This window comes from Granulicoccus phenolivorans DSM 17626 = NBRC 107789 = JCM 15570 (genome assembly GCF_000423085.1).
Taxonomy (GTDB): Bacteria; Actinomycetota; Actinomycetes; order Propionibacteriales; family Propionibacteriaceae; genus Granulicoccus; species Granulicoccus phenolivorans.
The window spans coordinates 1-55,949 of record NZ_KE383974.1; the positions used below are offsets into that span (position 1 = coordinate 1).

54 protein-coding genes (1 of these 54 running past the window's edge) are annotated in these 55,949 nt (G+C 68.7%); 25 read left to right on the forward strand and 29 right to left on the reverse strand.

Annotation, left to right across the window (positions count from 1 at the left end; translation table 11 throughout):
• Nucleotides 1–613 precede the first annotated feature (613 nt).
• The 3 genes from rpoB (at nt 614) to G531_RS0117275 (ending at nt 9,474) form a co-directional block, all read left to right on the forward strand.
• Nucleotides 614–4,126 (forward strand): DNA-directed RNA polymerase subunit beta, encoded by a 3,513-nt coding sequence (rpoB, locus tag G531_RS0117265; protein ID WP_035759635.1) that lies wholly within the window; start codon nt 614–616, stop codon nt 4,124–4,126.
• A 106-nt stretch (nt 4,127–4,232) separates the two neighbouring features.
• Entirely contained in the window at nt 4,233–8,153 is a 3,921-nt protein-coding gene (gene rpoC, locus G531_RS0117270) for a DNA-directed RNA polymerase subunit beta' (RefSeq protein WP_026928167.1), read from the forward strand.
• 172 nt (nt 8,154–8,325) lie between these two features.
• Nucleotides 8,326–9,474, forward strand: a complete 1,149-nt coding sequence (locus G531_RS0117275; protein WP_026928168.1) for an acyl-CoA dehydrogenase family protein — start codon at nt 8,326–8,328, stop codon at nt 9,472–9,474.
• A gap of 219 nt (nt 9,475–9,693) precedes the next feature.
• Here the strand turns inward: G531_RS0117275 and G531_RS0117280 are convergent, their stop codons facing one another.
• From G531_RS0117280 to G531_RS0117290, 3 genes are all read right to left on the reverse strand, one after another.
• Entirely contained in the window at nt 9,694–10,167 is a 474-nt protein-coding gene (locus G531_RS0117280) for a tRNA (cytidine(34)-2'-O)-methyltransferase (protein ID WP_035759636.1), read from the reverse strand.
• 13 nt (nt 10,168–10,180) lie between these two features.
• Nucleotides 10,181–11,020 (reverse strand): pseudouridine synthase, encoded by an 840-nt coding sequence (locus G531_RS0117285; RefSeq protein WP_373277320.1) that lies wholly within the window; start codon nt 11,018–11,020, stop codon nt 10,181–10,183.
• A 121-nt stretch (nt 11,021–11,141) separates the two neighbouring features.
• The gene (locus G531_RS0117290) at nt 11,142–11,696 is read right to left on the reverse strand and encodes a dihydrofolate reductase family protein (protein ID WP_026928171.1); all 555 of its coding nucleotides are present in this window, start codon (nt 11,694–11,696) and stop codon (nt 11,142–11,144) included.
• 84 nt (nt 11,697–11,780) lie between these two features.
• Between G531_RS0117290 and G531_RS0117295 the strand changes: the two genes are divergently transcribed.
• Nucleotides 11,781–12,434: an HAD family hydrolase gene (locus tag G531_RS0117295; protein WP_026928172.1), complete on the forward strand. Its 654-nt coding sequence runs from the start codon at nt 11,781–11,783 to the stop codon at nt 12,432–12,434.
• Between the two features lie 426 nt (nt 12,435–12,860).
• Here the strand turns inward: G531_RS0117295 and G531_RS0117305 are convergent, their stop codons facing one another.
• Genes G531_RS0117305 through G531_RS0117315 form a run of 3 tightly spaced genes read right to left on the reverse strand, consistent with a single transcriptional unit; the run spans nt 12,861 to nt 16,138 of the window.
• Complete coding sequence (locus G531_RS0117305; RefSeq protein ID WP_026928173.1) at nt 12,861–14,048, reverse strand: thiolase family protein; 1,188 nt, start codon at nt 14,046–14,048, stop codon at nt 12,861–12,863.
• A gap of 24 nt (nt 14,049–14,072) precedes the next feature.
• Nucleotides 14,073–15,233 (reverse strand): acyl-CoA dehydrogenase family protein, encoded by a 1,161-nt coding sequence (locus G531_RS0117310; protein ID WP_026928174.1) that lies wholly within the window; start codon nt 15,231–15,233, stop codon nt 14,073–14,075.
• Nucleotides 15,233–16,138, reverse strand: a complete 906-nt coding sequence (locus G531_RS0117315) for a 3-hydroxyacyl-CoA dehydrogenase family protein (RefSeq protein ID WP_026928175.1) — start codon at nt 16,136–16,138, stop codon at nt 15,233–15,235. The genes G531_RS0117310 and G531_RS0117315 overlap by 1 nt, the downstream gene beginning before the upstream one ends.
• Nucleotides 16,139–16,307: 169 nt before the next feature.
• Here G531_RS0117315 and G531_RS0117320 point away from each other — a divergent pair, with 169 nt between their 5' ends.
• Nucleotides 16,308–17,108, forward strand: a complete 801-nt coding sequence (locus G531_RS0117320) for an enoyl-CoA hydratase/isomerase family protein (protein WP_026928176.1) — start codon at nt 16,308–16,310, stop codon at nt 17,106–17,108.
• A gap of 8 nt (nt 17,109–17,116) precedes the next feature.
• Nucleotides 17,117–17,422 (forward strand): CoA-transferase, encoded by a 306-nt coding sequence (locus tag G531_RS25425; protein WP_081684238.1) that lies wholly within the window; start codon nt 17,117–17,119, stop codon nt 17,420–17,422.
• Here the strand turns inward: G531_RS25425 and G531_RS23700 are convergent.
• The gene (locus G531_RS23700) at nt 17,349–17,864 is read right to left on the reverse strand and encodes a MarR family winged helix-turn-helix transcriptional regulator (RefSeq protein ID WP_051215665.1); all 516 of its coding nucleotides are present in this window, start codon (nt 17,862–17,864) and stop codon (nt 17,349–17,351) included. The genes G531_RS25425 and G531_RS23700 overlap by 74 nt on opposite strands.
• A 24-nt stretch (nt 17,865–17,888) precedes the next feature.
• Complete coding sequence (locus G531_RS0117330; RefSeq protein WP_245630551.1) at nt 17,889–18,467, reverse strand: AAA family ATPase; 579 nt, start codon at nt 18,465–18,467, stop codon at nt 17,889–17,891.
• Between the two features lie 114 nt (nt 18,468–18,581).
• Between G531_RS0117330 and rpiB the strand changes: the two genes are divergently transcribed.
• Nucleotides 18,582–19,031 (forward strand): ribose 5-phosphate isomerase B, encoded by a 450-nt coding sequence (rpiB, locus tag G531_RS0117335; protein WP_026928178.1) that lies wholly within the window; start codon nt 18,582–18,584, stop codon nt 19,029–19,031.
• A 45-nt stretch (nt 19,032–19,076) separates the two neighbouring features.
• Here the strand turns inward: rpiB and G531_RS0117340 are convergent, their stop codons facing one another.
• On the reverse strand, nt 19,077–19,940 hold the full coding sequence (locus G531_RS0117340; RefSeq protein ID WP_026928179.1) for an alpha/beta fold hydrolase: 864 nt from the start codon (nt 19,938–19,940) through the stop codon (nt 19,077–19,079).
• Nucleotides 19,941–20,025: 85 nt separating this feature from the next.
• On the opposite strand from G531_RS0117340, the gene G531_RS0117345 reads away from it, so the two are divergent.
• Nucleotides 20,026–20,538 (forward strand): CGNR zinc finger domain-containing protein, encoded by a 513-nt coding sequence (locus G531_RS0117345; RefSeq protein WP_026928180.1) that lies wholly within the window; start codon nt 20,026–20,028, stop codon nt 20,536–20,538.
• Between the two features lie 24 nt (nt 20,539–20,562).
• Here the strand turns inward: G531_RS0117345 and G531_RS24910 are convergent, their stop codons facing one another.
• Complete coding sequence (locus G531_RS24910) at nt 20,563–21,402, reverse strand: CAP domain-containing protein (RefSeq protein WP_051215666.1); 840 nt, start codon at nt 21,400–21,402, stop codon at nt 20,563–20,565.
• A gap of 159 nt (nt 21,403–21,561) precedes the next feature.
• Between G531_RS24910 and G531_RS0117355 the strand changes: the two genes are divergently transcribed.
• The 5 genes from G531_RS0117355 (at nt 21,562) to tuf (ending at nt 28,461) form a co-directional block, all read left to right on the forward strand.
• Complete coding sequence (locus G531_RS0117355) at nt 21,562–22,755, forward strand: MFS transporter (protein ID WP_162143193.1); 1,194 nt, start codon at nt 21,562–21,564, stop codon at nt 22,753–22,755.
• A gap of 1,196 nt (nt 22,756–23,951) precedes the next feature.
• Nucleotides 23,952–24,323, forward strand: a complete 372-nt coding sequence (gene rpsL / locus G531_RS0117360) for a 30S ribosomal protein S12 (protein ID WP_026928182.1) — start codon at nt 23,952–23,954, stop codon at nt 24,321–24,323.
• Entirely contained in the window at nt 24,323–24,793 is a 471-nt protein-coding gene (rpsG, locus tag G531_RS0117365; RefSeq protein WP_026928183.1) for a 30S ribosomal protein S7, read from the forward strand. Before rpsL ends, rpsG begins: the two co-directional genes overlap by 1 nt.
• 226 nt (nt 24,794–25,019) lie before the next feature.
• Complete coding sequence (gene fusA, locus G531_RS0117375; RefSeq protein WP_051215699.1) at nt 25,020–27,065, forward strand: elongation factor G; 2,046 nt, start codon at nt 25,020–25,022, stop codon at nt 27,063–27,065.
• Between the two features lie 205 nt (nt 27,066–27,270).
• A complete protein-coding gene (tuf, locus tag G531_RS0117380) occupies nt 27,271–28,461 on the forward strand; it encodes an elongation factor Tu (protein WP_026928185.1) in 1,191 nt (396 codons plus the stop codon).
• Nucleotides 28,462–28,563: 102 nt separating this feature from the next.
• Here the strand turns inward: tuf and G531_RS0117385 are convergent, their stop codons facing one another.
• The 10 genes from G531_RS0117385 to G531_RS0117430 form a co-directional block, all read right to left on the reverse strand.
• Complete coding sequence (locus G531_RS0117385; protein WP_026928186.1) at nt 28,564–29,286, reverse strand: VOC family protein; 723 nt, start codon at nt 29,284–29,286, stop codon at nt 28,564–28,566.
• A 33-nt stretch (nt 29,287–29,319) separates the two neighbouring features.
• Nucleotides 29,320–30,255: a hypothetical protein gene (locus tag G531_RS0117390; protein WP_026928187.1), complete on the reverse strand. Its 936-nt coding sequence runs from the start codon at nt 30,253–30,255 to the stop codon at nt 29,320–29,322.
• Between the two features lie 118 nt (nt 30,256–30,373).
• Complete coding sequence (locus G531_RS0117395) at nt 30,374–31,426, reverse strand: NADH:ubiquinone reductase (Na(+)-transporting) subunit F (RefSeq protein WP_026928188.1); 1,053 nt, start codon at nt 31,424–31,426, stop codon at nt 30,374–30,376.
• Entirely contained in the window at nt 31,423–31,788 is a 366-nt protein-coding gene (locus G531_RS0117400) for a phenol hydroxylase subunit P4 (protein WP_026928189.1), read from the reverse strand. Before G531_RS0117400 ends, G531_RS0117395 begins: the two co-directional genes overlap by 4 nt.
• Complete coding sequence (locus tag G531_RS0117405; protein ID WP_026928190.1) at nt 31,785–33,335, reverse strand: YHS domain-containing protein; 1,551 nt, start codon at nt 33,333–33,335, stop codon at nt 31,785–31,787. The genes G531_RS0117400 and G531_RS0117405 overlap by 4 nt, the downstream gene beginning before the upstream one ends.
• A 7-nt stretch (nt 33,336–33,342) precedes the next feature.
• Nucleotides 33,343–33,612 (reverse strand): MmoB/DmpM family protein, encoded by a 270-nt coding sequence (locus G531_RS0117410; RefSeq protein ID WP_026928191.1) that lies wholly within the window; start codon nt 33,610–33,612, stop codon nt 33,343–33,345.
• 2 nt (nt 33,613–33,614) lie between these two features.
• Complete coding sequence (locus tag G531_RS0117415; RefSeq protein WP_026928192.1) at nt 33,615–34,616, reverse strand: aromatic/alkene monooxygenase hydroxylase subunit beta; 1,002 nt, start codon at nt 34,614–34,616, stop codon at nt 33,615–33,617.
• Nucleotides 34,617–34,619: 3 nt separating this feature from the next.
• Nucleotides 34,620–34,922 carry a phenol hydroxylase subunit gene (locus G531_RS0117420; RefSeq protein ID WP_026928193.1) on the reverse strand — a complete coding sequence of 101 codons (303 nt, stop codon included), beginning with the start codon at nt 34,920–34,922 and terminating at the stop codon, nt 34,620–34,622.
• 247 nt (nt 34,923–35,169) lie between these two features.
• Nucleotides 35,170–35,439 (reverse strand): MmoB/DmpM family protein, encoded by a 270-nt coding sequence (locus tag G531_RS0117425; protein ID WP_026928194.1) that lies wholly within the window; start codon nt 35,437–35,439, stop codon nt 35,170–35,172.
• An 895-nt stretch (nt 35,440–36,334) separates the two neighbouring features.
• Complete coding sequence (locus tag G531_RS0117430) at nt 36,335–37,318, reverse strand: LLM class oxidoreductase (RefSeq protein ID WP_026928195.1); 984 nt, start codon at nt 37,316–37,318, stop codon at nt 36,335–36,337.
• A gap of 223 nt (nt 37,319–37,541) precedes the next feature.
• Here G531_RS0117430 and G531_RS0117435 point away from each other — a divergent pair, with 223 nt between their 5' ends.
• The 3 genes from G531_RS0117435 to G531_RS0117445 are packed head-to-tail and all read left to right on the forward strand — an operon-like array spanning nt 37,542 to nt 40,044.
• Nucleotides 37,542–38,456, forward strand: coding sequence for a catechol 2,3-dioxygenase (locus tag G531_RS0117435; RefSeq protein WP_026928196.1), 915 nt, complete (start codon nt 37,542–37,544; stop codon nt 38,454–38,456).
• An 18-nt stretch (nt 38,457–38,474) separates the two neighbouring features.
• Complete coding sequence (locus tag G531_RS0117440) at nt 38,475–39,266, forward strand: 2-keto-4-pentenoate hydratase (RefSeq protein ID WP_026928197.1); 792 nt, start codon at nt 38,475–38,477, stop codon at nt 39,264–39,266.
• Complete coding sequence (locus tag G531_RS0117445; protein ID WP_026928198.1) at nt 39,259–40,044, forward strand: 2-keto-4-pentenoate hydratase; 786 nt, start codon at nt 39,259–39,261, stop codon at nt 40,042–40,044. The genes G531_RS0117440 and G531_RS0117445 overlap by 8 nt, the downstream gene beginning before the upstream one ends.
• 84 nt (nt 40,045–40,128) lie before the next feature.
• Here G531_RS0117445 and G531_RS0117450 read toward each other — a convergent pair whose 3' ends face one another.
• Nucleotides 40,129–40,932 (reverse strand): IclR family transcriptional regulator, encoded by an 804-nt coding sequence (locus G531_RS0117450; protein ID WP_026928199.1) that lies wholly within the window; start codon nt 40,930–40,932, stop codon nt 40,129–40,131.
• Nucleotides 40,933–41,157: 225 nt separating this feature from the next.
• Here G531_RS0117450 and G531_RS23710 point away from each other — a divergent pair, with 225 nt between their 5' ends.
• The 7 genes from G531_RS23710 (at nt 41,158) to G531_RS0117480 (ending at nt 46,878) form a co-directional block, all read left to right on the forward strand.
• A complete protein-coding gene (locus G531_RS23710; protein ID WP_051215668.1) occupies nt 41,158–42,072 on the forward strand; it encodes an acetaldehyde dehydrogenase (acetylating) in 915 nt (304 codons plus the stop codon).
• Nucleotides 42,069–43,133, forward strand: a complete 1,065-nt coding sequence (gene dmpG, locus G531_RS0117460) for a 4-hydroxy-2-oxovalerate aldolase (protein WP_026928200.1) — start codon at nt 42,069–42,071, stop codon at nt 43,131–43,133. Before G531_RS23710 ends, dmpG begins: the two co-directional genes overlap by 4 nt.
• On the forward strand, nt 43,130–44,605 hold the full coding sequence (locus G531_RS0117465) for an aldehyde dehydrogenase (protein WP_026928201.1): 1,476 nt from the start codon (nt 43,130–43,132) through the stop codon (nt 44,603–44,605). The genes dmpG and G531_RS0117465 overlap by 4 nt, the downstream gene beginning before the upstream one ends.
• A 16-nt stretch (nt 44,606–44,621) precedes the next feature.
• Nucleotides 44,622–45,389 (forward strand): SDR family oxidoreductase, encoded by a 768-nt coding sequence (locus G531_RS0117470; RefSeq protein ID WP_026928202.1) that lies wholly within the window; start codon nt 44,622–44,624, stop codon nt 45,387–45,389.
• A gap of 147 nt (nt 45,390–45,536) precedes the next feature.
• Nucleotides 45,537–45,836, forward strand: coding sequence for a tautomerase family protein (locus G531_RS23715; RefSeq protein ID WP_051215669.1), 300 nt, complete (start codon nt 45,537–45,539; stop codon nt 45,834–45,836).
• A 94-nt stretch (nt 45,837–45,930) separates the two neighbouring features.
• Nucleotides 45,931–46,119 (forward strand): response regulator transcription factor, encoded by a 189-nt coding sequence (locus G531_RS26830; protein WP_145978798.1) that lies wholly within the window; start codon nt 45,931–45,933, stop codon nt 46,117–46,119.
• A gap of 48 nt (nt 46,120–46,167) precedes the next feature.
• Nucleotides 46,168–46,878 (forward strand): maleylpyruvate isomerase family mycothiol-dependent enzyme, encoded by a 711-nt coding sequence (locus G531_RS0117480; protein ID WP_026928203.1) that lies wholly within the window; start codon nt 46,168–46,170, stop codon nt 46,876–46,878.
• A gap of 674 nt (nt 46,879–47,552) precedes the next feature.
• On the opposite strand, the gene G531_RS0117485 is transcribed toward G531_RS0117480, so the two are convergent.
• Nucleotides 47,553–48,401 (reverse strand): TIGR03560 family F420-dependent LLM class oxidoreductase, encoded by an 849-nt coding sequence (locus tag G531_RS0117485; RefSeq protein ID WP_026928204.1) that lies wholly within the window; start codon nt 48,399–48,401, stop codon nt 47,553–47,555.
• Between the two features lie 41 nt (nt 48,402–48,442).
• On the reverse strand, nt 48,443–49,276 hold the full coding sequence (gene ppk2 / locus G531_RS0117490) for a polyphosphate kinase 2 (RefSeq protein WP_026928205.1): 834 nt from the start codon (nt 49,274–49,276) through the stop codon (nt 48,443–48,445).
• 99 nt (nt 49,277–49,375) lie between these two features.
• On the opposite strand from ppk2, the gene G531_RS0117495 reads away from it, so the two are divergent.
• Nucleotides 49,376–50,431 carry an LLM class flavin-dependent oxidoreductase gene (locus G531_RS0117495; RefSeq protein WP_026928206.1) on the forward strand — a complete coding sequence of 352 codons (1,056 nt, stop codon included), beginning with the start codon at nt 49,376–49,378 and terminating at the stop codon, nt 50,429–50,431.
• A gap of 121 nt (nt 50,432–50,552) precedes the next feature.
• Here the strand turns inward: G531_RS0117495 and G531_RS0117500 are convergent, their stop codons facing one another.
• The 6 genes from G531_RS0117500 to treY form a co-directional block, all read right to left on the reverse strand.
• Nucleotides 50,553–51,044, reverse strand: coding sequence for a WXG100-like domain-containing protein (locus tag G531_RS0117500; protein ID WP_026928207.1), 492 nt, complete (start codon nt 51,042–51,044; stop codon nt 50,553–50,555).
• A complete protein-coding gene (locus tag G531_RS0117505) occupies nt 51,044–51,367 on the reverse strand; it encodes a hypothetical protein (RefSeq protein WP_026928208.1) in 324 nt (107 codons plus the stop codon). The genes G531_RS0117500 and G531_RS0117505 overlap by 1 nt, the downstream gene beginning before the upstream one ends.
• Nucleotides 51,345–51,764 carry a YbaB/EbfC family nucleoid-associated protein gene (locus tag G531_RS23725; protein ID WP_035759639.1) on the reverse strand — a complete coding sequence of 140 codons (420 nt, stop codon included), beginning with the start codon at nt 51,762–51,764 and terminating at the stop codon, nt 51,345–51,347. Before G531_RS23725 ends, G531_RS0117505 begins: the two co-directional genes overlap by 23 nt.
• Nucleotides 51,764–52,225 carry an SMI1/KNR4 family protein gene (locus tag G531_RS0117515; protein WP_026928209.1) on the reverse strand — a complete coding sequence of 154 codons (462 nt, stop codon included), beginning with the start codon at nt 52,223–52,225 and terminating at the stop codon, nt 51,764–51,766. Before G531_RS0117515 ends, G531_RS23725 begins: the two co-directional genes overlap by 1 nt.
• 24 nt (nt 52,226–52,249) lie before the next feature.
• Nucleotides 52,250–52,819, reverse strand: a complete 570-nt coding sequence (locus tag G531_RS23730; RefSeq protein ID WP_051215670.1) for an HNH endonuclease — start codon at nt 52,817–52,819, stop codon at nt 52,250–52,252.
• Nucleotides 52,820–52,906: 87 nt separating this feature from the next.
• Nucleotides 52,907–55,231: a malto-oligosyltrehalose synthase gene (treY, locus tag G531_RS0117525; protein ID WP_245630552.1), complete on the reverse strand. Its 2,325-nt coding sequence runs from the start codon at nt 55,229–55,231 to the stop codon at nt 52,907–52,909.
• A 56-nt stretch (nt 55,232–55,287) separates the two neighbouring features.
• Here treY and G531_RS23735 point away from each other — a divergent pair, with 56 nt between their 5' ends.
• On the forward strand, nt 55,288–55,949 hold the 5' portion of the coding sequence (locus G531_RS23735) for an enoyl-CoA hydratase-related protein (protein WP_051215671.1). Its footprint extends 265 nt past the window's final position; 662 of the gene's 927 nt are visible here — the first part of the coding sequence; it begins with the start codon at nt 55,288–55,290; the stop codon falls past the right edge of the window.

Below are 55,949 nucleotides of genomic sequence, written 5' to 3' on the forward strand. Positions count from 1 at the left end.
TGCAGGACCCGCGAGCCCTATGGGAGCCTGCGTACGCCTCCGGGCCCCCGCGCAGTGGCGGTGGCCCCCGCGCGACGGGCGGGCTGGGCGCCGGTCGCGGGCCGAGCTGGCGTCCCCGCTGGGTCGGTTCGCGGGCCGAGTTTCGGTACCGCGGGCCGGGTTCGGGTTCGCTGCCCCTGCAGGACCCGCGCACTCCATCGAGCCCCGCGTACGCCTCCAGGGACCCGCGTACACCACCAAGGACCCGCGCAGCGCCCATAACCTCCGCGCCCCGGACCCGCCGAGCCCGACGAGCCCGGGAGACCCGGCGGAGTCCCGAGTCCGGAGAAGGAATCGCCCGCGCGATACTTGCTCCGGACCGGTGGCTCGGTATGCTGCTCACTGCAGCCACGGCCCGGTTCGGGGCGACGCTGGGCGGCCAGTCAGGGCACTGGCGGGTGGGGTTTGACTGTGGTACTTTTTCGTGCCCGAAAGAACTTGGCAACGGCGCCATGTTGATGTATTGTCATAGCTTGCCCCGCGTAGTTTTGCGACCCATGTTGTGAGTTCTCACCAAACTCTTGACAAGGGTCGTTCAGCATGCACTGAACGCCTTCTCGGAAGGACCAAGCTGTTGGCCGCCCCGCGCACTGCCTCGAACACGAACGTCGTCTCCTCGACCGGTCGTATCTCATTCGCCAAGATCGCCGAACCCATGGAGGTGCCGGACCTGCTCGATCTGCAGGTCGATTCCTTCGATTGGTTGATCGGCAACCAGGTCTGGCGGGATCGCGTCGAGGAGGCCCTCGATCAGGGGCGCACCGACGTGAACACCAAGTCCGGCCTGGAGGAGATCTTCGAGGAGATCTCCCCGATCGAGGATTTCTCCCAGACGATGTCGCTGTCGTTCCGCGACCATCGGTTCGAGGCCCCCAAGTTCTCCGAGGATGAGTGCAAGGATCGCGACGTCACCTACGCCGCGCCGCTGTTCGTCACCGCCGAGTTCATGAACAATGACACCGGCGAGATCAAGTCCCAGACGGTCTTCATGGGCGACTTCCCGCTGATGACCGCCAAGGGCACCTTCATCATCAACGGCACCGAGCGCGTCGTGGTCTCCCAGCTGGTCCGCTCCCCTGGCGTCTACTTCGAGCAGACCCCGGACAAGACCTCCGACAAGGACATCTTCACCTGCAAGATCATCCCCTCCCGCGGTGCGTGGCTGGAGTTCGAGGTCGACAAGCGGGACCTGGTCGGCGTCCGGCTGGACCGCAAGCGCAAGCAGAACGTCACCGTGCTGCTGAAGGCCTTGGGCTGGACCGAGGAGAAGATCCTCGAGGAGTTCGGCGAGTACGAGTCGATGCGTACGACGCTGGAGAAGGACTCCACCACCGGGCAGGACGACGCGCTGCTGGACATCTACCGCAAGCTGCGTCCGGGTGAACCGCCGACTCGCGAGGCCGCGCAGGCGCTGCTGGAGAACTACTACTTCAACGGCAAGCGCTACGACCTGGCCAAGGTCGGTCGCTACAAGATCAACAAGAAGCTGGGACTGGACGAGGCTTTCGACCAGCAGGTGCTGACCGTCGACGACATCGTCGCCGCGATCCGCTACGTGGTCGCGCTGCACGAGGGCCAGACCCACCTGCCGCGCAACGGGGCCAAGCTCGACCCGAACGCCGCGCCCGAGGTCAACGAGGTGCTGGTCGAGGTCGACGACATCGACCACTTCGGCAACCGTCGCCTGCGTACGGTCGGTGAGCTGATCCAGAACCAGCTGCGCACCGGCCTGGGCCGGATGGAGCGCGTGGTCCGCGACCGGATGACCACGCAGGACATCGAGGCGATCACCCCGCAGACCCTGATCAACATCCGCCCGGTGGTCGCGGCGCTGAAGGAGTTCTTCGGTACCTCCCAGCTGTCGCAGTTCATGGACCAGAACAATCCGCTGGCCGGGTTGACCCACAAGCGGCGCCTGTCCGCGCTGGGCCCCGGCGGTCTGTCCCGGGACCGGGCCGGCATGGAGGTCCGCGACGTGCACCCCTCGCACTACGGCCGGATGTGTCCGATCGAGACTCCCGAAGGTCCGAACATCGGCCTGATCGGGTCGCTGGCGTCCTTCGCCCGGGTGAACGCGTTCGGGTTCATCGAGACCCCGTACCGCAAGGTCGTCGACGGCCGGGTCACCGATCAGATCGACTACCTGACCGCCGACGAGGAGGACCGCTACGTGATGGCGCAGGCGAACGCCGCGCTGAACGAGGACGGCTCCTTCGCCGAGGACCGCGTGCTGGTCCGCAAGCGGCAGGGTGATGTGGACACCATCCCCGCGGAGAACGTGCAGTACATGGACGTCTCCCCGCGCCAGATGGTGTCGGTCGCCACCGCGCTGATCCCGTTCCTGGAGCACGACGACGCCTCCCGCGCGCTGATGGGCTCGAACATGCAGCGTCAGGCCGTGCCGCTGCTGCGTTCGGAGGGCCCCTTCGTCGGCACCGGCATGGAGTACCGCGCCGCCGTCGACGGTGGCGAGGTCACCGTGGCCGCCAAGGCGGGCGTGGTCAGCTCGGTCACCGCCGACCTGATCGATGTCACCTGCGACGACGGCACCTACCAGACCTACCGGCTGCAGAAGTTCCGTCGCTCGAACGCCGGCACCTGCATCAACCAGCGTCCGCTGGTCGCCGCCGGTGACCGGGTCGAGGTCGGCTCCCCGCTGGCCGACGGTCCGGCGACCGATCGCGCCGAGATGGCCCTGGGCCGCAACCTGCTGGTCGCGTTCATGCCGTGGGAGGGACACAACTACGAGGACGCGATCATCCTGTCCCAGCGCCTGGTGCAGGACGACGTGCTCACCTCGATCCACATCGAGGAGCACGAGGTCGATGCCCGCGACACCAAGCTCGGTGCCGAGGAGATCACCCGGGACATCCCGAACGTGGCCGAGGAGATGCTGGCCAACCTCGACGAGCGCGGCATCATCCGGATCGGTGCCGAGGTCGGCACCGGCGACATCCTGGTCGGCAAGGTCACCCCGAAGGGCGAGACCGAGCTGACTCCCGAGGAGCGCCTGCTGCGCGCCATCTTCGGGGAGAAGGCCCGCGAGGTCCGCGACACCTCGATGAAGGTGCCGCACGGGGAGTCCGGCACCGTCATCGGCGTCCGGGTGTTCGACCGCGAGGAGGGCGACGAGCTCGCTCCCGGCGTGAACCAGCTGGTCCGGGTGTACGTGGCCCAGAAGCGCAAGATCTCCGACGGCGACAAGCTCGCCGGCCGCCACGGCAACAAGGGTGTGATCTCCAAGATCCTGCCCGAGGAGGACATGCCGTTCCTGGAGGACGGGACCCCGGTCGACATCATCCTCAACCCGCTGGGTGTGCCCTCGCGGATGAACGTCGGTCAGGTGCTGGAACTGCACCTGGGCTGGATCGCCAAGAACGGCTGGGACGTCACCCAGGTCGACGAACCGTGGGCCGAGCGGCTGCGCGATGTCGGCCTCGGGATGATCGGCGGCGACAACCGTCTGGCCACCCCGGTGTTCGACGGTGCCACCGCCGATGAGATCGACGGTCTGCTCGAGCACGGCAACCTGACCCCCGACGGGCTCAAGCTCGTCGACGGCAACGGCAAGGCGCGGCTGTTCAACGGCCGCACCGGTGAGCCCTACCCGAAGCCGGTCGGGGTCGGCTACATGTACATGCTGAAGCTGCACCACCTGGTCGACGACAAGATCCACGCCCGCTCCACCGGCCCGTACTCGATGATCACCCAGCAGCCGCTGGGCGGCAAGGCCCAGTTCGGCGGCCAGCGCTTCGGTGAGATGGAGGTGTGGGCCCTGGAGGCGTACGGCGCGGCCTGGGCGCTCCAGGAGCTGCTGACCATCAAGTCCGATGACGTGCAGGGCCGGGTGAAGGTGTACGAGGCCATCGTCAAGGGCGAGAACATCCCCGAGCCGGGGATCCCCGAGTCGTTCAAGGTGCTGATCAAGGAAATGAAGTCCTTGTGCCTGAACGTCGAGGTGCTCTCGGCCGACGGGACGATCGTCGAGCTGCGTGATTCGGAGGACGATCTGCGTACCAGTGAAGAGTTCGGTATCGATCTGTCGCGGCGCCCCGGTGAGGGGTTCGCGGGAGTCGAAGAAGTCTGAGTCGCCCGGCGGCGGCCCGGCCGGCCCCCGGCCACCGGGATCCGCCGCCGCACTCAGTCACCACCCACACCCATCGGCGTCATCGCCTGAAGGAAAGAGATAACTAGTGCTCGACGTGAACTTCTTCGACGAACTGCGCATCGGCCTGGCAACCGCGGATCAGATCCGCGAGTGGTCGCATGGCGAGGTCAAGAAGCCCGAGACGATCAACTACCGAACCCTGAAGCCCGAGCGCGACGGCCTGTTCTGCGAGAAGATTTTCGGCCCCACCCGGGACTGGGAGTGCTACTGCGGCAAGTACAAGCGAGTCCGCTTCAAGGGCATCATCTGTGAGCGCTGTGGCGTGGAGGTGACCCGCTCGGGCGTACGCCGTGAGCGGATGGGCCACATCGAGCTCGCCGCTCCGGTGACCCACATCTGGTACTTCAAGGGTGTCCCGTCGCGGCTGGGCTACCTGCTCGACATCGCGCCGAAGGACCTGGAGAAGGTCATCTACTTCGCGGCGTACATGATCACCCGGGTCGACGAGGAGGCCCGCCACCGCGACCTGTCCTCGCTGGAGTCGAAGGTGGAGACCGAGCGCAAGCAGCTCGAGCAGCGCCGCGACTCCGACATCGAGGCGCGCCACAAGAAGCTCGAGGAGGATCTGGCGACCCTCGAGGCCGAGGGTGCCGAAGGTGCGGCCAAGAAGAAGGTCCGCGACCTCGGCGAGAAGGAGATGAAGCAGCTGCGCGACCGCGCGACCCGGGAACTGGATCGCCTGGACAACGTGTGGTCCCGCTTCAAGTCGCTCAAGGTCCAGGACCTCGAGGGCGATGAGATCCTCTACCGCGAGATGAAGCAGCGCTTCGGCAAGTACTTCGCCGGCTCGATGGGCGCCGCGGCGATCCAGCAGCGGCTGAAGGACTTCGACCTGAAGGCGGAGTCGGAGAACCTGCGCCAGACCATCCAGAACGGCAAGGGCCAGCGCAAGACCCGCGCGCTCAAGCGGCTCAAGGTCGTCTCGGCGTTCCTGAGCACCCAGAACTCCCCGGAGGGCATGGTCCTGGACTGCGTCCCGGTCATCCCGCCGGACCTGCGCCCGATGGTGCAGCTGGACGGTGGCCGCTTCGCGACCTCCGACCTGAACGACCTGTACCGGCGCGTGATCAACCGGAACAACCGGCTCAAGCGACTGCTGGACCTCGGCGCGCCCGAGATCATCGTGAACAACGAGAAGCGGATGCTGCAGGAGGCGGTCGACTCGCTGTTCGACAACGGCCGCCGCGGGCGTCCGGTCACCGGACCGGGCAACCGGCCGCTGAAGTCGATCTCCGACATGCTCAAGGGCAAGCAGGGCCGGTTCCGGCAGAACCTGCTCGGCAAGCGCGTGGACTACTCGGGCCGTTCGGTGATCGTGGTCGGCCCGCAGCTGAAGCTGCACCAGTGCGGTCTGCCGAAGGCGATGGCGCTGGAGCTGTTCAAGCCCTTCGTGATGAAGCGCCTGGACGACCTGAACCACGCCCAGAACATCAAGTCCGCCAAGCGGATGGTCGAGCGTCAGCGCCCGGTGGTGTGGGACGTCCTCGAAGAGGTCATCTCCGAGCACCCGGTGCTACTGAACCGTGCGCCCACGCTGCACCGCCTCGGCATCCAGGCCTTCGAGCCGCAGCTGATCGAGGGCAAGGCGATCCAGTTGCACCCGTTGGTCTGCGCGGCGTTCAACGCCGACTTCGACGGTGACCAGATGGCGGTTCACCTGCCGCTGAGCGCCGAGGCCCAGGCCGAGGCCCGGATCCTGATGCTGTCGACCAACAACATCCTCAAGCCCGCCGACGGCCGCCCGGTCGCGGTGCCCTCGCACGAGATGATCATCGGCTACTACTTCCTCACCATGGCCCTGGACGGGCTGCCCGGTGAGGGACGGGCCTTCTCCTCGCTGGCCGAGGCCCTGATGGCCTTCGACCGCGGCGAGCTGGGCATCGGCGCGAAGATCAAGATGCGGTTCCACGGGATCGTCCCGCCGGCCGGCACGGAGGATCAGGTCCGCGCCGACGGCTCGATCATCCTGGAGACCACCCTGGGGCGGGCGATCTTCAACGAGATCCTGCCCGAGGACTTCCCGTTCGTGAACACCCTGGTCGGCAAGAAGCAGATCGGTACGCTGGTCAACGAACTGGCCGAGCGCTACCAGAAGGCCGAGGTCGCCGAGACCCTGGACGAGCTGAAGAACCTCGGTTTCCGCTGGGGCACCCGCTCCGGGGTCACCGTGTCGATCTCCGATGTGATGACGCCGCCGAACAAGCCCGAACTGCTCGAGGTCTACGACGCCCGCGCGACCAAGATCGACAAGCAGTACGAGCGTGGCTTCATCACCGAGGACGAGCGACGCCAGGAGCTCATCGAGATCTGGACCGAGGCCACTGCGAAGCTGACCCGGGCGATGGAGGACAACTTCACCGAGACCAACCCGATCTACATGATGGTGCACTCCGGGGCGCGTGGAAACATGACGCAGATGCGTCAGATCGCGGCCATGCGAGGCCTGGTGGCCAACCCGAAGGGCGAGATCATCCCGCGTCCGATCAAGTCCAACTTCCGTGAGGGCCTGACGGTGCTGGAGTACTTCATCTCCACCCACGGTGGTCGAAAGGGCCAGGCCGACACCGCGCTGCGGACCGCCGACTCGGGCTACCTGACCCGTCGTCTGGTGGACGTGTCGCAGGACGTGATCATCCGCGAGGAGGACTGCGGCACCGAGCGTGGCCTGAACAAGACCATCGCGACCTGGACCAAGACGGTCACCGGCCCCGACGGGCGGCCGCAGATCGTCCCGGCCCAGCCGCTGGAGGAGGGCGCCACCGTCGAGATCTCCCAGGACAACGAGACCGCGGTGTACGCCCGGACGCTGGCCGTCGACGTGCTCGACGCCAACGGTGAGGTCATCATCCCGGCCGGGGTCGACCTGGGCGATGTGAACATCGACCAGCTGATCGCCTCAGGCGTGACCAAGGTCAAGGTCCGCTCCGTGCTCACCTGTGAGGCGGTCACCGGAACCTGCGCGATGTGCTACGGCCGTTCGCTGGCCTCCGGCAAGCTCGTCGATGTCGGCGAGGCGGTCGGTATTGTCGCCGCGCAGTCGATCGGTGAGCCCGGTACCCAGCTGACGATGCGTACCTTCCACACCGGTGGTGTGGCCGGGGACGACATCACCTCCGGTCTGCCCCGTGTGGTCGAGCTCTTCGAGGCGCGTACGCCCAAGGGCAAGGCGCCGATCGCGGAGCTGTCGGGTCGGATCCGGATCGATGAGGGGGAGCTGAGCCGCAAGGTCTACCTGATCCCCGACGACGGTTCGGACGAGATCGAGGTCCCGGTGGGCCGTCGGTCCCGGCTCGAGGTCGAGGACGGCGACCACGTCAACGTGGGCGCCCAGCTGACCGGTGGTACGCCGGATCCGCAGGACGTGCTGCGCATTCTGGGTGTCCGCAAGGTGCAGGAGCACCTGGTGGAGGAAGTCCAGAAGGTGTACCGCACGCAGGGCGCGGCGATCCACGAGAAGCACATCGAGATCATCATCCGGCAGATGCTGCGCCGGATCACCGTGATCGAGTCCGGCGACACCACGATGCTGCCGGGTGACTGGGCGGATCGCTCCATCTACGAGTCGGAGAACCGACGCGTGGTGGCCGAGGGCGGGCAGCCGGCCTCGGGTCGTCCGGTGCTGATGGGCATCACCAAGGCGTCGCTGGCGACCGAGTCGTGGCTGTCGGCGGCCTCCTTCCAGGAGACCACCAAGGTGCTCACCGATGCCGCGATCAACGGCAAGTCCGACTCCCTGGTCGGGCTGAAGGAGAACGTGATCCTGGGCAAGCTGATCCCGGCCGGTACCGGTCTGGAGCGCTACCGCAACATTCGGGTCGAGCCGACCGCGGATGCCAAGGCGGCGGCGTACTCGATGTCCTACGACCCGGCCTACTACGAGTTCGGGCAGGGCTCGGGCCAGGCGGTTCCGCTGGACGATTACGACCTGGGGCAGGACTACCGCTGAGCGGTTCGATCCACCCAGACGCCCGAGGGGCGGTCCGTTGCGTACGGGCCGCCCCTCGGGCGTTTCCGGGGGCGACCCGGTCCGTGGGCGCGGCGGGAAAGCCTCCCACCAGCCCCTTGTTACCAACGAGTAGATCTGTCACGATGGGGGCAGTCAACGTCGGGAGGTCGCAATGCCGCGCCACATTTATGAGCAGGACCACGAGGACTTCCGCGCCTCGGTCAAGGAGTTCGTCGATCGGGTGCTGCTGCCGCGCAGCGAGGAGATGCGGGCCAATCACGAGATTCCGCGCGAGGTCTGGCGGGAGGCCGGGAAGCAGGGCCTGCTCGGCCTGTGCATCCCGGAGGAGTACGGCGGCGCCGGCATCAATGATTACCGCTTCAACGCGGTGCTGACCGAAGAGGTCGCCCGGGCAGCCGCGGGGATCAACTCCTCCTTCGGCATCGACGCCGACATCTGCCCGCCCTACCTCGTGGCGATGGGCACCGAGGAGCAGAAGCAGCGCTGGCTGCCGGGGATCGCCTCGGGCGAGGCGATCATCGGCATCGGAATGACCGAGCCGTCCGGCGGCTCGGACCTGGCCGCGCTGAAGACCACCGCGGTCCGCGACGGCGACGGCTGGGTGATCAACGGGTCCAAGACCTTCATCACCAACGGCTTCGACTCCGACCTGGTGATCGTGGCCGCGCGTACCGATCCGGAGGCCAAGCCGGCCCGGGGGATCAGCCTGTTCGTCCTCGAGGCGGGGATGCCGGGCTTCACCAAGGGGGCGAAGCTGGACAAGGTCGGCCAGGACGAGTCCGGCACCTGCGAGCTGTTCTTCAGCGACGTCCGGGTGGGCCCGGAGCACCTGCTCGGACCGCTCAACGGCGGCTTCATCGCGATGATGAAGCACCTGGCCCAGGAGCGGATCGGCTGCGCGGTCGCCAACATCCACAACGCCGGCTGGATCCTGCAGGAGACCATCGAGTACAGCAAGGAGCGCAAGGCCTTCGGTCAGGCGATCGGCTCGATGCAGCACAACAAGTTCAAGATCGCCGAACTGCAGACCAAGTTCGACGTCACCCAGGCCTACATCGACGAGTGCGTCCTCGCCCATTCGCAGGGGAAGCTGTCCGCGACCGATGCGGCCAAGGCGAAGTGGTGGAGCTCCGACATCCAGGGCCAGATCCTCGACGACTGCGTCCAGTTGCACGGTGGCTACGGCTACATGAACGAGTACGCCGTGGCGCGGGCCTGGCGGGACGCTCGGGTGACGCGGATCTGGGCCGGCTCCAACGAGATCATGAAGGAACTGATCGGGCGCGAACTGGGGCTCTGACCGCGAACCCGACGCTGCGCAATCTCGATGGCGCGCTCTTCGGAGCGGGTCATCGTTGTGTCTACAGCCGGTTCGGGTCAGGGGCTGAGGTGGGCCGATTCTGCCGCCAGATGCTCCGAGGAGGCCGTTTCTGGCCTGCCGGGCGTGACTGGCGGCAGGATCGGCCCACCGCTGGCTCCAGCCCGAAGCGTGGGAGCGGTCTGCGTTCCGGTCGCGGTGCTACTGGGCCCCGGGGAAGCCGAACTGGCGCCATGCCTCGTAGACCGCGATCCCGGTCGCGGTGGCCAGGTTCAACGAGCGGTTCCCCGGCAGCATCGGGATCCGCACCTGCTCGGTGATGATCGGGTCGGCGAGCACCTCGGCGGCCAGTCCGGTGGGTTCGGGGCCGAACAGCAGCACGTCGCTGGGGGCGTACGCCACGTCGGTGTGGCGCACGGAGGCGTGGGCGGTGAAGGCGTACACCCGCTTCGGGCGCAGGGCGGCGTACGCGGCGGCCAGATCCTCGTGCACGTGCAGCGTGGCGAGGTCGTGGTAGTCCAGCCCGGCCCGGCGCAGCTTCGCGTCCTCCAGGCTGAAGCCCAGTGGCCCGGCCAGGTGCAGCTCGGCCCCGGTGATCGCCGACAGCCGGATCGTGGAGCCGGTGTTGCTCGGGATGCGGGGCTCATGGAACAGGATGCGGATCGGGCACGACATGCCGGTCAGCCTTTCACTGCCGGCCGGCGGCCGCGGGCCAGTCCAGCGCGCGTTCGCTGGCGAAACGACGCAGTTGCCCGTCCACCGGGTCGTGGAAAGTCAGCGTGTCGGCCAGCAGTTGCAGCGGCTCGGAGAAGTCGTCGATCGAGACGTCGCGGACCACCGGGTAGAGCGGGTCGCCGAGAATCGGGATTCCCAGCTCGTGCAGATGGATCCGCAGCTGGTGCGTCTTGCCGGTGTGCGGGGTGAGCCGATAGCACCCGGTACCGTCGCGGACCTCGACGAGTTCGATCGTGGTCCGGGCGTTCGGGGGCAGGCCGGGGACGGACTCGGCCTGCAGACTGCCGCGTCGCTTGACCAGGTGATTGCGCACCTCCCGGGGAAACTCGAGGTCCGGGCGCACCGGCGCGAGGGCCCGATAGGTCTTGCGGACCAGGCGGTGCTCGAACAACTGCTGGTAGGGCGCCCGCCAGCGCTGCTGGGTCGTCAGCATCAGCACCCCGCTGGTCAGCCGGTCCAGCCGGTGCGCGGGGGCCAGTTCGGGCAGGTCGAGGGCATCCCGCAGCCGGACCACGACCGATTGCAGCACGTGGCGACCGCGCGGGATCGTGGACAGGAACGGGGGCTTGTCGACCACCACGATCCGCTCGTCGCGGTAGAGCACCGCCACCTCGAAGGGCACCACCGGTTCGGCGCGCAGGTCCCGGTGGAACCAGACGAAGGTGTGCGGGGTGTAGGGGTCGGCGTGGTGCAGTGGGGAGCCGTCGGCGTACACGAAGGCCCGGCGGGCGAGCATGTCCTCGATCACCGCCGGTCCGGCCGGGGCGAGTTTGTGCCGCAGCCACGCCCCCATGCTCGGCCACGGGTGCGGATCGGCCGGGTCGCGGTCCGGCGTACGCACCCAGGCGGCAGCCAACCCGTGGCGGCGGGGGAGCGGGGAACGCGGCGGCATGGGGTGAGGCTAGCGAATCCGCTCACCGGGGGCGGTAGCGCAGAGCCGTCGCCCCGGAGGCGAACTCGGTGCGATCGAGGAGCTCGAGCTCGATCCGGTCCCGCAGGCCGGCGAGCAGGGTCGGCCCGTGCCCGGCCAGGACCGGTTGCACCACGAACACGTACTCATCGATCAGGCCCAGGTCGGCCAGCGCCGCGGGCAGCGCCACCCCGCCGACCCACAGTCCGGCCCCGGGCTGGTCCTTGAGCTGCCGCACTGCCGGGCCCAGCTCGCCGGACAGCAGTTCGGCGTTCCAGTCGACGCTGTCCAGGGTGGTCGAGGCGACGTATTTGGGCGCCCGGTCGATCGCCTCGGCGAAGGGAACCTGCCAGGCCGCCATCCAGTCGGGCCAGCCGGTGGCCGGCCGGCGCCAGGCCGACTCCATCATCTGGTAGGTCACCCGGCCGAACAGCAGGGCGTCGGCCCGGGCCAGCTCCGCGGTCCAAAAGCGCATCGACTCCGCATCCGGCGGGAGCCCCGCCTCGTGATGGCAGCAGCCGTCGAGGGTGACGTTGATCGAGTAGCGCAGTGGTCGCATCGGCGTACCTACCTTGATTCGCAGCCGGTTCCGATCAGCCTACGCGCGGTCCGCCGGCGCGGCGCGGCGTGGTGGAATGGGACGGTGGACGCACTCATCTTCGACCTCGACGGCACGCTGACCGACACCGAATCGATCTGGGACGAGGTACGCCGGGGCCTGGCGGCCGACGAGGGCCGGCCGTGGCCTGGGGAGGCGACCACGGCGATGATGGGTATGTCCACCCCCGAGTGGTCCGGCTATCTGGTGGACACCGTGGGCCTGTCGGGGACCCCTGAGCAGGTCGCCGCGCGCACGATCGCGGCGATGGCCGCGCGCTATCGGACCCATCTGCCCACCCTGCCCGGCGCGGTGTCGGCGGTGCGCCGGATGGCGGAGTTGCTGCCGCTGGGGTTGGTGTCCTCCTCTCCGCGGGTCCTGATCACCACGGCCCTGGCGACCTTGGGGATCACCGACCTGTTCGCGGTCACGGTGTCCACCGAGGAAGTGGCGGCCGGCAAGCCCGCTCCGGACGGGTACGCCCGGGCCTGCGAGCTGCAGGGCTGGGCGCCCGGGCGGACCGCGGCGGTGGAGGACTCGAGCAATGGCCTGATCTCGGCGGCCGACGCCGGGCTGCAGGTGATCGCGGTGCCGATGGCGTTCCACCCGCCGGCGCCGGAGGCCCTGGCCCGGGCGAAGGTGGTCCTGGGCTCGCTGGAGGAGCTCACCGAGGATGTGCTGCGCAGTCTGGAGGACTGACCGGGAGTCCGGGCCGGGCTCGGGGCTGGGCCAGCGGGCCGAGATGCGGGTGCGCGGGGGCGGTTTCGGGCCCGCGGGCCGGGTTCGGGTTTGCCGGTCCTGCAGGGGCCGCGGAGCGTACGCCGGCCCGCGCACTGCAGTTGGGCCCGCGAACCGGGCCGAGGGGGACGGACACCCGGGCCCAGACAGCACGGATCCCCGGACAGCACAGATCCCCGGTGCGCTCGACGAGCTCACCGAGGATCTACTGTGCAACCTCGACTACTGTGCGGGACCGACCGCGGGCTCATACCCAGCCGGTCAGCGCGAACACCGCAATCACCACGAACACCGCCACGGTCTTGATCAGCGTCAGCGCGAAGGTGTCCTTGGACGCCACCCGGTGGGTCAGGCCGGTCACCGCCGGGCTGACCCCTCCCGGGTGGGTCAGGCCACCGAGGTGTTCTCCAGGACCACGGCCAGGGCCTGGCCGACGCCGATGCAGATGGCGCCGACGCCCCAGCGCTGCTTCTCCTGCACCAGGCGATGGGCGAGGGTGCCGACGATCCGGCCGCCGGAGGCGCCCAGCGGATGGCCGATCGCGATCGCCCCGCCCCAGGTGTTGACGATCTCGGGATCGATGCCCCAGGCGTCCACGCAGGCCAGGGACTGCACCGCGAAGGCCTCATTGAGCTCCACGGCAGCCACCTGGGACCAGTCGATCCCGGCCCGGGCCAGCGCCTTGTTCGCCGCTTCGACCGGCGCGAACCCGAACTCCTGCGGGGTCAGCGCATGTACGCCGCGCCCGGCGATCCGCGCCAGCGGAGCTCCGCCGATCTGCTCGGCGGCCGACTCGGCCCCGATCAGCACCGCACTGGCGCCGTCGTTGAGCGGGGAGGCGTTCCCGGCGGTGATGCTGCCGTCGGTGCGGAAGGCCGGCTTCAGCTTGCCCAGCGACTCCAGCGAGGAGTTGGCGCGGATGCCCTCGTCCCGGGTCAGTTCGGTGTCGGGCACCGGGACCACCGAGTCGGCGTACCGGCCGGCGTCCCAGGCCTGCGCGGCCAACTGATGGGACCGCAGGGCGAAGGCGTCCTGTCGCTCGCGGGAGATGCCGAACTTCTCGGCCAGCTGCTCATTGCACTCACCCAGCGAGGCGGTCCACTCCTTCGGCATCCGCTGGTTGACCAGCCGCCAGCCCAGGGTGGTCGAGACGGCGGTCATATCTCCGGCCGGGAAGGGCTTGTTCGGCTTGGGCAGCACCCACGGCGCCCGGGTCATCGATTCGACCCCGCCGGCCAGCACGACCTCGGCGTCGCCGGTCTCCACCATCCGGGACGCCTGCAGCACCGCGTCCAGGGAGGACCCGCACAGGCGGTTCACCGTCACCCCCGACACCGAGACCGGCAGCCCGGCGAGCAGGCCCGCCATCCGGGCGACGTTGCGGTTCTCCTCGCCGGCGCCGTTGGCGTTGCCGAAGATGATGTCGCCGATCCGGGCCGGGTCGAATCCGGGGGTCCGGGCCAGCATGGCGGTGATGATGTGGGCCGCGAGGTCATCGGGCCGGATCGCGCTCAGCGCGCCGTTGTAGCGGCCGAACGGGGTCCGGACGGCGGTGTAGACGAAAGCGTCAGTCATTGGTCGGTCCTCAGTAGGATGGGATCAGAAGGCGTTGATGCCGGTTTCGGCACGGCCGATGAGCAGCTTCTGGATCTGCGAGGTCCCCTCGTAGAGGGTCATCACCCGGGCATCGCGCATGAACTTCTGCACCGGGTACTCATCGATGAAGCCATAGCCGCCGAAGGCCTGGATGGCCAGGTTGGACGCCTTCACCGCGGCCTCGGAGGCGAACAGCTTCGCCTTGGAGGCGGCCACCCCGAAGGGTTCCCCGCGCTCGACCAGATCGGCCGCGCGCCAGGTGAGCAGTCGGGCGGCATCGACGTCGACCGACATTTCGGCGATCATGTCCTGCACCAGCTGGTAGGAACCGATCGGCTTGCCGAACTGCTTGCGGTTCTGGGCGTACTCGACGGTGGCCTCCAGGCAGGCCTGGACGATGCCGGTGCAGGATGCGGCGATCGAGATCCGGCCCTTGTCCAGGCTGCTCATGGCGATCTTGAAGCCCTTGCCCTCCTCACCGAGCAGCGCGTCGGCGGGCACCCGGACATCCTCGAAGGACAGCTCCGCGGTCGCCTGGCCGCGCAGGCCGAGCTTGCCGTGGATCAGCGTCCGGGTGAAGCCGGGGGTGTCGGTGGGGACCAGGAAGGCGGAGATGCCCCGGGCCCCGGCCTGGTCGTCCCCGGTGCCGGTGCGGGCGAAGACCAGCGCGACATCGGCCAGGGTGGCGTTGGTGATGAAGATCTTGGCCCCGTTGATCACCCAGTCGTCGCCGTCGCGGCGGGCGCGGGTACGCAGGTGGGCCGGGTCGGAACCGTAGTCGGGTTCGGTGAGCCCGAAGCAGCCGATCAGCGAGCCGTCGGCGATCCCGGGCAGCCAGCGTTGCTTCTGCTCCTCGGTGCCGTAGGCCAGGATGGGCTTGCCGACCAGGCCGGAGGAGACCGAGACCACCCCGCGTACCGAGGAGTCGGCGCGGCCGAGTTCCTCCATGCCGATGATGTAGGTCAGGTAGTCCCCGCCGAGGCCGCCGTACTCCTCGGGGATGGTCAGCCCGAAGAAGCCGATCTCACCCAGCTTGGGCAGCAGAGCCGGATCGATCTCCTCGGCCCGGTCCCAGTCGCGGCGGTGCGGAACCACCTCCGCCTCGAGGAAGGTACGCGCCAGGGCGCGGAATTCGGACTGCTCTTCGTTGAGTGTGAGGTCCATCAGGCTTCTCCGATCAGATTTCCGTGGGTGTCGTAGCGGTACCAGCCCTGGCCGGTCTTGCGGCCCAGGTGGCCGGCGGCGACCCGCTCGCTGAGGCTGCGGGAGGGGGCCTCGGCGGGGTCACCGGACTCCTCGAAGCGGCCCTGCTTGCTGGCGTAGCCGATGTCGAGCCCGGTCATGTCCTGCAGTTCGAACGGGCCCTTGGGGTGGCCCAGCGCGGTGCGGCAGGCCACGTCGATGTCGGTGATGGAGGCGTACCCGCCCTCGAGCAGGAAGACGGCCTCGGTGCGGATCGCATCGAGGATCCGGTTGGCGATGAAGCCGTTGATCTCCTTCTGCATCACCACCGGGACCTTGTCCAGCGTCTCGACCAGCGCGACCGCGGCGGCCAGGGTCTCCGCCGAGGTCTGCGGACCCCGGACGACCTCGACGCACTTCATCACCAGCGCTGGGTTGAAGAAGTGGATGTTGATCACCCGGTCCGGACGCTGGGTGGCCTCGGCGATCCGGGACGGGACGAAACTGGAGGAGTTCGAGGCGAGGATGGTCCGCTCGGGACACAGCGCATCCAGCCGGCGGAAGATCTCCTGCTTCACCGGCAGGTTCTCCACCGCGGCCTCGATGACCAGGTCGGCCTCGGTGGCCACGGCGTCCAACTCGGTGGTGAACGACAGCCGGGCGAAGGCGTCCGCCACCTCCTCGGCGGTGATCCGGCCCTTCTCGACCCGGCGCTCCATCAGCCCGCGCAGCGTGCTTTCGGCCCGGGTGAGGCTGTCGGCGGAGACGTCCTGGACGTTCACCTGATAGCCGGCCAACGCGCAGGCCATGCCGATCTGGGAACCCATCGCGCCGGCTCCGATGACGACGACCTGCTGGGGTGCGTCGCCTCGGGGTGTGTCAGTCATTTGTGCTCCCTTCGACGTGTTTCGTTAGACTCTAGACACCGAAAGTGACCACGTCGACGATGAATCGACTATGGCGGGTAAAAGCCAACTCTATGGTTGACTTTTGGATTCCATGGTCCCTACCGTGGGTGGACCGCAGGGTTGCGGGGCCACCACGAAGGGATGAACGATGACGTTTTCTGACTACCAGCACCTGCTCTTCGAGCGCCGCGAGCACGGGGTGCTGCTGATCACGATGAACCGGCCGGAGAAGTACAACGCGGCCAATGCCGTCATGCACGCCGAGCTGGCGCGGGTGTGGGGTGAGGTCTCCACCGATGCGTCGGTCCGGGTGGCCGTCATCACCGGGGCCGGCAAGGCGTTCTGCGCCGGGGGCGACCTGTCCTGGGTCGAGGACACCGCCGGTGATCACGCCAAGGTCGCCGGGCTGCTCACCGAGATGAGCGACCTCGTCTACGGGATGGTCAACTGTGACAAGCCGATCATCTCCGCGATCAACGGCGTCTCGGTCGGGGCCGGCACCGTCGTCGGCCTGATGGCCGACATCTCGATCGCGGCCAACGAGGCCAAGATCGGGGACGGACACGTCGGCCTCGGCGTTGCCGCCGGTGACCACGCCGCGATCACCTGGCCGCTGCTGTGCGGAATGGCGAAGGCCCGCTACTACCTGATGACCGGGGAGATGGTGACCGGCGAGGAGGCCGAGCGGATCGGTCTGGTCAGCAAGGCCGTGCCGCGCGAGCAGGTGCTGGAGGAGGCACTGGCGGTGGCCGCGCGCCTGGGGACGGGGTCGCAGACCTCGATCCGGTGGACCAAGAAGGCCTTGAACAACTGGATCAAGCAGGCCGGCCCGATCTTCGACCAGGGTGCCGCCTACGAGATGCTCGGCTTCCTCGGCCCCGACATCACCGAGGGGATCGCCTCGATCCGGGAGAAGCGCGCGCCGCAGTTCCCGTCCGCGGCGAACTGAGTCGCGGCATGGACAAGACAGCGAAGAACGCGGCCGAGGCCGTTGCGGACATCCCCGCCGGGGCCTCCCTGGCGGTGGGCGGTTTCGGCGTGTGCGGAATCCCCTCGGTGCTGATCGACGCGCTGCTCGCGCAGGGGGCCGACGACCTCGAGGTGATCTCGAACAACGCCGGGATCGACGGAGTCGGCCTCGGCACCCTCCTGGAGGCCCGCCGGCTGTGCGCCCCCGGATGGGGCCGGGTCAGCCCCAGGCTGTCCCGGGCCAGTTGCCGGTGGGGTCGATCCGGCTCAGGACGGTCTTTCCGATCGTCTTGAGTTCGGCGAGCTGCTCGGGGGTCACCGCGTCGATGAGGACCTGGCGTACGTATTCCACGTGGCCGGGCGCGGCGGCCACCACCTTGTCGTACCCGGCCTGGGTGAGGATCGCGTTGGTCCGCCGGCCGGCGCCGGGGATCCGCTCCCGGCGCAGCAGTCCCTGACCCTCCAGGCGTTTCGCGGTGTGCGAGAGCCGGGACAGCGAGGAGGAGGTGGCCTCGGCGATGAAGGACATCTGCAGCGTACGGTCGGCCCGCTCGGAGAGCACCGACAGCACCATGTACTCGAAGAAGCTGATCCCCTGGTCGCGCTGCAACTGGGCGTCCAGGGATCCGGGCAGCTTGACCGTCAGGGCGGCCATTGCCAACCACGCCGACCGTTCGGCCGGGGTCAACCAACGCGGCTCGTCGGCAGGGTCGGATGTTGCTTGCTCCGGGCTCATGGCCTCACTCTAGAAGGCAGGGTTTCACACCCGGGCCAGTTCCAGGTTCTCCAGAATGTCGGCGACGGTCTCCTCGGGGGTCTGCGCCGAGGAGTCGAGCCAGTAGCCGATGTGCTCGGTCTCCTTGCGCAGGGCATGGTCCAGGGCGCCGGCGGAGAAGTAGACATAGCCGGCCTTCTGCCGCTGCTCCTCCCGCCACTCCAGCGCCGACACGGTCGGGGAGAGCACCACCAGGAAGCGATCGGGCGTACTGATCCGAGCGATGAAACGGTGCAGGTCGCGCCCGATGATGACGTCCTGAACGATCGCGTCGAACCCGGAGGACGCGAACTCATCGGCCACCATCGAGGCCAGCTTGTAGCGCAATTGCAACTGGGCGATCGCCGCCGGTGGCGGATTCGGGGTCATCTCGGCCCCGCCGTTGATCATCATCCGGCGGAAGGCGTCCCCGCGGACATGCACCGATTGCGGCAGCCGCTGGGCCAGCAATTGAGCGACGGTGGACTTGCCGGCGGCCATGGCCCCGGTGATGACGATCACCCGACCGGTCCCGCCGGGGGCATCCACATCGGGGGTCGGGTAGGGCACGACATCCACTGTCACGGGCCCCATTGTCCCGCATTTGTGTGACGTACCAAACCGAGTGCGACCGGTCATTTACGATGCGCTGCGTACGCGGGGGCCGACGAGTGTCCGCGCGGGAACCGAGGAGTGTGCATGAAGATCGCCGTAGCCGCCGACCATGGTGGCTTTGCGCTGAAGACCCAACTGGCCGAATACCTGGCCGACCGGGGCCATCAGGTCCTCGATGTGGGCACCCACAGCGCCGATCGCACCGACTATCCGATCTGGGGTTCCCGGGCCGCGCATGCGGTGGTCGACGGCGAGGCCGACCTGGCGGTGATCTGCTGCGGCTCGGGCATCGGGATCTCGATCGCGGCGAACAAGGTGCCCGGGGCACGCTGTGTGGTGTGCACCGAGCCCTACTCCGCCCAGATGGGGCGCCGGCACAACAACGCGAACATGCTGGCCCTGGGGGAGCGCTTCGTCGGACCGGACATGGCCCGGGCGATCGTGGACGCCTTCCTCGACACCGGTTTCGACGGCGGCCGGCACGAGGGTCGGGTGGCCCTGCTGGAGCGCCTGGACGCCGGCGAGCGGCTCTGACCCGGCGCCCGCGTCAGCTCACGGCGGCACCGCCGGGGGCAGGGATCAGCTGAGGCGGCGCTGCAGGAACCCGTCGATCAGGCGCGCGACCTCGTGGACGTGGGTCTCCAGCAGGAAGTGCCCGCCGTCGAGCAGGTGGATCTCGGCGTTCACGGCGTCCTTGTCGAACGCGCGCGCACCATCCGGGCCGAAAATCGGATCACCGGCACCCCACACGGCCAGGACGGGAACCTTACTGGTGCGCAGGTAGTCGTGCAGGGCGGGGTACAGCGGGGCGTTGGTGGCGTAGTCGCGGAACAGGGCGAGCTGGATCTCGTCGTTGCCGGGGCGGGCGACCTGCGCGGCGTCGTGCACCCAGGTGTCCGGGTCGACCAGGCTCTCGTCGGACACCCCGGTCAGGTACTGCCACTTGATGGCGGCCAGATCCAGGGCGGGTCGCACCCCGGCCTCGGTCTGCGGATTCGGGTCCTGCTGGTACGCCCGCACCGGGGTCCAGAAGCTCTCGACGAAACCCTCGTCGTACCCGTTGCCGTTCTGCGTGACGATCGCGGTGATGGCCTGCGGGTGTCGCAGCGCCAGGCGCCAGCCGATCGGGGCGCCGTAGTCCTGGCCGTAGAATGCGTAGCGGGACACCCCGAGCCGGGCGAGCAGGCCTTCGGTGAGATCGGTGAGCGCGTCGAACGTGTAGGCGAACTCGGTGACTGCGGGGGCGTCGGAGTGGCCGAAGCCGAGGTAGTCGGGGGCGATCACGTGGTAGTGATCGGCCAGCAGCGGAATGAGGTTGCGGAACATGTACGAGCTGGTCGGAAAGCCGTGCAGCAGCACCAGCGTCGGCGCCTGCGGGGAGCCGGCCTCGCGGTAGAACAATCGCTGCCCGGCGATGTCGGCGTAGCGATGATGAACGGTCATGACTAACTCCCTTGAGGAGGTTTAATGGTTAGCACCATTCAACGTCGGGTCGGATAACCTGTCAATGGGATTTTGGGGGTTAGATATGGAACTGGCTGCTGCGGATCGGGGTGACCAAGACCTGCTGCTGGATCTGCTCAACACCACGCCGCTTGTGGAGGGAGTGCCCATGGACGTGCTCGCCGATCCTGCGCAGGCGCCCACCTGGCTGCATGAGCACGGGGTGAGTGAGGTCGAGTTGGACGCTCTGGTGGCGGCCCGGGATCTCCTCCAGGCGGTGGTGCGCGGGACCGCGGCGGCGGACACGTTGGGCCCGCTGCTGCGGAAGGCGGCCCTGCGGGCAACCGCGACGACGGCCGGGCTGAGCTGGGACCTGGACGTCGAGGACGCCGAGCGGGGCGCGGTGCGGGTGGTGCTGGCCTGGGATGCGCTGCGGATCAACAGTCCCGGCCGGCTCCGGACCTGCGCGAACCATGAGTGTCGGCGGTTTCTCATCGATCGCAGCAAACCCAACACTGCCCGCTGGTGTTCGATGGCGACCTGTGGCAATCGGATGAAGGCCCGGCGGCATTACGAGCGCACGAAGACGACGCCGTGAGCCGGTCCCGGGCCCGGCGGCGGGTCAGTTGCCGGCGGCGAACACCTGGGTCGACCAGGTCTCACTGCGATAGGTCACCGTGCTGATCCCGGTCCGGGTCAGCTCCGGGCGCAGGATCGTGGCCCGGTGTGCCGGGGCGGCCAGCCACAACTGACACAGGGCCTGGCCCATCTCCGGCCGGGTGGCGCCCCAGCCGACGTTCTCGGCGACGGGGCCGCCGCCGGCCTGCTGCTGCACCGCAGGATTGTCGGCCAGATTGTCGGTCTGGGCCATGTGGACCGTCCACTGCAGGGCGACCCCCGCGAGGGTGGCGTCCCAGCGCAACGGGGTCAGGCCCGCGCGGACCCGTTCGTCGTCGACGCAGCTCTGGATCGAGGTCGTGTCGGCGGGGGCATCGGCGGCGGCACTGGCCTCACTGCCCGCGTCGGCGCGCCAGACGATCTGCCCGCCGGTGAAATTCTGCCGGTAGGTGTCCCCGAGCGCCTGCTCCGCCCCGGTGGGTACGCCCAGCCAGCCCGGCGCCGAACCCTCGCGGGCGTACCGTTCCCCGATCGCGCCCCAGACCGGGTAGGCACCCTGGCTGGTGTGGTAGACGATCTCCCCGTGCTCGAATCCCTGCGACCAGGTGTCGGTGCCGGTGCGCTGTTCGGGGGCCAGCGGGAGTCCCAGGCGGCCCTGCGCGCCGCCGAGTTCGGCGTACTTCTCGGCGATGGCGCCCTGGGTGGCCGGTGGCGCCGGCGGGTCGGTGATTGCGGGCGCGGCATGGGCGGGGGCGAGAGCCCCGCTGAGCAGCAGGCCGGTGGCCAGGGTGCCGAGCGCCACCCTGGCGGCCCGGTTCCGCGGTCGTCCGCGCTGCATCGGCATCGCTGCCCTCCTGTGCTTGTCCATCGCAGCGACCATAGGTCGGTCCGGGAACCGGAGAAACCCGGACCGGGGAAGGTAATCAAATCGTCATGTTCGGCTCGGACGGCGTCCGGCGGGCAGGATCGGGGATTCGCGGTGCCGGCGGCCTATTCTCATCCGGTGGCAGATCCTCAGCGCAGCGCTCCCGATCCGGACACAGGTACCCAGCGGCTGTGGCCGATCTTCGTCGGCGGCTTCCTGGGCCCCTTCGGCGGCCAAGTCGTCACCACCATGCTGCCGGAACTCGCGGCCGCCTTCGACTCCGACCTGGCCGGGGTCAGTGCGGCGCTCACGGCCTACATGGTTCCGTTCGCGCTGCTGATGATCGTCTCCGGCACGATCGCCGAGCGGATCGGGCGCCGGCGTACGGTGCGACTGGCCTACGGGCTGTACGCGGTGAGCACGCTGGGGTGCCTGCTGGCGCCGAACCTGGAGGTGTTCCTGGTCGCCCGGGCGCTGCAGGGGACCGCGAACGCGTTCATCACCCCGGTGCTCGCCGGGGCCATCACCGAGGCGGTCCCGCCGGCCAAACTGGGCCGGTCCATCGGTCTGCTCGGCTCGATCCAGGCCGCGGGACAGGCGCTGGCCCCGCTGGCCGGCGGGGCAGCTGCGGCGTGGCACTGGGAAAGCGCCTTCGTGGTGGTGATGATCTCGGCCATCGTGCTGTTCTTCGTTCCGCCGCCGGATTCGACCATGCCCGCGCCCGCCTCCTCGGCCGAGCGCTGGAAAGCGCTGCTGAACCGCCAACTGTTGCTGTCGGCGGTGCTGGCGATGCTGTCGTTCATCACCGGCATGGCCCTGATGCTGCTCACCGCGCTGTTCGCCCGCGACACGGTGGGGGTCAACGCGACCGTGGCGGGCCTGATGGTGGCCAGCTTCGGGATCGCCGGACTGCTCGGAGGCCGCGGCGCCGGATCCCTGTTGGACCGGTTCGGTCGACTGCAGATCGGGATCATCGGGTTCCTGCTGCTGGGCTGTGGGCCGATCATCGTCTCGCTCACCGCGGGCCTGTCGCCGGTGACCGGGGCGATCGTGGGTGCCTGCGGACTTGCGCTGTCGGGGGTCAGCAGCACCGCGGTGCGCGCCCTCACCCAGATGCTGGCCCTGACCAGTGCCCCGGCGAACCGGGCCGGGGCGAGTTCGATCTCCCAGGCGGCGCAGTTCGGTGGGTCGGCAATCGCGCCGTTCCTGTTCATGCCGATCTATGAGGCCGGCCACGGCGTACTCGCGCTGCAGCTGGCCGCGGTCCCGGCCGGGCTGGGCGCGCTGATCCTGATCGTGGTGCTCAGCGTCGGGCGACGTACGCGGTCCTGACGCCGGGCGTACGCGGGCCCGCGGCAACCCGGCGATGGGTTCTTCCGTTGCGGGCGTTCCCGCGATGGGTTCGTCAGCGGGGGCCGTTCCCGCGACCCCACCGGTCACCCGGCGTGGGCCGGGCGCGCCCGCGGTTGGTGCAGCAGGTGCGGGAGTCGGTAGGGGCTGCGGATTCCCCAGAAGGCACGCTCGGTCGGGCGGGCCGCTGGGGGTGGGCTGCGGGCGTACGCGGGGCCGCCGCTGCCGGACGTCTCAGGACCGGACGACTCAGGACCGGACGACTCAGGACCGGACGCACAGAACTGGCGTGCCGGGCGATGACCCAGCATCCCGACGGTCATCCAGCTTCCCCCCTTGGCGACCCGGCGTCAGGGCGCCCGGAAGCTGGGCGCCCTCGGGTGACGCTGGTTGACCGCCCCGACGCTGCTTGACGGTTCCGAACCGTGCCTGCCGATGCTGCCGCTGCGGGCGGGAGGGCAGAGATGAGGTGATATCGGATCCGGCGTCGGTGTCGTCATGGAGCGTCACTCAGGTGCATGCGGCTTCGGGGCGCCCGGAAGCTGGGTGCCCTCGGGTGACGCTGGTTGACCGCCCCGACGCTGATCCCGGACCGCGCCGACGCTGATCCCGGACCGCGCCGACGCTGATCCCGGACCGCGCCGACGCTGATCCCGGACCGCGCCGACGCTGATCCCGGTCCCAGCCCGGTGCGCCCGCTGCGAGGTCGTCCGGTTCCGCGGGCCGCACCGATCGCTTCCCCAGCGGCGCGTACGCTGAAGTCCCGGCCGGGATCGACCGACCCGACGCGGTCGCTGGGAAGCCCGGCGCCCCTGCGCGGACACCGCACTTTGACCCATGCGGCAGTTGCGGATATTCTTACTGACTGGGTTCGGCTTGCCCGAGCCCGGTTGCGTACCCTCGTCGCATCGGATCACGGCCCGCAGAAGCGGTAAGGCCTGATTCGGCACGAGCGCGTACGCGCAGCAGCTCCCCTTTCGGCTGCGGTATCGCACGGTTGGGAACTGCACAGTCGGACTCCGCGCCCCGGACGGGCACCGGAATCCGACGTCACGGACAGAAGCAACGATCTGTTTGCGGGCCCTCGACCATGGTGGGGCGAGCCCGAGGCGGATCACCCAGCACACCTGTGCCGAGTCCCGACGGCTCGCACGAACGAAGGAAAGAGATACCAGCCGGTGCCTACAATCCAGCAGTTGGTCCGCAAGGGCCGCACTGACAAGGTCAGCTCGAGCAACACCCCTGCCCTGAAGGGCTCCCCGCAGCGCCGTGGCGTCTGCACCCGCGTCTACACCACGACCCCGAAGAAGCCGAACTCGGCCCTGCGCAAGGTCGCCCGCGTGAAGCTGTCCTCCGGCATCGAGGTCACCGCGTACATCCCCGGTGAGGGCCACAACCTGCAGGAGCACTCGATGGTGCTCGTGCGCGGTGGCCGCGTGAAGGACCTTCCGGGTGTGCGTTACAAGATCATCCGCGGCTCGCTGGACACCCAGGGTGTCAAGAACCGCAAGCAGGCTCGCAGCCGCTACGGCGCGAAGAAGGAGAAGTAATGCCTCGCAAGGGTCCCGCCCCCAAGCGCCCGGTCCTGGTCGATCCGGTCTACGGCTCGCCGCTGGTTTCCCAGCTGGTCAGCAAGATCCTGCTCGACGGCAAGAAGACCGTGGCCCAGAACATCGTCTACAGCGCCCTCGAGGGCACCCGCGCCAAGACCGGCGTCGATCCGGTGCAGACCCTGAAGCGTGCGCTGGACAACATCAAGCCGCAGCTGGAGGTCAAGTCCCGTCGCGTCGGCGGTGCGACCTACCAGGTTCCGATCGAGGTGAAGCCGGCTCGCGCCACCACCTTGTCGATGCGCTGGCTGGTCACCTTCGCCCGGCAGCGCCGCGAGAAGACCATGGTCGAGCGTCTGATGAACGAGATCCTGGACGCCTCGAACGGCCTGGGTGCCGCGGTCAAGCGCCGCGAGGACACCCACAAGATGGCCGAGGCCAACCGCGCCTTCGCCCACTACCGCTGGTGATCTGACAAATCGGAGCCGGGGAGACTTTGCTCTCCCCGGCTCCGATCAGTAAAACTGGTACGTGTGTCGGTGCGACGGCAGCCTCTCGGCGAGGTCAACGCGACGGGCAACGAGGACCCGGTACCTGATCACCATCACAGACTGATCCACAACAAAGATAAGAGGGAACGCTTCCGTGGCTGTCGACATCGAGACTGACCTGGGCAAGGTCCGCAACATTGGCATCATGGCCCACATTGACGCGGGCAAGACCACTACCACCGAACGCATCCTGTTCTACACCGGCATCAACCACAAGATCGGCGACACCCACCAGGGCACCGCCACGATGGACTGGATGGAGCAGGAGCAGGAGCGTGGCATCACGATCACCTCGGCTGCCACCACCTGCCACTGGAAAGATCACCAGATCAACATCATCGACACCCCCGGGCACGTGGACTTCACCGTCGAGGTGGAGCGTTCGCTGCGCGTCCTGGACGGTGCGGTCGCGGTGTTCGACGGGGTCGCCGGCGTGGAGCCGCAGTCGATGACCGTGTGGCGGCAGGCCGACAAGTACGGCGTCCCCCGCATCTGCTTCGTGAACAAGATGGACCGCACCGGTGCCAGCTTCGACCACGTGGTCCAGACGATCATCGATCGGCTGAAGGCGCGCCCGCTGATCCTGCAGCTGCCGATCGGCGCCGAGTCCGACTTCATCGGCGTGGTCGACCTGGTCGGCATGCGTGCCCTGACCTGGCGCGGCGAAACCGTGATCGGTGAGGACTACGAGATCGAGGAGATCCCCGCCGAGCTGAAGGAAGCCGCCGAGGAGGGTCACCAGAACCTGCTCGAGGCGCTGGCCGACTTCGATGACGACCTCGCCGAGAAGTTCCTCGAGGGCGAAGAGATCACCGTCGATGAGATCCAGCACGGCATCCGCGCCGCGGTGCTCTCCTCGCAGGTGACCGCGGTGCTGATGGGGACCGCGTACAAGAACAAGGGTGTGCAGCCGCTGCTGGACGCCGTGCTCGCGTACCTGCCGGCCCCGACCGACATCGCCGCCATCGAGGGGCACGCCCCGGGCAAGGAGGACGAGGTCATCGAGCGCCACGCCTCCGACGACGAGCCGCTGGCCACCCTGGCGTTCAAGATCGCCGCCGACCCGCACCTGGGCAAGCTGACCTACATCCGCGTCTACTCCGGCGTGCTGCAGTCGGGCACTCAGGTCCTCAACGCCACCAAGGGCAAGAAGGAGCGGATCGGCAAGATCTACCAGATGCACGCGAACAAGCGTGAGGAGATCAACTCGATCGGCGCCGGCCAGATCTGCGCGGTGATGGGCCTCAAGGACACCTCCACCGGTGACACCCTGTGCGACCCGGCCAATCCGGTCGTGCTGGAGTCGATGGACTTCCCGGCCCCGGTGATCGAGCAGGCCATCGAGCCGAAGACCAAGTCCGACCAGGAGAAGCTGGGCACCGCCATCCAGCGCCTGGCCGAGGAGGACCCGACCTTCCGCGTCCACACCGACGAGGAGACCGGCCAGACCATCATCGCCGGCATGGGCGAGCTGCACCTGGACGTGCTGATCGACCGGATGAAGCGTGAGTTCAAGGTCGAGGCCAACATCGGTAAGCCGCAGGTCGCCTACCGCGAGACCCTGCGTCGTCCGGTGACCAAGGTCGAGTACACCCACAAGAAGCAGTCGGGTGGTTCGGGTCAGTACGCCAAGGTCATCATCGACCTGGAGCCGCAGGAGGCGGGCTCGGGCTACGAGTTCGTCAACGCCGTCACCGGTGGCCGCATCCCCAAGGAGTACATCCCCGCGGTGGATCAGGGCATCCAGGAGGCTATGGGCACCGGTGTGCTCGCCGGCTTCCCGGTCGAGGACATCAAGGTGACCCTGACCGACGGCGCCTACCACGACGTCGACTCCTCCGAACTGGCCTTCAAGATCGCCGGCCTGAACGTGTTCAAGGAGGCGGCCCGCAAGGCGGACCCGGCCATCCTCGAGCCGATGATGCGGGTGGAGGTCACCACCCCCGAGGATTACCTCGGCACCGTGATCGGTGACATCAACTCCCGTCGTGGCCAGATGCACGGCACCCGCACCGAGCACGGCAACCAGGTCGTCGAGGCGCTGGTCCCGCTGTCGGAGATGTTCGGCTACGTGGGTGACCTGCGGTCGAAGACCTCGGGCCAGGCGTCGTACTCGATGGAGTTCGATTCCTACGCCGAGACGCCGAAGAACGTCTCCGACGAGATCATCCAGAAGGCTCGCGGCGAGTGATTTTCGCTGCTGGCGTAGCGGAGTCGGCCCGTGCGGTTTGACTCCGCCACGCCAGTGCACAAAACTTGGTCGGGTCGCCCAATGGGCAGCCCGACCGTGTATCAGAACTGAATACTCTGTCAAGACGGGTAGTCCACAACGCTACACGTAGTCAACACAAAGATGCCTGGCAACCGGCCCGGCATCGATCCTAGAAGGAGCCCCAGTGGCAAAGGCCAAGTTCGAGCGGACCAAGCCGCACTGCAACATCGGCACCATCGGGCACATCGACCACGGCAAGACCACTTTGACCGCGGCGATCTCGAAGGTGCTCCACGACAAGTACCCCGACCTCAACGAGGCATCGCCGTTCGACACGATCGACAAGGCTCCCGAAGAGCGTCAGCGCGGTATCACGATCTCGATCGCTCACATTGAGTACCAGACCGAGAAGCGTCACTACGCGCACGTCGACTGCCCCGGTCACGCTGACTACGTGAAGAACATGATCACCGGCGCTGCCCAGATGGACGGCGCGATCCTCGTGGTCGCCGCCACCGACGGCCCGATGCCGCAGACCCGCGAGCACGTGCTGCTGGCCCGCCAGGTCGGTGTGCCCGCGATCGTCGTCGCGCTGAACAAGTGCGACATGGTCGACGACGAGGAGCTCATCGAGCTCGTCGAGATGGAGGTCCGCGAGCTGCTGGCCAGCCAGGAGTTCGACGAGGACGCCCCGGTCGTGCAGGTCTCGGCGTACCAGGCGCTGCAGGGCGACGAGAAGTGGGGCAAGAGCGTTCTTGACCTCATGGACGCCGTCGACGAGTACATCCCGCAGCCCGAGCGCGAGATCGACAAGCCCTTCCTGATGCCGGTGGAGGACGTCTTCACCATCACCGGTCGTGGCACCGTGGTGACCGGCCGCATCGAGCGCGGCATCGTCAACACCGGTGACACCGTTGACATCATCGGCATCCGGGACGAGAAGCAGACCACCACCATCACCGGTGTGGAGATGTTCCGCAAGATCCTCGACGAGGGCCAGGCGGGTGAGAACGTCGGCCTGCTGCTGCGTGGCACCAAGAAGGAAGACGTCCAGCGCGGCATGTGTGTCATCAAGCCGGGCTCGACCACCCCGCACACCGAGTTCGAGGCCCGCGTGTACGTGCTGAACAAGGATGAGGGTGGCCGTCACAAGCCGTTCTTCTCCCAGTACTCGCCGCAGTTCTACTTCCGTACCACCGACGTCACCGGCACCATCACCCTGCCGGAGGGCACCGAGATGGTCATGCCTGGTGACAACACCGACATGAGCGTCACCCTGATCCACCCGATCGCGATGGAGGAAGAGCTCAACTTCGCCATCCGTGAGGGCGGTCGCACCGTCGGCGCCGGTCGCGTCACCAAGATCGTCAAGTGAAGTCAGTCACTGACTCGACGATCGTGAAGTGAGTCCTCGACTCATCTGATCAACGAACAAGGCCCCGGACCTCTGGTCCGGGGCCTTGTGCGTATAGCTTGGTCACTCGCCGTCGGCCAGCACGCAGAACTCATTGCCCGACAGATCCTGCAGCACCACCCAGGGATGCCCGTACGCCCAGTCCGCGGTCACCGGCGCGGCACCCAGGTCCCGGGCCAACGCGACCAGGGCCGCCTGATCGGGTCCGCCGGGATCGGGCCGAATATCCAGATGGGTCCGGTTCTGGCGATCCTTGGGGCGGCGTTGCGGGGTGAACTCCAGCAACGGACCCACCCCGGCCGGATGCCGCAGGGTCGCCGGCGCCACCCCTTCGGCGGGAACCCACCCGGACAGTGCGGCATAGCCGGCCGCCTCCCGGTGCGGCTCCCCACACTCCAGCACCAGCGCCGCGATCGGCCCGGTGCTGCGGTACGCCGCCCGCTCCTCCATCACGCAGAACGGATGCCCGTCCGGATCGGCGAGCACCACCCACGGCACGTCGTGCTGGCCGATATCGAGGCGGCGGGCCCCCAGGCCGATCAGGCGCTCCACGATCTCGGCCTGCCGGGGTCCGCCGAGCAGATCCAGGTGCAGGCGCTGGTCCAGCGCCGGCGGGGTAGCGACCGGCTCGATGCACACATCGAGGAAGGCCCCGGCGCCGAGGGACAGTCGCCCGCGGAACCACGCCGGTTCGTCCGCGAGGACCGTCAACCCCAACGCCTCGGTCCAGAATCGGCCGAGGGTGTGCGGATCCCGGGCCTGCATCATCAGGTTCGCCAGACTCATGGGGAGAGCGTACGCAACCGGCCCGGCGAGCACTCAGAACAGCTGCGGTTTCACCGACTCCGGGGCGCGTTGAATCAGCTGGATCGCCCCGGGGGTCCGGGGATCGCGCTCGGCGACCCGGAGTTCGGTCCGGACGACTTCTCCGTCGACCTTGCTGGAGACGATCTCCACCCAGTCGTACTGCGGCCGCAACGAGTCGGCGAGGGCCTGAGGATCCCCCGGAGCGTGGATGCAGGACCAGACCTGACCATTGCCGGCGGCATCCACCGCAGCCCCCAGCGCATAGGTGCCCTGCGCGCTGACGACAATGTGGGCGGCGACCGGATTGTCGAGGCACTTGAGCACCGGCTTGAGGCGCTCGTCGCGGAGCACGGGGTCGGCCGCGCTGGGCCCGGAGGTCCCGCGCGTCCCCGGCTGCTCGGCGTAGATATTGCCGTCGGCCAGGCGATAGTTGGTCTTGCGGGCGGGAACCTGCTGTGCCTGGGGGTTGGTCCAGTCATCGCCGTTCTCGGTCCAGCCGGCCGCGGCCAGTTCGGTGCGGGCGTACGCGTGGTGGTCCTCGGCCCCGCCGGCCACCGTCACCCGGGTGGCGGAGGGATTGAACGCGATGAAGTAGAGGGTCCAGCCGAGGGTGTGTGGCGTGGGAATGGTCCGCGGTGCGCGGCTGGGGTCGAAGTCGAGATGGCTGAACGGGGCGCTCGTGGCGGCGAGGTCCCAGCGCTGGGTCGGGGAGAGGTCGGAGCCTCGCGTCCCGGCATAGTCCTCGGTGCCGTCCGACCCGATCGTGTCGCGGATTGTCCGGACGTCGTAAAAGGTGACTGAGAAGCGATCGGCGTTCGGGACGGCCTGCACGTGCGCCAGGCCCTGCTGCAATCGTGAATCGGTGGCGGAGTCGGGGAGCGAGATACCGGAGCAGGCCGTCAGGGCGAGCGCGAGGAAGGCCGCGGAAGCGATTCGGGGAAGTCGCATGGCCCGATCCTAGGCAGCCGAGGGACCACCCGGGTGCGGCCGGACCCACGAGCAGGGGCCCCGGATCCGACCTGCCTGTCGACAACGATGGATCCAGGGCCCCGGCGGCGCGGCGAGGCTACAGCGAGCGGAACGGCGGGCTGCGTACCTGCTGGGCATCCGCCGCGGAGATGAACTTCTCGGTATAGATGTCCTTCTCGAACAGCCGGCCCTGCATCAGCGCCGAGATCGACGCGTCGATCATCAACGGCGGCCCGCACAGGTACGCCTTGTGCCCCCGGAAGTCATTGGCCAGGGCCGCTTGCGCCGCCTCGTGCACATACCCGCGGAACCCGTCCCACTCGGAGTCCTCAGGCTCGTCCGACAGTGCCGGCACATACCGCAGATTCGGATATCGCTGCGCCAGCTCGAGAAACTCCTCGTGGTAGTACAGCTCCGCGCGGGTGCGCTGCCCGTACACGAGGATGATCGGCAGGTCGAAGCCGTCCTCCAGCAGGTCCAACAGCATCGCCTTCGGGCTGGCCAGCCCCGATCCGCCGGCGAAGAACAGGACCGGCACGTGCGCGGACTTCTTCACGAAGAACCGTCCGTACGGACCGCTGAAGTGCACCCGGTCCCCGACGGCCAACTGCTCGTGCAGGTACGCCGTCCCCTCGCCGCCGGGCACCCGGCGAACATTCAGCTCGAGCTCCCCCGAGGACGGCGGGGTGGCCAGCGAGAACGCCCGACTGCCGATCTCCGCGGAGACGGTCAGGTTGATGTACTGCCCGGCCTGATAGTCCACCGGCCGATCCGGCTTCAGCCAGATCCCCCGGATCGTCGGGGTCAGGTCCTCGATCCGGGTGACCTCGGCCGCGTAGTCCTGGATCGGCAGGTTCCGGGCGTCCGGATCCTCCTCGATCTCGGCCTCCACGACCAGGTCGCTCTCGGCGGTGGCGCAGCAGGCCAGGGTCTTCTGCTCCTCCCGCTCGAAGTCCATCAGGGCAAACGTCGATGCCTCCCCGTGGTCCACCTCCCCGTCCAGCACCTGGATCTTGCAGGTGCCGCACAGGCCGTGTACGCAGGCATGCGGGAGGTAGATCCCCGCCCGCAGCGCCGCGTCGAGGATGGTCTGCTCCTCCTCGAGGTCGATCGTCTGACCCAACGGTTCGATGGTCAGTTCGTAGCTCATGACGGGAGGCTTCCTCCGCACAGGGTGTTCAGGCCGGGGGTGTGCATCGTGATCAGATCCTTGTGCCCGATCCCGTTGTCGGCCAGTGACTTGGCGAAGTCCGGGGTGAAGGATTCGCCGCGTACCTTCCACTCCACCTTGTCCCACTCCACCGCCGCCGCGTCCGGGTCGGCGGCGATCAGCGCGGTGATCGGCCCGCCGATGTAATCCCCGAAGGTCAGCTCGGGTTCCACCCAGGTCATGAACGCCGCGGCGAACAGCAGGTGCTGGTGCCAGTTCAGGTAGACGATCTGCTTGCCGTGGAACTTGTCCACCGAGTCGCGCGGGACGCCCACGTACTCCTTGGTCGCCTTGACGCTCATGCCGGGTTCTCCTGGTTCGTGGTGTTGGTGGTGCTCAGGCCGCGCCATGCGCTGAAGTTCCGCTCATCGGCCGAGCCGTGGAAGTTGAGATTGTCCTGTTCGTTGATCAGGCCGGCCCAGTCCATCCAGGCGGGCACGTTGCCCTCGAGCTCGGAGAACAGCGCCTGCATCGGCATCCAGGCCTGGATGTACTTCTCCGGTTCGTTGTCGAAGATCTGCTGGCAGCCGTCGGAGCAGAAGTGGTAACGCTCGCCCTGGTACGCGGTTTCGCGCTGCCACAGCGTGCTCGGATCGTCGGGTTCGGTGAACACGCACGGCAACTGGCAGACCTGGCACAGCTTGGCCAGACCGAAGTTGTGGAACTGCGGACCCTGCTCCTCGATGCTGCGCATGTGCTCCCAGCGCGGCCGGTAGTACCGGTCGAAGGTGTCGGGATACTTCGCCGACAGCCAGGTCATCTCCTCCTCCGAGGGGATCCAGGTGTGGAAGGCGGTGCCGAAGTTCCAGTGGTGCAGGGCGAGCATGAACTGGTGCGACATGTGGTCGATCGAGGCCTCGGCGTCGTCCCAGCCCGACGGCTTGCGGATCCCGTAGCGGGCCAGGTCACGGAACAGCGCTCCGCCGTTCTCCTGCCCGTAGATGTTCCAGGCTTCGCGCCAGGACATCACCCGCTTGGGGAGCATGTAGTCCATCATCGCCGAGACCAGGCCGAGCACCCGGAACCCGCGCCAGAACCACTTGTCGATCCAGCCCTGGACGATCGGCAGGTTGTCCGGATCCTGCTCCAGCAGGAACTTGATCACTTCCAGGCCGAGGGTCATGTGCCGGGCCTCGTCGGACTGGGCGGAGAACCCGAAGGTGACCGTCGACATGTCCCCGTTGTACGCCGCCCCGGACATGAACGGCACGAACAACAGGTTCGTCAGCACGTATTCGAAGGAGAACCCGATCGCCAGCATGAACTCGAACGGGCCGGCGGTCATTGCGTCGTCGAAGAACGAGCGCGGCACGGTGTTGTACCACATCCGATCCCGCAGCCTGGCGAACGCGTGGAAGCCGTCGTAGAACTTGTTGTAGTTCGACAGGGCGTGGATCTGGGTCTGGGCATGCCGGACCTCGTCGAGGGCCTGCATCTGGCAGGCCACCTGGGTCCCGACCCCGGCGAATTCCCGACCCGCCCGGGCGAAGCCGCGGTGCGCGGCGTACTCACCGGGGCTGATCGCCTGCAGGAACAGCTTGAGCGCCGACAGGTAGCGGGCATCGGTGATGTTCAGATGGCCGTTGTTCTGGGCGTGGGCGTCCACGATGGCGTAGAACTTGCGTTCCTTCTCCGCCTGGTATTTCCAGTAGGCGTCCATGGTGAGCCGGAAGGGATCCTCCCAGGCACTCCAGTCGTGGATCTTGATCCCCTCGTAGGTGAGGTAGGGGAACAGTTCCTCCGGCGTCCGGTAGGTCGGTTCCCAGCCCAGGTCGCGGGTCATCGCGGCGTACCGCTCCTTGAGCCCGAGCTTCTTCTTGCTTGCGGTCTTGTCGGTGGTGAGCGTCATGGCTTCCTCACTCGTTCCAGGTCAGGGTCAGGGCGTCGTCGTCCTCGTCGAGGTTTCCCGACAAGGTGATGAGGTTGACCTGCAACTCCTGCAGGTCGTAGGGGCGGCCGATCAGTTCCTCGATGGTTTCCCGGTTGATCACCAGGTGCCCGGGGGCATTGACCTTGACCATCGCCGGCTCGTGGACCACCTCGGCGGCGGCATTGTCCACTTCGATCGCCTCGATGATCGGGCGGGTTTCCTCGTTCGCCTGGAAGGCGATGAATACCGTTGACATGGTCAGTGCTCCTTCGCGGCGAGGCCGGTCTTGCCCAGGCGTACGCCCAACTGCTCGCGGGCCCGGTCGAGAGCGGCATCGGTGTCCTCGCCCAGGGCGGGCCGCACCAGATCGGCGACCGCCGCCGCGGCGCGCGGGGTCCAGTGGGCGACCCACTCCTGCAGCACCTGCTTGTTCTCCGGGGATTCGGCGGCAGCGGTCTTGATCACCGAGTCGATCCACTTGGAGGTCTCGGCGAACCACTGGCTCTGGAACTGGGTCAGCAGGGCCACCGAGGACGCGCCCCGACGGGACCACACCTCATCGACCAACTGTCCGTACACCACCGGGTAGAGCAGGCCGTCGAGGACGAGATTCTGCGCCACGAACAACTCGAACGGATCCCGCACGCACATCAGATCCTCGATCAGCCGGCGCAGCGTCTGGAAGGACGGCGCCTCGGTCCAGGCCCGCTTGGCCCGGGCCAGGGCGTCGGTGCCGTCCAGCAGCAGCCCGAGCCGGGTCAGGTACTGGGCGATCGCGAGATTGTCCATCGCGTGGTACATGCACGGTTGGGTGAAAATGGCGCCGTAGCCGTACCCGCAGACGAAGGTGTTGTTCTGGTTCGCGCCCCAGGCGGCGTGCCGCAGCGGTACCAACACGTCCTGGATGGCATCGCGCAGCGGCTGGTCCAACTGCTCCAGCAGACCGTGCGATTCCGCGAAGCCGAAGTTCATCTCGGCGGCATCCTGCTGCCGGGCCCGGGTCAGGGTGTAGGAGCTGTAGTAGAACTGGCGCGGATCCTTCAACACGTACCAGTCGGCCATCCGGATCCGGGACAGGGTCGGGTCGTACAACTCGTGGTCCGGGTCCCAGGTGGGCCGATAGTGCAGGTTCTCCTGCGCCTGAATGTCGTAGCTGCCCTCCTGGTACCGGGAGGCGGGCTTGTCGCCGAAACGCTCGATCAGGTGATCGAATGCTTTGCGGCGCGGTTCGATGGTGACCGTACGAAGGTCGATCTGCATCGGTCAGCTCCTTTGCTGGGGTTCGGTGGCGGGGGTCGGGGATCCGGGGACGACGTCGGCCAGGCGCCAGTGCAGGTCGTCGGGGTTGCCGTCGTCGGCGGTGTGCGGAGGCTCGGCGGTCAGCAGTTCGGCGTGGTTGTGCGCGCAGAACTCCTCGAAAGCCGGTCGGGAGAGCAGCAGTTCGACGAACAGTTCGGGCTCGCCGATGGCGAAGTCGAATTCGACGAATCCGTCCGAGCGTTCGCCGGTGATCCGGACGAATCGGCGCTCGGTGTTGAACTCCGCATTGAGTTCGGTGGGTGCCATGGCCATCACTTCCTTGGTCTGGTGCCTCGAAAGTAGGTCGGCGGTGTCGGGTCGAGCGGCTGCTGGCGTGATGGCCGAATCGGGTGGGTCGGTTCGGCGGGTCTGTTCACGACTGCCGAATCCGTGCGGGAGAGGGCCGCTCGGAGGCGTCACCCAGCGTCCGGGGCGTAACCCAGCGTCACTGTCGGCAACCCAACTTCGGGGCGCACTGAAGCTGGCTTACCCGCGGTGACGCTGCCTGCTCGGGCTACTCGTGCCAGGTCAGGGTGAGGACGTCGTCGTCCTCGGCGAGATTTCCCGACAGGGTAATGAGGTTGAGCTGCAGTTCCTGCAGGTCGTACGGGCGGCCGATCAGGATCTCGATCGTGTCCCGGTTGATGACCAGGTGGCCCGGGGCAGTGACCCGCACCATTCCGTGTTCGTAGACCACCTTTGCGGCCTCGTTGTCGGCTTTGATCGCCGCGATGATGGGGATTGTCTCTTCGTTGGTCTGGAAGGCGATGAGGACCGTTGACATCTCAGCTCTCCCTGCTGGTCATGGTCACGGATTGTTCAGGTACGGGGCCGAGCCGGCCTTCCGGCGACGACCATCGATCGCCGCGGTGGTCCACTTCCTGATTCCAGCCAATCACCGGCCACGGAATGGGGCAACGACGCTTTCGAGGGGACATCGGGGCGGGACTGGCCCAGGGCGCCCCGCAGTGATCTCCGCGAAGGTCGCACCCGGCGTCGCTGCGGGAATCCAGCGTCACTGCGGGCAGCCCAGCTTCGGGGCGCCGTGAAGCCGGGTGACCTCGAGTGACGCTGCATGGGCCCGGTGGCCGCTGTCTCCCCGGAATGACGCTGGATGGGCTGAGTGCCGGACTCACGCCGGGGGAGGGTTCGCGGTGCTCCCAGCAGGTCCGTTCGCGGTGCTCCCGGCAGGTCCGCGGGCAGTGGTCGGGTCCGCGGGCAGCCGTCGGGTCCGCTGGGCCTGCAGCGGCCGCGGGACATATCTGGACCCGCGGAGCCGCCCGGGGCACCGCAGGGCACCCCAGGGGACCGCGGAGCCGCCCGGGGCACCGCGGGCCGGCACGGGTCGTTGGTTGGTGTCGCTCATGGCCTGGTTCGAGCGTCATTCAGGGCAAGAAGCGTCACTGCGGGCAGCCCAGCTTCGGGGCGCCGTGAAGCCGGGTGACCTCGAGTGAGGCTGCATCGGCCCGGTGGCCGCTGTCTGCCCGGAGTGACGCTGGATGCCCGACTCCGGACTCCCGCGGGCCTTGATCGGGTTACGTCGCACGGGGGCTTCCGGGCTTGATGACCGTGTCGATGCACTCAACTTCCGAGCGCTTCAGTCGCACCGCGTGTCGGCACCGGTCCGCAACGTTGAGTGCATCGAAACGGTCACCCGGGCCGCGGCACCCCCGCCGGGATCACCGACCCTCGTCGCCACCCGGGCCCGGCGGGAAGTGCGGCAGCAGGTATTCGGCGAACTCCTCGATCACCTCGGCCACCGGGCGCCGGCTCTGCTTGAAGTTGATCATCAACTGGTCGACGCCGATGGCCTGCCAGGCCTGCAGGAACTCCAACAGCGGTTCCCGACCCAGGCGCAGGCCCTGATGCAGCGGCTGCGGAGCCGCGGTCGGATCCTCGGTCAGGTCGATATACATCGACTGCGCGAACGGCTTGAACCCGCCGTCGTCCCGACCGGTCAACCGCCGCCAACGCTGAATGTTCAGCTGCTGCTGCTCGAAGGGCAGCAGGTAGAACTGCCAGCCGTCGGTGTGCGCGGCGATCCAGTCGAGGTCCTGGCCACCACGCCCGGTCATGAAGATCGGCAGCCGGCCGCGTACGGGCCGGGGGATCAGGTCGGCGGTTCCGTTCAGGTGCCCCAGGAAGGAGTCGATTTTCGGGAAGCTCTCCTCGGTCAGCCGACGGACGAACTGCAGCGACTCCCGGAACCGTTCGGAGCGGGTGGCATGCGCGATGCCGAACGCCGGGAACTCCACCGGACGATCCCCGGCCGCGGCGCCGAGCAGGAACCGCCCGCCGGACAGCTGATCAATGCTGGCGGCGGCCTTCGCCGTGTGGATCGGGTGACGCAACGGCAGCACAATGCTGGCCGTGCCTAGTGCGATCCGGTTCGTTCGGGCCGCGAGGTAGCCCAGGTAGGTCCAGGTGTCGAATATCTGGCCGGTGTCCCCGAAGGACGGATCCAGCAACGGCACATCCCGGACCCAGACCGTCGAGAAGCCCGCCGCCTCGGCCCGGTCGATGAGTTCGGCGTGCCGGTTCATCGTCGGAATCGCACCGGTGAACCCCTCCAGCGGGGTGATCACGCCGATGGTCATCGCGCCGGGGCGGAAGGCGTGCCGCATCCCCGGGTGCGCGGTCAACGGATCACTCGAAGAGTCCATACCATCTGTCATGTTCTGGGTCATGGGTCGATGATAGACATTCACGCCGACGCGAAGGTCAAGTCTGTGGTTCTGGGCTGCCGAGGGCCCCCTAAGAAGGCACGATTGCGGAATCCCGGAGGGCGGTTCCGTGCCTGCGTTCACGACTGCCGAATCCACCAGCGGAGCGGTTGCCGGTCGCGTTCCATTGGATCAGGCACTCAAACTCAATGAGGAGACAGACATGGGCGTCATGCGCATGGGGTACGTACACGCGAAGGTCACCGATCTGGCCGAGGCGGATCAGCACTACTCGCAGGTGATGGGTCTGTACGAGACCGCCCGCGAGGACGGCACGATCTACTACAAGGGTTGGGACGAGTTCGACCACCACTCGGTGGTGATCGAGGAAGGCGGCGTCGGCGTCGTCAAGGTCGGCTTCAAGGTACGCACCCTGGAGGACCTGGCCCAGTACGAGACCCGGCTCCAGCAGTTCGGCGCCACCGTCGAGCGGATGAGCGCCGGGGAGAATCTGAAGGTCGGCGACGGGATCCGGTTCATCGCCCCGAACGGGCACGTCTTCGAGCTGTACCACGAGATGGAGCAGGTCGGCGTGGAGGTCGGTACGCACTGCCCCGACTCCTTCCCGATGGATCTGCGCGGGATCGGCGCCCCGAACCTGGACCACGGCCTGTTCGTCGGCGACGACGTCGAAGGGGTCGAGAAGCTGTTCATCGAGGCGCTCGACTTCTATCCCTCCGAGCGGATGCTGGCCACCGGCGACGACGGCGCCCCGCTGATCGCGACCTGGCTCAGTTGTGGCAACAAGTCCCACGACATCGCCTTCCTGAAGGGCCCCGACGGCAAGCTGCACCACTTTGCCTTCTACCTGAAGGACTGGAACCACGTCACCGCGGCCGCCGACATCCTGGTCCACCACGACACCCCGATGGACCTGCCCCCGACCCGGCACGGCATCACCCGCGGCGAGACCACCTACTTCTTCGACCCCTCGGGCAACCGCAACGAGACCTTTGCCGGCGGCTACCTGATGTACCCCGACCGCCCCTGCGTCGAGTGGACCATGGACCAGCTCGGAAAGGGCCTGGACTACTACCGGCGCGAGGTCACCCCGACCTTCCTCACCGTCTACAGCTGACCAACGGGGTCGCAAGAGATGAGTGACGTGCAGGAGGCGGCCGACCGGTTGTTGGCCGCCTACCGCGACCGCGCCCCGATCCCGCCGCTGACCCCGGACTTTGCCGGGGCCGGGCTGGACGCGGCGTACCGGATCCAACAGGCCCAGGTGGCCGCCTGGGTGGCGGCCGGCGATGTGGTGAAGGGCCACAAGGTCGGCCTGGCCGCGCAGGCGATCCAGCGCCAGATGGGGGTGAACCAGCCCGACTTCGGACACCTCACCGCGAGCATGTTCCACCTGGAGCACGCCCCGATCCCGCGCGGGACCTTCCTCCAACCGCGGGTCGAACCCGAGATCGCCTTCATCCTGGGGCGCCCGCTGCGCGGACCGGGGGTGACCCTGGCCGAGGCCGCCCGGGCGGTGGACTTCGTCGTCGGGGCGCTGGAGTTCGTCGACTCCCGGATCGCGGACTGGCAGATCGGCATCTTCGACACTGTCGCCGACAACGCCTCCTCCGGCGGGGTGGTGCTCGGGTCCCGGCCGCGCCGGCTGGAGGAGTTGGACCTGCGTACGATCGGCTGCAACCTGACCATCAACGGCGAGGTCGTGGCCACCGGGGCCGGGGGAGCGGTGCTCGGCTCGCCGCTGAACTCGCTGGTCTGGCTGGCCAACACGGTCGGCCCGCTCGGGGTGAGGCTGGAGCCGGGCCATGTCGTCCTGCCCGGGTCGATGACCCGCGCCTTCGACGTGACCCCGGGATCGACGATCGAAGCCCGGATCGCCGGCTTCGGCACCGTGACCGCAGTCCTGCAGGGGGAAGCCGATGAATAACAGCAGCTGGACGCCCGCCTCGGTCGCCGAGACCCTGGTCCGGGCCGCCGATACCGCGCAGCCCCGCAGCTCCTTCGCCGAGGAATGGCCCGACTTCACCGAGGCCGAGGCGTACCGGGCGCAGGACCTGGCGCTGGTGATCCGCCGGGCGCGCGGTGAGCGGGTGGTCGGGATCAAGCTCGGGGTCACTTCGCGGGCCAAGCAGCGCCAGGTCAACGTGGACACCCCGAATGTGGCCTGGCTGACCGACGCGATGCTGCTGCCCGCCGGGGAGCCGGTGCCGGCCGGGGAGCTGATTCATCCCCGCGCCGAGCCGGAGATCGCGTTCCGCCTGGGGCGTACGCTGCGGGGCCCGGGGGTCACCGCCGCCGAGGCCCTGGCCGCGGTGGACCGGGTCTTCGGCGCGATCGAAATCATCGACAGCCGGTTCTCCGGGTACGCCTTCACGATGACCGACGTCACCGCGGACAACGCCTCCTCCGGCCGGTTCGTGACCGGCCCGGTACACCTGCCGACCGACACCCTGGACCTCTCCCTGGAGGCGGTCCTGGTCGGGGTGGACGGTGAGATCGTCGATTCCGCCACCGGCGCCGCCGTGTACGGCCACCCGGCCGAGGCGCTGGCGTTCGCGGCGAACAAACTCGGCGAACGCGGCCATGCCCTGGAGGCCGGCTGGATCGTGCTCACCGGCGGGATGACCGATGCGGTCCCGATGACGCCGGGGCGGCACGTCACCGCCGAGTTCACCCACCTCGGCTCGGTCACCGTCCGCGCCTGACCGACCCCGCACCCGCACCAGCCCACCCCGGACCCGCCGGGGTGGGCTGGTGTGCGTTCGGTGGGGCGCAGACCTCGACCGGGCTCAGATCTCCACCGGGGCCGGATAGTCGCTGGTCTCCGGCGTCAGATGCAGCGGTCGGTCGGACAGCGCCTGGGAGATCTCGCCCGCGGTCCGCAGCACCGTCTTCACATACCGCGCCTGACTGCGTTCGAACCGGTTCACCGGCACACTCAGACTGATCGCCGCGATCACCATCCCCAGGTCGTCGCGGATCGGCGCGGCCACACAGTGCACGTCCTCGACCGCCTCCCCCAGATCCAGCGCGAACCCACGGGTACGGATCTCGATCAGCTGGGCCCGCAGCACCGCCGGGTCGGTGATCGTGGTGGTGGTGTAGCGCTGCAACTTCGTGGTGGTCAGAAAGTCCTCGACATCGCTCGGGTCGGCGTGCGCCATCAGCAGCTTTCCCACCCCGGTGCAGTGCGGCTCCAGATGCGTACCGACCCGCGCCCCCTGGGCGATCACGTTCCGGGTGCCGAGGAACTTGTCCACGTAGAGCACCTTGCGGCGCTCGGCGACGGCCAGGTGGCAGGTCTCCCCGAGTTCCTCGACCAGCGCCCGCAGGTAGGGCGCCGCGGTGCCGCGCAGGTCGACCGCGCGGTGGTGGATCTCGGCCAGTTCCAGGATCCGCCAGCCGACCCGGTACCGGCCACCGGCCCGCCACCGCAGGATCCCGATGTCGACCAGGCTGGACAGCACCGCGTGAGCGCTGGAGCGCGGCACCCCCAGCTTGCTCGCCACCTCCGAGACCCCCCACTCCGGGGCGTCCTTGGAGAACAGATCGAGCACCCGGCCGACCTTGTCCACGGTGTTCAGCGTTGCCATCGAGCCTCCCTGCTCGTACCCTCCCCGCCGATCCGGCGTACGAAGGGGTTCTGTTCAGAATAGTCGAACCCACTGAGGGCCGTCGGCGAATGCGGTCGGGCAGTGGGGAACGACCCGGCAGCGGCGTCGCGGCGGCTCCTACGCTCCTCAAGAAGCCCCAATGACGCAGCCCTCGTTCGTCCCGAACAGCGGCGTTCCTCGAACGGACAAGAAGGAAGGTGACCCATGGCCACGCTGACCGCAGCCATTGTCGGGTCCGGAAACATCGGCACGGACATGATGTACAAGCTCCTGCGCTCCGAGCACATCGAGCCCACCCACATGGTCGGGATCGATCCGGCCAGCGAGGGCCTGCGGCGCGCCGCCGACCACGGTCTGCAGACCTCGGTCGGGGGAGCGGACTGGCTGCTCGCCCAGGACACCCTGCCGGACCTGGTCTTCGAGGCCACCTCGGCCAAGGTGCACGCCGCCGCCGCCCCCCGGTACGCCGCGGCCGGCATCACCGCGATCGACCTGACCCCGGCCTCGATCGGCCCCTACGTCGTCCCGGCGGTCAACCTGCATGAGCACGTCGGCGCCCCGAACCTGAACATGGTCAGCTGCGCCGGCCAGGCCACCATCCCGGTGCTGTGGGCGATCAATCAGGCAGCCGACGCCTCCTACGGCGAGATCGTCGCCGCGCTGGCGTCCAAGTCGGCCGGCCCCGGCACCCGGGCCAACCTCAGCGAGTTCAGCGAGAAGACCAGCCGGGCGCTGGCCGCGGTCAGCGGCGCCGACCGGGCCAAGGCGATCGCGGTGATCAACCCCGCCGAACCCCCGATGAACATGCGCGACACCGTGTACGCCCTGGTCCGCAACCCCGACCGGGCCGCGATCGAGACCGCGGTGGAGAACGTCGTCGCCGAGGTGCAGAAGTACGTGCCCGGCTACCACCTGAAGCTGATCGAGGTCGAGGGCGACAAGGTCACCGTGATGCTCGAGGTGATCGGCGCCGGGGACTACCTGCCCACCTACGCCGGCAACCTCGACATCATCACCGCCGCCGCGGCCCGCGTTGCCGACGTCATCGCCGCGGACCGCCCGCGTACGAACAACGGGCACACCCAGACCCAGCACCAGCCGGAAGGAGCGCTGCAGTGAGCACCGCCAACCCCAAGCCGCACAAGATCAACTTCGTCGACACCACCCTGCGCGACGGGATGTCGAGCGTGTCGCACCAGTTCACCCCCGCCAACGTCGCCGCCATCGCGGCCGGCCTGGACGCCGGCGGCATCGGCACCATCGAGGTCGCCCACGGCATCGGCATCGGGGCGTCCTCGCTGCAGTACGGCCGGGCCGTCGCCACCGATCCGGAGTACGTCGCCGCGGCCGTCGGCGCGGTCGAGAACGCCGACATCGCGGTGCTCTACGTCCCCGGCATCTCCACCATCCCGGTGTTGGCCGACTGCATCGAGGCCGGCATCAAGACCGTCCGGGTCGCGGTGCACTGCACCGAGGCCGACTGCGGTCAGCAGCCGATCGAATGGGCCAAGGAGCAGGGCCTGACGGTGATGACCTTCCTGATGATGAGCCACAAGCTGGAGGTCGAACCGCTCACCGAACAGGCGCGCAAGCTCGCCTCCTACGGCGCCGACGTCGTCTACGTGGTCGACTCCGCCGGCGCGATGGTGCCCGAGCAGGCCGCCGCCCGGGTCAGCTCCTTCGTCTCCGCGCTGGACACCGAGGTCGGCTTCCACTCCCACAACAACCTGGGCGTGGCAATCGGTAACGCGCTGGCTGCGGCCGAGGCCGGGGCGACCTACATCGACGGGTCCCTGCGCGGCCTGGGCGCCAGCGCCGGGAACGCGCAGACCGAGGTGATGGCCGCGGCCTTCGAGCGGGCCGGCTGGGAGACCGGGGCCAATATCTGGCCGCTGATCGACACCGCCGAGCAGGTCCTGGCGCCGCTGATGAAGCAGCCGCAGATCGTCGATGAGACCGCCCTGATGCTCGGGTACGCGGGGGTCTACTCGACCTTCTTCCACCCGACCAAGCGGGCCGCGGACAAGTACCACCTGTCCAGCCGCGACATCCTGCTCGAACTGGGCCGCCGCAACATCATCGGGGGCCAGGAAGACATGATCATCGATGTTGCTGCCGAGATGTCCGCGGAGCGCAGCACCTCCCAGATGTCCGCGGAGCGGAACGGAGTACCGGCATGACCGCCCCCACCCGGACCGGCGTGATTCACGTCCAGAACCTGATCGGCGGCCACTGGCGCGATGCGGCGGACGGGCGTACCTTCGAGACCCGCGATCCGCACGACGGGAGCCTGCTCGGCGTCGTCCCGCGCAGTTCGGCCGCCGACGGTGAGGCCGCCATCGTTGCGGCGCGGAAGGCGTTCGACGAGGGCCCCTGGCCGCAGCTGACCCCCAAGGAGCGCGCGAAGATCCTGCATGCGGTCGCCGATGCCGTCGACGACCACCGCGAGGAACTGGCCCTGCTGGAGACCACCGACGGTGGCAAGACGATCACCCAGTCGCTGCACGCCGAGATCCCGCGGGTCGCGCACAACCTGCGCTTCTTCGCCGACTACGTCGCGATGGCCGCGAACGAGGCCTACCCCGACGGCGCCCTGCTGTCCTACGTGCTCTACCCGCCGGCGGGCGTGGTGTCGGCGATCAGCCCGTGGAACGCGCCGCTGATGCTGGCCACCTGGAAGATCGCGCCGGCGCTGGCGTTCGGGAACACCGCGATCCTCAAGCCCGCGCCGCAGACCCCGCTGACGGCGTACCGGTTCGCCCAACTCGCCCAGGAAGCGGGCCTGCCCGACGGCGTGCTCAATGTGGTGTTCGGGTACGGCGGCGACGAGGTCGCCGGGCCGCTGACCGGCGATTCCCGGGTGGACCGGATCACCTTCACCGGATCCTCGGCGACCGGGGTGAAGATCCTGGAGGCGGCGGCAAAGAACCACACCCCGGTCTCGGCCGAGATGGGCGGCAAGTCCGCGCAGGTCATCTTCGCCGATGCCGACCTCGACGTCGCGGTCCCGATGGCGATCCGCGGCATCTTCGGCGGCAACGGTCAGGTCTGCCTGTCCGGGTCCCGGCTGTTGGTGCAGAACTCCATCCGCGACGAGTTCGTCGCCCGGTTCGTCGCCGAGGCGGGCAGACTCACTGTCGGGGACCCGAAGGATCCGGCGAACTTCGTGGGCCCGCTGATCGAGCAGGCGCATCTGGACAAGGTCTCCGGCTACGTCGACCTGGCCCGCGAGGAGGGCGGCGAGGTGCTCGTGGGTGGCGCCCGGCTCACCGGGGATGCGTACGCCGCCGGCTTCTACTACCCGCCGACGGTGGTGACCGGCCTGACCAACGCCAACCGGGCGGCCCGGGAGGAGATCTTCGGCCCGGTGGAGACCGTCCTCGGTTTCGACACCGAGGAGGAGGCGATGCGGATCACCAACGACTCCCCGTACGGCCTGGCGGGCATGCTCTACACCACCAACCTGGACCGCGCGCACCGGATGGCGGCCCGGTGGAAGGCGGGTACGGTGTGGATCAATACGTTCTTCGAACGCGATCTGCGGTTGCCGTTCGGGGGTGAGGGAATCAGCGGCCTCGGCCGCGAAGGAGGCCAGTACTCCCGGGACTTCTTCACCGAACCCCGCGCGGTGACCATGCGGCTGCGCGGCTGAGCGAAGGGGCACAACGATGAGCGAGACGAGCCCGAACCGGGATCTGCACGTGGTGGTCGGGGCGACCGGCGCGGTCGGTACCGCCGTGGTCGAGCGGCTGCTCGGCTCCGGCCGCCGGGTGCTCGGCGTCGCCCGGGACGCGGCCGCGCTGGCGCACTTTGCCGACCGGGCCCCGGACCGGTTCGTCGCGGTGGCCGCGGACCTCGGCGACGATGCCGCGATCGGGGTGCTCCGGGACGCGCTGGACGCCCCGGTCCGGCTGGCCCTGTTCGGGCCCGGCCTGCGCGTCTCCGGATCGGCGCTCACCATCGCGCCGGGGGACCTGGCGTACGCGGCGAACCTGAAGGTCTCCGGCGCGGCCCGACTGCTCCAGGCGGTCGAGGGCCACTTCGCCCCCGATGCCCGGTTCGTCGCGATCGCCGGGTCGCTCGGGCTGGAACCGGGGCCCTACGATGCGGCCCCGGGCACGGTCAATGCGGCCCTGATGAACCTGATGCAGCAGATCTCCCAGCTCCTCGGCCCGCGCGGAGTATCCGTGCATACCATCGCCCCCGGGCCGCTGGACACCCCGCGGCTGCGAGCCTTCGCCGAGTCGCGGGCGGCGCAGGCCGGGATCACGCCCGAGCAGGCGTACCAGAACTATGTCGACCACACCAGCCTGGGGCGCCTGCCCACGGTGGAGGACATAGCCTGGCTGGTGGAGATGTTGTTGTCCCCACACGCGGCGGCGCTGCACGGCGGCGTCCTGCGCGCCGACGGCGGCGCGCTCCGCCACGCGTTCTGAACCCGCACCCGAACACCCGACAGGAGTGACCATGCCCGTTGCCAATCTGCACGTCCCCGCCGGTACGCCGCACGCCGAACTGATCCGGCGGGCCAGTGAGATCTACGCCTCCGCGATGGAGTCCCGGTCGACCGGGTCCGGGTCTTCGTGCACAGCTACGAACCCGACGCGATGGCCGTCGGCGGGGTCAGCGTCGCCGAGGGCGCCCCGGTGACCCCGTACTTCGAGGCGATCGCCTTCGAGGGCCGCCGGCCCGAGCAGTACACCGATCTGCTGGCCCGGATGAGCCAGGCCCTCGCCGATGCCTGCGGGGTCGACCTCGCCATCGTCCGCGGCCGGGTGATCAAGGTGAGCCCGGAAGACTGGGCGATCGCCGGCGTCCCGGCCTCGGTGGTCCGCAAGGCCGAGATCGAGGCCCGCGCGGCCGCCCGGGCGAAGGGGGAGTAGCCAACTGCCGGAGCGGTCGGGACATTGTCCCCTGCCGCCCCGCAAGCTGGCCGGTCGGTGGGCCGCCGCCCCCGGCACGGCGGCCTTTCCGTCGCTGACCCCGCGAGAACGTGAACTGCTCGATCTGGTCGCCGCCGGGCTGGACAATCCGGCGATCGCGCGCCGGCTGGGGCTGTCGGAGAAGACCGTCCGCAACACCCTGTCGACGGTCCTGACCAAACTGGGGGTGCCGACCCGGGCCCGGGCCATCGTCCTGGCCCGGGAGGCCGGGATGGGGTCCTAAGGGCACCCCGGGAGTCGGCCGGGTGGCGGGGCATTCCAGACTGGCCCCATGAACAAGACTGCTGCGTACATGCCCGCCGATCTGAACCGGCTCGAACGCGAGACCGGGATGATGCTCGCCACCGTGGAAAGCCTCAGCGATGACGAACTGGCCGCCCCTTCGCGGTGCGCCGGCTGGACCCGCGCCCATGTGGTGGCGCACTTGGTCGGCAACGCCCGCGGACTCGGCCGGCTGATCGACTGGGCGGTCACCGGCACCGAGACCCCGATGTACGCCTCGATGGACCAGCGCAATGCCGAGATCGAGGAACTGGCCGCGCTGCCGGGGGCGCAGCTGAAGCAGCAGGTGCGCGAGAGCAGCGCCGAGTTCGCCGAGAAGGCCGCGCAACTGAAGTCGGCGAAGCTCGCGGTCACCGAGGTCGAGCGGGCCGGCCGGCCGATGAATCCGTACGCCATCCCGGCCACCCGGATCAGCGAGGTGCTCATCCACCATGCCGACCTGGAGACGCTGTGGGACCTCGAAGAGGCCGACATCGATGCCCTCGAGGACGCCCTGGATCTGGCCGTCGAGCGGATCCAGGCGCGCGAGGACTACCCCGGGCTGAGCATCGTCACCGATGAGGGCGATGAGTACACCGTCGGCGACGGCAAGATCGGTCTGCGGGGCGGCCGGGACGCGATCCTGGGCTGGATCACCCGCGGCCGTACCGAGCGCCTCAAGGTCGACGGGGCCCTGCCGGCCCCGCCCAAGTTCGCCTGAGCAGCGACCCGGCGTACGGCGAGCGGCCGGCTTCCCGCGACGGATTCGTACGCCGGCCGGTTTCCCGCGACGGTTCTGTACGCCGGCCGGCTTCCCGCGACGGTTCCGGGGGCCGGCCGGCTTCCCGCGACGGTTCCGTGCGCCGGCCGGCTTCCCGCGACAGCTAAATCCGCAGGGACTGTTCCCGCGACGGCTCGGACCACGCAGCCCGCCGAAATGTTTCCTGCGTTTGCTGCAACACCTGCGGAACAGGGTTGCGGTCGCTAGGTGACGCAGGGCATCGCGGGAAGGGCTGGGCCGGATCTTGCCGTCGCGGGAAGGGCGGGCCGCGATGGTTCCGGGGGCCGGCCGGCGTCCCGCGATGGTTCCGGGGGCCGGCCGGCTTCCCGCGATGGTTCCGGGGGCCGGCCGGCTTCCCGCGATGGTTCCGGGGGCCGGGCGGCTTCCCGCGACGGCTCGGACCACGCAGCGCCCCGAAATGTTTCCTGCGCTTGCTGCAACACCTGCGAAACAGGGTTGCGGTCGCTACGTGACGCAGGGCATCGCGGGAAGGGCCGGGCCGGATCTTGGCATCGCGGGAAGGGCTGGGCCGGATCTTGCCATCGCGGGACGGGCCAGGCCGGATCTTGCCATCGCGGGAAGGGCCGCCCCAGATCTTGCCGTCGCGGGAACGATCAGCCCCGGACCGCCTCGAGCGCGTTCGCCAGCGGCTCCACGACGGCGGCCCGGTACGGCCCGCGCATGGAGAACACGATCTGCTCGGCACCGGCCGCGGCGTACTCGGCGGCCTCCTCGGCGAGTTTCTTCGGGTCGGCATCATCGGCCCAGGCCACGTGCACCGAGCGCTTGATCTCCGACTCGTCCCGGCCCACCTTGGCGCAGTGCTCCTTGAGGACGGCGTCCAGTTCGCGGAACTCCGCGGTCGACTTCGGGAACAGCGCGTCCCACTGCTGGGCGAACCGCGCCACCACTCGCAGTGTCCGCTTGCGCCCGGCCCCGCCGATCACGATCGGGATCCGCGGCGCCTGGACCCCCTTGGGCTCGCAGCGGGCCTCGGTGAGTTGGTAGTACTTGCCCGCGAAGGTGGTCGTCTCGTTGGTCAGCAGCGAGTCGATCACCTCCACGCCCTCCTCGAAGCGGTCCATCCGTTCCCGGATGGTCCCCAGCGGGATGCCGTACGCCTGGGACTCCGGTTCGAACCAGCCGGCGCCCAGACCGAGGGTGAGGCGACCACCGGAGATGATGTCCAGGGTGGCCGCGGAGTTCGCGGTCACCGCCGGGTGCCGGTAATGCATGCCGTTGACCATCGACCCGATCCGGATCCGCGTGGTCGCCTGCGCCAGGGCGGCCAGCATCGTCCAGGATTCCAGGCAGGTCCCGTTCGGGTCCCCGATCAGCGGGTAGAAGTGGTCGAAGTGCCAGGCATAGCTGAAGGTCTCGATCTCGTCGGCGGCGCGCCAGACGTCGAGGTAGTCGGTCCAGGCTCCGTGCTGCGGTGGGGTCTTCACGGCATATTCGGTCATGGCCGCAACCTACCCGCCGACCCCGGGCGCCGATCCGGGGGTCAGGTGTGCTTCTTGCCCTGCGCCGCGGCCTGGGACTCGACCATCGCGGCGTGATCGGGCACGTAGCGTTCCAGTTGCCGCTCGGGGCGCAGATAGCCGGTCGGTGCGGGGCGCTTGGGAATCTTCAGCACCGGCACCGGGACCTCTCGATACGGCACCGAATCGAGCAGGTGGCTGATCATGTTGATCCGGGCCCGCCGCTTGTCCTCGGACTCGACCAGGTTCCACGGCGCCTCGGGAATGTCGGTGTGCACCAGCATCTCGTCCTTGGCCCGGGAGTAGTCGTCCCAGCGCTGCATCGACTGCAGGTCGGTGGGGGACAGCTTCCAGCGCCGCATCGGGTCGGTCAGCCGGGACCGGAAGCGCACCTCCTGCTCGTCCTGGGAGACCGAGAACCAGTACTTGCGCAGCATGATGCCGTCCTCGATCAGCAGCCGCTCGAAGATGGGGCACTGGTGCAGGAAGCGGTGGTACTCATCCATCGTGCAGTACCCCATCACCTTCTCCACCCCCGCCCGGTTGTACCAGGAGCGGTCGAACAGCACGATCTCGCCGGCGGCGGGCAGGTGGGAGATGTAGCGCTGGAAGTACCACTGGGACTTCTGGCGCTCGGTCGGGGTGGGCAGTGCCACGATCTGGGCGACGCGGGGGTTGAGGTACTGGGTGACCCGTTTGATCGTCGAGCCCTTGCCGGCGGCGTCGCGTCCCTCGAAGATGATCACCAGGCGCTGGCCGGTCGCCTTGACCCACTCCTGGAGCTTCACCAGTTCGGCCTGCAGGGTGAACAGCTCCGCATCGTAGAGCGACCGTTTCATCCGCTTCTTCTTGCCCATCGACTCAGCGTACGCGGGCTTCCCCCGGCCCGCGGGGAGATGGAATGATTGATCCATCAACTATGTTGTGCAGGGCAGAACTCATACCAAGGAGCAGATATGCCGAACAGCGACGACACCGCGACCCGCACGGTCGAACTGGGCCTGGACACCTTCGGTGACCGCAGCTCGGATGCCGCGGGCACCCCGGTTCCGTACGCCCAGGTGATCCGCGACATCACCGAACAGGGCATCCTGGCCGATCGGGTCGGGGTCGACTTCATCGGGATCGGCGAGCACCACCGCGACGACTTCGCGGTCTCGGCCCCCGACGTGGTGCTGGCCGGCATCGCGACGCGGACCGAACGGATCCATGTCGGTTCGGCGGTCACCGTGCTGAGCTCCGATGACCCGGTCCGGGTGTTCGAGCGCTTTGCCACCGTCGATGCCCTCTCCAACGGGCGCGCCGAGGTGATCCTGGGCCGCGGCTCGTTCACCGAATCCTTCCCGCTGTTCGGCTTCGACCTGGCCAACTACGAGGCGCTGTTCGAGGAGAAGCTGGACCTGTTCAGCAAGCTGCTCACCGAGGAACCGGTGACCTGGCAGGGGCAGTTGCGCTCGCCGCTGGTGAACCAGGAGGTCTACCCGAAGACCGAGCACGGGCTGAAGACCTGGATCGCGGTCGGTGGCTCGCCGGAGTCGGTGGTGCGCGCGGCGCGCTATCGGATCCCGCTGATGCTCGCCATCATCGGCGGCCCCGCCGACCGGTTCGCGCCGTTCGTGAAGCTGTACCACGAGGCGCTGGGTCAGTACGCCCCCGGCACCACGCCGGTGGTCGGCGTCCACTCCCCGGGCCATGTCGCCGAGACCGACGACCTGGCTCGCGAGCAGCTGTTCCCGCACTTCAAGGCGAACCGTGACCGGATCGGTGCAGAGCGGGGCTGGCCGGCGGCCACCCGCGCCGACTTCGAGCGCGAGATCGAGCACGGAGCCCTGTACGTCGGATCCCCCGAGACCGTGGCGCGCAAGATCGCTCGGACGGTGCAGGACCTTGGGCTGGACCGGTTCGACCTGAAGTACGCCAGCGGCCCGATGCCGCACGCCCAGCTGATGCAGTCCATCGAGCTCTACGGCACCACGGTGATCCCGCGGGTCCGCGAACTGCTCGCGGACTGACCCGTACGCCGTCGGCCGGTCACCGGGGTGAGTACGGCCAGTGCGGCCGCGCGGAGGGCCGACCAGCCGGTCCGGTCCGCCCGGCCGCGGCCGGTGTCCCGGACGGTCCGGGGGACCGGAATCAGCTGAGCAGCGCCTCCACTGCGATGTTGATCGCGAAGTTGATCGCCAACTGCGCGGCGATCCGCGCCAGCGGGATCAGCGTCATCGACGCCCCCGCGGTCGGGATCGCCGCCGCGATCGCCGCGGCCACCTGGATGGCGAAGGAGACCAGGTTGATCACGAAGGCGATCTTCAGCGCGATCACCGCCCCGCCGATCAGCAACAGGCACCCGCCGGTCACCGTCCCGGCCACGCCGAGGTTCTGGGCGACATCATGGGCCCCGTCGGGCTCGGTGAAGGATGTCTTGAAGGCCTCGACCGCCGGGCCCCGGTTCACCTGCGCCACGGTGTTGAAGGCCTGGGTGGCGGTGGCGTGGGTGGTGTCGACCTCGCCGCCGTACTGGGTCCACCGATTGCCCCACTCGAAGATCCGGTCCTCATCGCCCTCGGGCCACTCGAAGCCGACCAGGTTCAGGAACCGGGACAGTTCGGGGGGCAGCATCACCGACATCAGAGATTCCCTTCGACGGCCTGGGCCAGGTCGATGTTTCCGGCCTCGAGCTGGGCGTACGCCTGGCCGGCGATGGTGAGCCGCTCGCCGTGGCCCTGGTAGCCCTCGGTGAGCGAGCCGGTGGTCTCCTGGAAGCTGCCCAGGAAGACCGAGTAGATCATCTGGGCGATGCCGCCGAGGGTGTCGTTGGTACCCAGCACGCTGAGGTCACTGACCTGGGCGAGCAGATCCTGGGTCCGCGCGGCGAGGTCCGTTCCGGCCTGATTCATTCCCTCGCCACCGTGCTGGTAGCTCCCGGGATCAAAGGCGATCGTCTCGGCCATGGGTCATCCTTTCCTGCTGTCCGGCGGCCTGGGTGAGCATGTCCCGCATCGAGCCGAGATAGGCCTGCATCGACTGCTGGGTTTCGGTCCGGATCCGGTCCAGGTTCTGCTGCAGCGCCCCGAGATCGGTGTCGGCGTCCTGCATGGCGGCGACCAGCTTCGCGGTGTGGTCGGCCAGCGCGGCATTCACCGCCGCGGCGATGTGATCGCCCAATTCAGCAGTGCCCAGCCGCAGCGCCCGCGGGTGGACCTCGACCCCGGTGACCTGGTTCGCGCCCAGCCGGACGATGATCAGGTCCTCGGCGCTGTGCCCCTCGGCCTCGACCTCGGGGACCGGCGGGGGAGCGGCGGCGGCCTGGGCCCGCAGTTCGGCGAAGATGTGGTCGAAGCCGCTCATCAGGCCAGCGCCTCGGTCAGCAGCGGGATCACCAGGTCGGCGAAGGAGTCGACGATGTCGGCGTCGCTGTCGACCACCCAGGCGGTGCTGTCGACCAGCTTCCACCGGCCGTCGGTGGTGTCGTAGGCCAGCAGTTGGTCGAAGCGTTCCCCGATGAACCGCAGCGAGGTCGCCACGTGGGCCGTCCCGGCGGTCAGGCGCCGGTTCGACTCGATCACGCCCAGTGGTTGGTCCGGGGAATCCGGGTCGCCGTCGGCGGTGGCGAAGATGATCAGGCCATCGGCGCCGAGCCCGTTGCTGCGCAGCAACAGCTCCCGGTACGCCGGGGGCAGCTCGATCCCGAACAGCTCGCGGAACGGGCCGGCCAGGGCCTCGACCGCGGCGGGGTCGGCCGGCGGGTACTGCTCGTAGAGTTCGTCCTCGATCCGGTCGATCAGGGCCGGGATATCGGTGCTGCTCATGGGCTCTCCTGGTTCATCGGGGGCTCAGGGAACGTCCGGGTGCGTCACGATAGTGGGCCGGTTCGCGGTCGGCGTGGGCGGCCAGACCCGGGTGCCCGGCGGGTAGTGGATCCACGGCACCGTACGCGTGTCGCCGACCGGCAGATCGGCGGTCACATAGTGCTGGTGGTTGGTCACCAGTTGGTGATCGGGGGAGTTGCGGATCAGGACGAGGTTGTCGAAGCTGTTGGTGCCGCCGTCGTCCAGCGGCAGGATGTGGTGCACCGACCAGTCCCGGCCGGGCACCTTGCCGGCCCGGATCCGAGCGATCTCGGTCGGGCTGAAACCGGCCCGCTGCAGGGCCCCCTGGTCCAGCGATTTCAGGAAGTCCTGGCGGACGCCCCCGTTGAACGTCTCGCGCAGCTGGGCCAGTTCGGCCCGCGGTCGGCGGGTGTAGGAGAACTCGGGGGTGACCCGCATCCCGGGCATGTCGTAGACCTGGCCGCCGAGCACCCCGCGGGCATGCACATCCCCGGCGATCACTTTGATCTTCTTCAGGAAGGGCTCGACGAACTTCGTGAACAGCCCAGCCCCTGCTCCGGCTCCCTTGGCCATGTGGATGCCCTTCCGGCGGCGACCTCGGTCACGCTAGTGGCCGGTCCGGGTCAGTGCACGGGGCAGAAACCGGAGACTTCCGCTCGGTCAGTCCAGCCGGACCAGCAGGGCAACGGGGAGCCGCCCGAACAGCCGGGAGACCGCGACGGTGCCACTGTGCTCGGTGCCGGTGAGTTCGTCGCGCCAGGTGCCGACCAACTCCACGGTGGTGTCGCCCCAGCAGCCGGCGCCGCCGCAGTCACCGCGCGTACCCAGGGTGTAGGGCAGCCGGGTGACGGCGGTGATCGCGCCGCCGCGGTCGAAGCCGAGGAAGTGCTGGGCCGCCTCGCCGGTGGCCCGCACCGGGGTGTACGAGGCGAACAGCTCCGGGCGTTCCCGGCGCAGCGTGAGCGCCTGCCGGACCACCCAGAACTTGGCCTTGCCGGTCTCCTCCACCCAGGGGGCATCGGTCAGCGTGAGCAGTTCGCGCCGGGCGGCGAAGTCGACCGGGCGGCGGTTGTCCGGATCGACCAGGGAGTCCTCCCACAGTTCGGTGCCCTGGTAGACGTCGGGGATCCCCGGCATCGTCAGCTGGACCAGCTTCTGCCCCAACGCATTCGACCACCCCGGCTGGACCATCAGGATCAGCAGGCGTTGCAGCGAGTCCTGGAGGTTCTGGTCGGCGTACACCCGATCCACCGCGGCATGCACGGCCGCTTCGAAGTCCGGATCGGGGTCGACCCAGCCGGTCCCGTCGGCCGCCTCGCGCATCGCCTTCTCGGCGTACGCATGCATCCGGTCGGGCTCGATCAGCCCGACCCCGGCGAAGGTCTGGGCGAGCAGGTACGCCAGCGCGAGGTTTGGGATCTCGGTGTGCTCGGCGAAATCCCGGGCCCAGGCGAGGAACTGCGGCCCGAGTTCGGCCAGCACCGCCAGTCGGGCCCGGACGTCCTCGCCCCGCTTGGTGTCATGGGTGGACAGGGCGGTCATCGACTGCGGCCACAGCTCCTGGCGGCGCTGCTGGGCGGCATGGAAGTCCTCGGGGGCGTACCCGAAGCGGCCGGGGTTCCCACCGACCTCGTTCAGCGCGACGAACCGGTTGTAGCGGTAGTAGGCGGTGTCCTCCTTGCCCTTGGCCATCGCCGCCCCCGTCAGCTGCTGGAAGCGCTGGGCCACCTCGGCGGTCGGGTCGACCAGATAGTCGACCACGGCGTCGGAGCTGGCGGCATCCTCCTGATGGACAGCGATCTCGTCGCGGGTGGCCTCGTCCAGCCACTCGTACCCGAACGGGAGGTAGGTCCGGTAGACCTCGAACCAGGCGGCGATGTCGATCAGGTCCCGGCGGGCCTGGTCGGCCGGCAGGCTCGGCAGCAGTCGGGTCAGCCGGGTCAGTTCGGCGCCGAACAGCGTGTGCAGCACCATGTCCTTGCCGGCCACCACGTGCTCGCCGATGTCGCGGGTGTCCCCGGTGAGCTGCCGGTACGCCGCGGTCACCGCGGCCTCCTTGGCCGGGTCGAGGAACACGCCGTTGACCTCGGCCATGGCGTCGTAGCCGGTGGTGCCCTGGATCGGCCAGTCCGGCAGGGTCTCCTCGGGCTCCAGGATCTTCTCTATGGTGATCCAGGCGGTGGGAGCCAGTTCGCGCAGCCGCCGCAGGTAGTCGCCGGGATCGGTCAGGCCGTCGGGATGATCCACCCGCAACCCCTCGACCCCGTCCTCGGTGACGAAGCGCCGGATCCGCTCATGGGTGGCGGCGAAGACCGCGGGGTCCTCCTGGCGTACGCCGGCCAGCGTGGTGACGGCGAAGAAGCGGCGGTAGTTGAGCTCGTCGTTGGCCGAGCGCCAACCCGCCAGCCGGTAGTGCTGGCGGGCCAGCACCTCGGCCACCGTGTCGCCGTCGGCCCAGGTGCCCGCGGCCACGGGGAAGCGATGCTCGAAGTAGTGGATCTCGCCGCCGTCGGGGGTGGCGACCAGCTGCAGGTCGTCGGGGCTGACCTCGTCGCCGAGCACCGGCACCAGGATCGGGGCCCGGTCCCAGTCGATGTCGAACCAATCGGCGTATGGGGACTGTCGGCCGGACCGCAGCACACTCCACCAGGCCGGGTTCTGCGCCGGTACGGCAATGCCGAGGTGGTTCGGCACGATGTCCAGCACGACCTTGAGGCCCACCCGGCGGGCGGCGGCCATGAAGGTCGCCCAGCCCGCTTCGCCGCCGCGCTGGTCATCGACGATGCTCGGGTCGGTGCAGTCGTAGCCGTGGTCCGAGCCCGGCGTCGACGCCAGGATCGGCGACAGGTAGACCGCATCCACCCCGAGCTCGGCCAGGTACTCGACCAGGTCCGCCACGTCGTCGAGCCGCAGGCCCGGCCGGACCTGCAGCCGATAGGTCGAGGTGGGGACGGTCACCGCGGAGGGGGAGTGCTCGGTTGTCACACGCTCACCCTATCCGGCGGCTAATCTCGGCACTGACCCACTGCAAGGGAGCTTCCATGGACGTCACCACCCTGTCGCTGACCACCCTCGACCTCACCAACGAGGACGGCCTCCTGCTGTTGCGGTTGAACCGGCCCGATGCGCTCAACTCCTTCACCGTCGCCATGGCCGAGGAACTGACCCGGGTGTTCACCGAGGTCAACGACGACGACACGGTCCGCGCGGTCATCGTGACCGGGACCGGGCGGGCGTTCTGCGCCGGGATGGCGCTGGACGTGGCCGGCAACGTCTTCGGGCTGGACGAATCGGTGCAGCCGGACTGGGCCGATCTGGCCGACCTGACCGATCCGGCGCTGGCCCGGGTCCGCGACACCGGCGGCATGGTCACCCTCGCGATCTACGCCTGCCGCAAGCCGGTGATCGCGGCGATCAACGGGGCCGCGGTCGGCATCGGGGCCACCATGACCCTGGCGATGGACGCCCGACTGGTCTCCACCAAGGCCCGCTTCGGCCTGGTCTTCGGCAAGCTGGGCATCTCCCCGGAGGCCTGCTCGACCTGGTTCCTGCCGCGGCTGGTCGGGACCGCGAAGGCGCTGGACCTGATCTACTCCGCGGAGATCCTGGATGCCGAGGCCACCGTCGCGATCGGCCTGGCCGCCCGGGCGTACGAACCCGAGGAGTTGCTGACCGCGGCCAGGGAACTGGCCAACCGCTGGAC

Excerpts from the sequence above, each read along its gene's own strand:
- G531_RS0117285 (WP_373277320.1), bottom strand. The coding sequence starts at position 11,020 with ATGGGGGCGTGGCTGCGGCACAAACTCGCCCCGGCCGGACCGGCGGTG.
- fusA (WP_051215699.1), top strand. The coding sequence starts at position 25,020 with ATGGCCCACATTGACGCGGGCAAGACCACTACCACCGAACGCATCCTG.
- G531_RS0117445 (WP_026928198.1), top strand. The coding sequence starts at position 39,259 with ATGAATAACAGCAGCTGGACGCCCGCCTCGGTCGCCGAGACCCTGGTC.
- G531_RS0117390 (WP_026928187.1), bottom strand. The coding sequence starts at position 30,255 with ATGCGACTTCCCCGAATCGCTTCCGCGGCCTTCCTCGCGCTCGCCCTG.
- G531_RS0117495 (WP_026928206.1), top strand. The coding sequence starts at position 49,376 with ATGCCGAACAGCGACGACACCGCGACCCGCACGGTCGAACTGGGCCTG.
- rpiB (WP_026928178.1), top strand. The coding sequence starts at position 18,582 with ATGAAGATCGCCGTAGCCGCCGACCATGGTGGCTTTGCGCTGAAGACC.
- G531_RS0117275 (WP_026928168.1), top strand. The coding sequence starts at position 8,326 with ATGCCGCGCCACATTTATGAGCAGGACCACGAGGACTTCCGCGCCTCG.
- G531_RS0117345 (WP_026928180.1), top strand. The coding sequence starts at position 20,026 with ATGGAACTGGCTGCTGCGGATCGGGGTGACCAAGACCTGCTGCTGGAT.
- G531_RS0117430 (WP_026928195.1), bottom strand. The coding sequence starts at position 37,318 with ATGGACTCTTCGAGTGATCCGTTGACCGCGCACCCGGGGATGCGGCAC.
- G531_RS0117500 (WP_026928207.1), bottom strand. The coding sequence starts at position 51,044 with ATGTCGGTGATGCTGCCCCCCGAACTGTCCCGGTTCCTGAACCTGGTC.
- G531_RS0117440 (WP_026928197.1), top strand. The coding sequence starts at position 38,475 with ATGAGTGACGTGCAGGAGGCGGCCGACCGGTTGTTGGCCGCCTACCGC.
- ppk2 (WP_026928205.1), bottom strand. The coding sequence starts at position 49,276 with ATGGGCAAGAAGAAGCGGATGAAACGGTCGCTCTACGATGCGGAGCTG.
- G531_RS25425 (WP_081684238.1), top strand. The coding sequence starts at position 17,117 with ATGGACAAGACAGCGAAGAACGCGGCCGAGGCCGTTGCGGACATCCCC.
- G531_RS0117395 (WP_026928188.1), bottom strand. The coding sequence starts at position 31,426 with ATGAGCTACGAACTGACCATCGAACCGTTGGGTCAGACGATCGACCTC.
- G531_RS0117435 (WP_026928196.1), top strand. The coding sequence starts at position 37,542 with ATGGGCGTCATGCGCATGGGGTACGTACACGCGAAGGTCACCGATCTG.
- G531_RS0117450 (WP_026928199.1), bottom strand. The coding sequence starts at position 40,932 with ATGGCAACGCTGAACACCGTGGACAAGGTCGGCCGGGTGCTCGATCTG.
- G531_RS0117410 (WP_026928191.1), bottom strand. The coding sequence starts at position 33,612 with ATGTCAACGGTATTCATCGCCTTCCAGGCGAACGAGGAAACCCGCCCG.
- G531_RS0117310 (WP_026928174.1), bottom strand. The coding sequence starts at position 15,233 with ATGGACCTCACACTCAACGAAGAGCAGTCCGAATTCCGCGCCCTGGCG.
- rpsG (WP_026928183.1), top strand. The coding sequence starts at position 24,323 with ATGCCTCGCAAGGGTCCCGCCCCCAAGCGCCCGGTCCTGGTCGATCCG.
- G531_RS23725 (WP_035759639.1), bottom strand. The coding sequence starts at position 51,764 with ATGAGCGGCTTCGACCACATCTTCGCCGAACTGCGGGCCCAGGCCGCC.
- G531_RS23700 (WP_051215665.1), bottom strand. The coding sequence starts at position 17,864 with ATGAGCCCGGAGCAAGCAACATCCGACCCTGCCGACGAGCCGCGTTGG.
- G531_RS0117480 (WP_026928203.1), top strand. The coding sequence starts at position 46,168 with ATGAACAAGACTGCTGCGTACATGCCCGCCGATCTGAACCGGCTCGAA.
- G531_RS0117315 (WP_026928175.1), bottom strand. The coding sequence starts at position 16,138 with ATGACTGACACACCCCGAGGCGACGCACCCCAGCAGGTCGTCGTCATC.
- G531_RS0117400 (WP_026928189.1), bottom strand. The coding sequence starts at position 31,788 with ATGAGCGTCAAGGCGACCAAGGAGTACGTGGGCGTCCCGCGCGACTCG.
- G531_RS0117485 (WP_026928204.1), bottom strand. The coding sequence starts at position 48,401 with ATGACCGAATATGCCGTGAAGACCCCACCGCAGCACGGAGCCTGGACC.
- G531_RS0117465 (WP_026928201.1), top strand. The coding sequence starts at position 43,130 with ATGACCGCCCCCACCCGGACCGGCGTGATTCACGTCCAGAACCTGATC.
- G531_RS0117515 (WP_026928209.1), bottom strand. The coding sequence starts at position 52,225 with ATGAGCAGCACCGATATCCCGGCCCTGATCGACCGGATCGAGGACGAA.
- G531_RS23710 (WP_051215668.1), top strand. The coding sequence starts at position 41,158 with ATGGCCACGCTGACCGCAGCCATTGTCGGGTCCGGAAACATCGGCACG.
- G531_RS0117425 (WP_026928194.1), bottom strand. The coding sequence starts at position 35,439 with ATGTCAACGGTCCTCATCGCCTTCCAGACCAACGAAGAGACAATCCCC.
- G531_RS0117290 (WP_026928171.1), bottom strand. The coding sequence starts at position 11,696 with ATGCGACCACTGCGCTACTCGATCAACGTCACCCTCGACGGCTGCTGC.
- G531_RS0117415 (WP_026928192.1), bottom strand. The coding sequence starts at position 34,616 with ATGCAGATCGACCTTCGTACGGTCACCATCGAACCGCGCCGCAAAGCA.
- G531_RS0117340 (WP_026928179.1), bottom strand. The coding sequence starts at position 19,940 with ATGACCGTTCATCATCGCTACGCCGACATCGCCGGGCAGCGATTGTTC.
- G531_RS0117505 (WP_026928208.1), bottom strand. The coding sequence starts at position 51,367 with ATGGCCGAGACGATCGCCTTTGATCCCGGGAGCTACCAGCACGGTGGC.
- G531_RS0117280 (WP_035759636.1), bottom strand. The coding sequence starts at position 10,167 with ATGTCGTGCCCGATCCGCATCCTGTTCCATGAGCCCCGCATCCCGAGC.
- G531_RS0117420 (WP_026928193.1), bottom strand. The coding sequence starts at position 34,922 with ATGGCACCCACCGAACTCAATGCGGAGTTCAACACCGAGCGCCGATTC.
- G531_RS0117320 (WP_026928176.1), top strand. The coding sequence starts at position 16,308 with ATGACGTTTTCTGACTACCAGCACCTGCTCTTCGAGCGCCGCGAGCAC.
- G531_RS24910 (WP_051215666.1), bottom strand. The coding sequence starts at position 21,402 with ATGCCGATGCAGCGCGGACGACCGCGGAACCGGGCCGCCAGGGTGGCG.
- G531_RS0117470 (WP_026928202.1), top strand. The coding sequence starts at position 44,622 with ATGAGCGAGACGAGCCCGAACCGGGATCTGCACGTGGTGGTCGGGGCG.
- G531_RS0117385 (WP_026928186.1), bottom strand. The coding sequence starts at position 29,286 with ATGAGTCTGGCGAACCTGATGATGCAGGCCCGGGATCCGCACACCCTC.
- G531_RS0117405 (WP_026928190.1), bottom strand. The coding sequence starts at position 33,335 with ATGACGCTCACCACCGACAAGACCGCAAGCAAGAAGAAGCTCGGGCTC.
- G531_RS23730 (WP_051215670.1), bottom strand. The coding sequence starts at position 52,819 with ATGGCCAAGGGAGCCGGAGCAGGGGCTGGGCTGTTCACGAAGTTCGTC.
- G531_RS0117305 (WP_026928173.1), bottom strand. The coding sequence starts at position 14,048 with ATGACTGACGCTTTCGTCTACACCGCCGTCCGGACCCCGTTCGGCCGC.